The following is a 57,671-nucleotide window of genomic DNA, read 5'->3' as shown; positions in this document are numbered from 1 at the left end:
TCACGACACTTGCTGTTTTGTGGCCAACAGCAGGTAATGCTTCTAAATCTTCAAAACTTTGTGGAACCTGACCATCATGTTTTGCAATTAATATTTCTGACAATCCGTGAATCCCTTTAGATTTCATTGGTGAAAGGCCACATGGTCGGATAATTTCTTTAATTTCCTCTACAGAAAGTTTTACCATATCATGCGGATTGTCAGCCTTTGAAAAAAGTATTGGAGTAATTTGATTAACTCGAACATCCGTACATTGAGCCGATAGCAATACTGCAATAAGCAATGTATAGGGATCTTTATGATTTAATGGAATTGGGATTTCTGGGTATAATTCTTTTAACGTATTTATAACAAACGTTGCACGTTCTTGTTTGGTCATTTTAGCATAAATTTGATTTTATAAATATATAAACTTTTCAAATCATAAACATATAACTTAAAAATATGGTAACATTACAAAAAGGAGATAAAGCTCCGCAGTTTTCTGGAAAAGATCAAGATGGAATTACTCATACTTTATTAGATTATAAAGGAAAAAAATTAGTTGTTTTCTTTTATCCAAAAGCTAACACGCCAGGATGTACCGCCGAAGCTTGTGATTTGAGAGATAATTTCGAACGTTTTAAATCGAATAACTACGAATTACTTGGTGTTAGTGCAGACAACGCAAAATCACAGAGTAATTTTAAGAACAAATACGAGTTTCCTTTTCCGCTATTGGCAGACGAAGACAAATCAGTCATACAAGCATTTGGAGTTTGGGGTCCAAAAAAGTTTATGGGAAAAGAATATGATGGTATACACCGAACCACTTTTATTATTGATGAACAAGGCATTATAGATGAAGTCATTTCTGAGGTGAAAACCAAATCACACGCTTCACAAATATTGAAATAATGAACATTAATAAAAGCCAAGAGTTCAACTTCTTGGCTTTTCATTATTTATACCTTTTGCAAACTAAATTTTCTAAAGTTATATTGATTTTGTTTTGATTGATATACTGCACGCACCAAAATAGCCCAAGGCGTTTTTATCAGGTTTATTTAAATTCACAATATTACCTTTTATATTTCCTGGTGGCACATCGCCAGAAACTGGGGACGATGCTGTTAAATTAAAAATGGAGTAGTAATAGTTATACATTTGTTCAGAGATGTTCAGTTGATGTAATCTTGCTATGTCGCCAGTAACCACAGGAAAATTATCAAAAGGCAAATAATTTATTAAAGGTTGTCCGTTGAAAAAGTCATCTTTTTGTATGGCTCTATAAATGTTTCCTGGTGAAGGATTTATCATTAATTGCTCGTTAATAAACAATTGCCATAAATAGAAGTTTCTTTCATTCAAAGGATCAGTTGTGTTTACTGTGATAAAATTACCTTCTGGGCTGCCTAAAGCTGATGGAAAGTAATTTACCGTAAGACTATCAATAGCAGCACCTCCTGCTTTCAGAGTTTCATAAGCATTGTACTCATCTCCTTCATAGCTTATGATTAACTTATAAGTTTTGTTGGTTGCTGCAATAAAACTACTCCTGTAAACCCCATTTCCGATATGATTAAAAGTATAGTTATTTGTTCCATCATTTACCATTACGATTGCATTTGTTACTGGCAGTGGATTAGTATTGCCGGTATAATTAGCGGAAAGACTGAGCTTTAATTCTTGCTGATTGATAACAGTGTCAATACCCCATAGAATATTCCCTTCTACTACTAGTTTGGGACTTGTATTTTTCAAATCTAAATTTATTTCTTTTTCGCAAGAAGTAAAAAGAGTAGCTGTTGCTACCAAAAGACAGATTGTTGTTATTAATTTCATATTTATATTCTTTAAAATTTAAACTCGTAACTAATACTTGGTACTAAACCAAAATAAGTAAGCTTGTATGCCTTGTTATTTCCTGTTCCTAATCCAGTTTCACTATTGTTGTTGGTCAAGGTTTCTTTGAAGGTAATATTCGCGGCATTTTGGCGGTTATACACATTGTAAATACCAAATATCCATTGACTTTTCCACCGTTTTGTTTGTTTACCTTTTAACGTTGCTGAAATATCTAATCTGTGATAATTGGGCAATCGATGGGCATTACGTTCGCTATATTCAGGTATAGAAAGTCCGTTAAATGTGTATTTTGATTCAGGATAAGTAGCTGGTCTGCCTGATTGGAATATGAAATTGGCTGAAACAGACCATTTCTCAGATATCTTATAATTTCCAGTAACTGCAACGTTATGTGGCTTATCGTAATTTGTGACATAATAAGCACCATTATTTATTCCATTCCCACCATCGATACCTGGTGTTCTGCGTTCGGCTTTTGACAATGTGTAACTTATCCATCCTGTAAATCTTCCTTCACTTTTCTTTACCATAAATTCCAAACCATACGAACGTGCATTACCATTTAGTAGAATTGTTTCTGGTGAATTGTTTAAAATTGGTGAAGCACCATCAATAAAATCAAATTGGTTTTGCATCCATTTGTAGTATGCTTCTACACTAAATTCAAATATATTATCCTTAAAATTTCTGAAATAGCCCGTAGCAATTTGGTCAGCCACTTGGGGTTTAATAAATGTAGAAGTTGGCGTATAGATATCCAATGGAGTTGGAGAAGTTGCAGTAGAAAGCAAATGAATATACTGGTACATTCGGTTATAACCCAATTTAATACTCGACACCTCATTTACTTGATAATTCAAACTGAGGCGTGGTTCAAAGCCAAATGAATTGTTTAAGAGTTCATTTTTTCTATAATTCTTGTAGGATAAAATGGTTCCTTTCTCATAATTATTGATGACTGGATTATAAACAACTGGTTTCCCATTCTCGTAAATTGGAATGGAGTCGTTCGCCATTTGAGCGAATTGAGATATTCTTAATCCGTACATTAGTGTAAGTCTGCTAGAAATTCGGTAATCGTCCTGTAGGTATGCATAATTCTCTATAGCCCTTTTCTCTTTATAATTGGTCGGATTAATTGTAGAATTTGCTCCAAAAGGTTTAATATTTCCAGGATTGAATTGATATAAAATGGAACCTATACCAAACTTGATTTTGTGTTTTTCTCCTGTATAATAGTCAAAATCAGCTTTGAAGTTTACATTTGAAAGTGAAGAGTTCCATTGAAAACTATTACCTGGATAAAAAGTAATTTCATAATCGTAGTTAGAATAAATGGCACTCACATTCATAAACAGCTTAGGATTAAACAAATGGTTCCATCGAAACGTACTTGTTATATTTCCCCAAGAATTACCAAAACCGTTAGGTACAACAATTTTATCCCTACCAAAGTACCCTGAAAGAAATATTCTGTCTTTAGACGATAAACGGTAGTTGCTTCTGAAATTCAAGTCATAGAAATAAAGTTTATTACTTCTTATCTCTTTGTCTGATGAAAGAGGCAAAAATATATCTGCATAAGACCTTCTGGCAGAGAGTAGAAAAGACCCATTTGCACCATCTTCGTGTACTTTGCCAATTGGTGCTTCTAGAGTTACCCTACTTGATAATAACCCTATCCCACCTGTTGCGGTAAATTTTTTATTGTTTCCCTCTCTCATCCTAATGTCTAATACGGAGGAAAGTCTACCACCATATTTTGAAGGTATTCCGCCCTTGTATATGGTTGCATCTTTGAGTGCATCAGCATTAAAAACAGAGAAAAAGCCAAATAGATGAGACGGATTGTAAACAATAGCTTCATCTAGTAAGATCAAATTTTGGTCTGCAGATCCTCCTCTTACATTAAAACCTCCTGAACCTTCAGTGGGAGCAGAAACACCTGGTAGCAATTGTATAGACTTGAGTACATCTGCTTCACCAAGCACCATTGGAATTTGCTTGATATCTTTTGCAGATATTTTCTCCACAGACATATCAGTACTAACTATTTTTCGGTCTTTCTTTGTAGAAGAAACTACCACTTCTTTCAAGGATGTGATTTTCTCTTTTAATGAAATATCTGAGGTTATGTTTGAAGTTACCTCAATTGTAAGACTTTTTTGTTCGTAACCTGTGTAGTTTACTAATAAAGTTACTTCACCTTTATTTACAGTCATCGAATAATAACCATAGGCATTTGAAGACGCCCCAATAGATGTATTTTCAATTTGTACCGTTGCCCCAATAAGGAACTCATTTGTTACGCTATCTCTAACATAACCAGACAAAGTGTATTTCTGAGCATTTGCAGCGAATGACACAAAAATAGTTGCTATAATTAGCCAGCATTTTAATTTGATTACCATAAACATTGATTTGATTTATGGCTACAAAATTGATGCTGATTAAAATGAAAAACATTGACAAATGATAAAAAATTACTTCTGTGCTTTAATTCGGCTCAAACTTTCTTGAGTAATACCCAAATAGCTTGCTACAATCTTGTTCGATAATCTTTGAATAATGGCAGGATTAGTTTGCAACAAAAAGTCGTACCGCTGCTTGGCAGACATCTTTAAAAAACTCTCCAACCGCCAATGATTAGTAATATAGGCAACTTCAAGTTGCTTATTGTATAAATCTTTACCTAGTGTTGTTTCTTCAATTATTTTTTTAAAATCGTTGTATGATATTTGAAGAAGTTCTGCATGTTCAGTTGCTTCTATAAACTCATTGGTTGGGGTCTGCGAAATGAACGAGTGTATAGTAGTAATAAATTGGTTTTCAAGAGCAATATATCTTGTTGCTTCTTGCCCATCGTCATCAATAAAGTATGCCCTAACAGAACCCTTGCAAACGAAATAAGTATATCTACAAATAGCTCCTTTTGAAATTAGGGTTTCGTTTTTTTTTACGCTTATGGCTTTAAATGCAGATACAAGTTTTTCTATTTCGGTTGTTGTTGTCTGAAAGTTGTTAGCAAAATATGTCTTTAATTGTTCTGTCATTTTAGATGCTCTGATTTTGTTCTACACCAGCAGTAAATCTATTTATATGCCCATATATCTCCCCCGATTCGAGTGTATAGCAGAATGTTTATTTCCTTTTTTGTTTGTCAAAAATATTAAAAAAAACTTACTCCTGCTGCTTTCCTTCGTTACTAATTTGATGTATGGCGAGTTGGGTGGGGATGATTGTTCCTGAAGTCATCAAAAATGCTCTTGTTTTGGGAAAAAGTTCTTATAATATTGAATTTCTATGTGGACAAGCGCAAGATGCTCACGGTGGGGAACTTATCGGAAACGACAAAACAGGATGTTGGAAAATAGTATCCTAAAATACGTTGACCATTTTTTGTTATTAAATAATTCTGAATAAAATGTATATCATTTTCAATGTCGTTTATTTTTTCGCTTTCACAATCAGAAGTAATAGGAATAAAAAAAGCCAAGAAGTCAACTTCTTGGCTTTTCATTTTTAAACTTTTTGCAAAATTTTATTTGGATCATATCCAAAAAGTTTATAATTTTTTATTATTTCTGCTATTCCCTCTGGTAATTGTTTTTCCCAACCTTCGACACCATCACTAATCATTTTTAAAACTTCTCTAGAGAATATTTTCAAGTGACTTTTATCGAAATCAGTAATATCAACTACTTTTCCATTGTATGCAAAGAATTTGTAGAGTTCTTTCATTCTAGGGTGTACTTTCAAATTTTGTGAAGTTATGATGTTACCATTTTCATCTTCCATAGGATATAGAAATACCTTCAAATCGCGGTAAAAAAGCTTGCCAAAAGCTTCCAAAATCCCACCACTTAAATGACGATAGTATTTTTCATCAAAAATATCTATGAGGTTATTAACTCCCATTGCTAACCCCATTCGGGCTTTAGTATAACTTGCGAAGTATTCTACAACTTTGTAATATTCTTGGAAATTTGAAATCATAACTGTTTGACCCAAAGAGCATAATAATTGTGCCCTGTCCATAAAGTCTCTTTCGTCAATTTCACCCTCTGATCGTAAGTTAGATAATGTAATTTCAAATACGACTAAAGCATTGTCTTTATCAACTTTACTTTCCTCTAAAAACATTTTTAATGATCGCTCATACATGTCCATATTTACCTGTGTAACAGGTCGAAAGCTTCCTCTAAGTGCCAATATATTCTTTTTATAAAGTATGGCAGCTGGGAGTATGTTCTGTCCATCTGGGCCGAACATTACTGCGTCAGTCATTCCGTTTTTAACTAACTGCAAACTCATCAATCGATTATCTACATTAGCAAAACAAGGTCCTGAAAAATTAATTGTATCAATCTCTAACTGATCTTTATCTAAATGGTCATAAAGGTACCGCAATAATTTTTTAGGATCGTTGTATTTATAAAATGCACCATAAATCAAATTTACACCAAGAACACCAAGAGTTTCTTGTTGCAATCTAGAATCATTTTCTTTAAAACGTATGTGAAGTGTTATTTCGTTGTATTCTTGCTCAGGCTCTACTTGGTATTTAATTCCAACCCAACCATGACCTTTGAACTGCTTTGCAAAATCTATTGTAGAAACAGTATTGGCAAAACTAAAAAAAAGTTTGTTTGGATGTTTGTCTCTGTTTAAACGGTGTTCAATGAGTTCTACTTCGTGGGAAAGCATTTTTTTTAATCTACTTTCTGTTACATATCTTCCATCATCTTCAATTCCATAAATAGCATCACTAAAATCTTTATCATAAGCTGACATTGCCTTTGCTATAGTCCCTGATGAACCTCCAGCTCTAAAAAAATGTCGAACAGTTTCTTGTCCAGCACCAATTTCTGCAAACGTTCCATAAATGTTTTCATTCATGTTTATTCGTAATGCTTTATCTTTGATAGCAGGAATCTGTTCGATTGCTTTATCGCCCTTGAGTTTAATATTTGTTATTATAGTATTCATAGTAGTTTATATCTTTGCAAAGTTAGTAAAATAGGTATTTTAATTAAAAGATAATTAACGCTATTTTTGTTATTTGTTACTTTTTAAGTAAAAATATAAAACGATCATCTCAAAAACCATGCAATAATGCAAATTTATTTTCTTGGCACTGGAACTTCGCAAGGTATTCCCGTAATTGGAAGTAATCATTCTGTTTGTAAAAGTTCCGATTATAGAGATAAGCGGCTACGTGTTTCCGTATGGGTTAGTTGGGGTGATAATTCAATAGTTATCGATTGTGGCCCTGATTTCAGACAACAAATGCTTACCTCGGGTTGCTCAAAACTAGATGCATTACTTTTTACACATGAACATGCAGATCATACAGCTGGCTTAGATGATATTCGTCCTTTTTTCTTTAAACAAAAAAAAAACATTCCAGTGTATGCACACCTGCGTGTCATGGACAATTTAAAGAAACGATTTGATTATATTTTCGAATCCGATAATAAATATCCAGGAGCTCCAAGTGTTGAACCTATCGTAATTCATAATAATCAGAACTTTATCATTGGTAACACTGAAATTATTCCAATTGAAGTTGATCATGCAAATCTTCAGGTTTTTGGGTATAGAATTAAGGATTTTGTATATTTAACGGATGTAAAAACTATAGACAATGTCGAAATTAAAAAGTTAAAAGGGACAAAGATATTGGTTGTGAATGCTTTGCGAGAAGAACCACATCATTCACATTTTAGTTTGCAAGATGCTTTAGATTTTATACATTTGATTCAACCAGAGGTAGCCTATTTAACACATATAAGTCATCTTTTAGGTTTTCATGAAGATGTCCAACAAAAATTGCCTAGGAATGTTTTTTTAGCGTACGATAATTTACAAATCACAATTTAGAAATATGAAAAAATCATTGTTTTTATACCTTTTTATTATTGCTGTTTTGATGAATATTTTTACTTATAAATATTTTACTTCAAAAGAGAAAAGTGAACAAAAATTGCCAACTGAAGAGGCAAACAATATGAATCCTAAATCATTTGCAGATAGTATTATCAGTTTAAATGAGAGACTATATGAAGTAAATGAATTTTCTTTAGAACAAAATGACAGAGCACAAAACTACTTGTTTGAGAGTAGTAAAATCAATAACATTCCAGTTTTTGCAGAAAAAGTAACACAAGCATTGTTAGCTTTTAATGATGCTACGGAAGGAAATATATATACGGATCAGGCAAAAATGGGAAATCAAAAGTTTATCATCAATAAAGTCAAACTCTTGAATCACCGCTGGATTATTGCTAATTACAGCAATGGAGAACTATGGGGTGAAGTGCTTTTGAAGTATTTCGTCGAAGACAATGGCGCTATTTCTTTTGAAATTATGAATTCTTACTTATATCCTACGTCATTAAATTAAGCTTTAAATAAAAATGAAAATAAAAAAAATAAGCATAGTAACACTAGCTGTACTGAGCATTAGTTCATGTAGATTTATAGATAAAACTGAACAAACCGAAGAAACGAAACACAGTTTGACTGTTAAAGATTCCTCCGTTTTTAATGATAAAGATGAAAATGGTTGCTTAGCTTCAGCAGGTTATGTTTGGTCAAAAGTGAATAAAGAATGTGTCAAAGGTTTTTCGGGCATTCAACTAAACCCAATGGATAGGCTGGAAAATGAAGATGAAACTTTAAGTGCTTATGTACTGTTCAATAAAGATGCTAGTAAAGCTGAAATCTTCCTTCCTAAAGATACAACTTCAATAGTGTTATCAAGAAGTTCTGATGGAAAACCGTGGATTTTAAATGATTGGCAATTACTAGCCTCTAAAGGTTATATCCTTAAAAAAGGAGATAAAAATATGTTTTCCGGTGATGGTGAAATGGGCAAAAAAGAAATAGAAACCGATACCCAACAACAATAGTAAAAAAAAGGTCTTGAAATTAGGGTCGCTCAGTTCGGCTGTGCCTCGTGTCAAGACCTTTTTTTATGATTGTAACCAATTTTTTAAATCAAAGAAATTTTGTGGCGCAACTCCATGACCAACAGGATATTCTTTAAATACTACAGAAACACCTAATTTTTCTAATATTGGTATCGATTTTCTCGCCCAATCTACCGGAATAACTTGATCTACAGTTCCGTGTGAAGCAAATATTTTTAGGTTACTAACATTATTTTTAGCAAAATCATCTACGGCAATTTCGGTATTCAGATAGCCGCTCATTGCTACGATACGTTGAACTTTTTCAGGATAGGATAATCCAACAGCATAACTCAATATACATCCCTGACTAAAACCTATTAAGGTTATATTATTAGAATCAATTGGAAAATTGGCTAGTAACTCATCAATAAAATTTGAAATTATATCTCTAGATGCTCTGGCTTGACCAATATCGGAAAACTTATTTTCATCAGCATCAAAATTGATTGCATACCAAGCATAACTTCCATACATCAGGTCAAAAGGTGCACGAGCAGAAATCACATAATATTCATCAGGAAGTTCATTTGCAAAAGAAAACAAATCTTCTTCATTACTGCCATAGCCATGAAGCAATAGGAGTAATGGTCTTTTAGCATCGCTCAGTTTGGCGTTGCCTCGAGTGTCATTCTTTATTTGGGGTTCTCTGATTAAGTAATGTAAAGATAAACTCATTATAAACTTTTAAATGTTTTTTGAAAAAAAGGACCTAATAAAGGAATCATAGTTGTTTTTCCAAGAGCCGCACAAAAAAGCCCATATAGTGCCAAAACAGAAATAAAAATCCACATTGATGCGGCTACATAAATACTTTCAAAAAAACTTATGGAAACTCCCAGTATTATAAAAGTTATAGTTAATCCTAGACCTTGTCTGATATGAAATGAAGCAAACTTATTTTTATCATCTGAGTTCATTGAAAGCGCAATTAAAACACCAATAATTAAGATGTAGCTGGTAATTGCAATTGATCTACCTTCGTCGATTGTTTTTTTATCCATTGATAACAAATTTTCCTTGATTATAAATTCCAATAACTTTTCCTTTCATCTTTTGACCCAGAAAAGCAGAATTTTTAGATTTTGATAGAATATGTTCTTTTTCAAAAGTCCAATTATCATTCGTAGTAAATAAAGTTAGTGAAGCTTTATTATTTACTTCAATTACTTGATTTTCAAAATTTAAAATAGTTCTACCGAAAGTTAATTTCGTGATAATTTTTTCTAAAGGTAACACCACTAGTAAAGCGCCGAATGCACTTTCCAAACCTATGGTTCCATTTTTTGCCAAATCAAATTCCATCTTTTTATTTTCGATATCTATCGGATTGTGATCACTCGTTATGCAATCAATGGTATTATCCAAAACACCAGCGATTAAGGCTTGTCTGTCATCATCAGTTCGTAATGGAGGTGATACCTTATATCGGGTGTCAAAACCCTCTAACTTTTCATCAGTCATGACCAAGTGATGAACAGAAACACTACAGGTTACTTGTAATCCTCTTTTCTTAGCTTCTTTAATTAAAGCAACTGATTTTGCTGTAGACAGCGTTGGAATATGTAATTTTCCGCCAGTATACTCTAATAAAAATAAATTTCGAGTAACTAGTAGTTCTTCGGCTAAGTTTGGGTTTCCTTTTAAGCCCAATCGTGTTGAAACAATTCCTTCATTGGCAACGCCGTTTCCTTTGATGGTTTCATCTTGACAAAAAGCGATTACTAATCCATCAAAATCCTGAACATATTGTAATCCAATTTTCAGCAGATTAGCATTTGCCAAACTGGTATTATAATCGCCAAAGGCTATAGCGCCCGCATTTTTCATATCAAACAGTTCCGCCATATCTTTTCCTTCACTTCCTTTAGTAAAAGCGCCAATTGGAAACAATTCTGTAGCTGAGTTTACTGCTTTTTGTTTGACAAAATGTACTTGCGATTGATTGTCAATAATAGGATAGGAATTGGGCTGTAGCGCAATGCCTGTAAATCCTGATTTAGCTGCTACATTTAAACCGTTAGCAATAGTTTCTCTATCTTCAAAACCAGGTTCTCCTAGCGAAACGCTCGTGTCAAACCAACCTTGTGAAATATGCAAATCATCATGATGAAATTCTTCGTGAGTATCTATATTCAGAATCGAAACACCAATTTCTTCGATGATTCCATTGGTAATTTTAATATCAACAGTTTGATTATGATACGGACTTTTTGGGTCTACAATTGTTGCTTTTCGGATGATTAGGTTCATTTTACAAATTTTTGAATGAGTAATTCTAATGCTAAAAAGAGTAATGCTAAAATCACAAACCATTTCCAGATTTGCGTGTCGGTTCTATCGGTTTGTATACTATTGAAAACAGTTTCAATTGCATCAATCTCCTTAAAATTTTTCGCTATATCAGGATTAGATAAAGCCAAATTACTTTCGGTTCTATTATAGTTAAAACTGATATTCTGAAACAGATTAGTTTTGTTAAATATACCAAAATTTCCAGCTTCTAATGGATTATCATTAAAAGTCATTTTAACTTTAGTATTCATTAATTGTTGTACTGGAATAAAACTTTCAGCACTATTTTTTACAATTAGAATCTCGTCTTTTGATAAAAATGCATCAACTACAAAGGGTTGGTTTTCTCCAATAATAATTGCATTAACGCCTGTTTTTTGAATGTTTTGTGCCATATTGTAAAACGTTGGAACAATTATCGGTGAGTTCTGAAAATTGCTATTCAATTTGTTGATTGGCCCTGCAAAAAGATATACCGAAGACAAAACATTTGACACCGAAGTCAAGAATGGACTTTGATCTTCGTATGTTAAAACAGACGGTGAAGAACTGCTTAATCCGAATGAAGATTTGGTTGATGGATATTGGAAGTTATCAATTTTCTTTTCGAAAACGTTACTAAACAACGGATGATTAAAGTTAATTTTAGTTACCTTTTTTTCCGAAGTTGTAGCGGTTTTGAATTGTAATGTACCAAAGTTAGTTACAAATGAATTCAATTGAGTAATATTAGATTCAAGCGCCGGAATTAGAACCAAATTTCCTCCTTTGGCAACAAATGATTTTAGCGTGGTCTGCAAAGCTTGTGGAATATCTTTTAATTCATTGAGTATAATTGCATCTTGCTTTTCGATCAAATTATAATCTAAATTGGCTAATGGAATATTCGTAAAATTAAATTCATCGTTGGTGTAAATTCGGGCTAAGAAAAGACTTTTTTCGCTATCACCTATACTGATAACATTGGTTTTACTGGGTTTTGAAATGCTAAAATAATAGTTGTTGTCATACGCCAAACCCTTATCGGTTATCGAAACAAAGCCATGGAAATCTTCTTTTGGAATGGTGAAATTTATGGTTTTTGTCCCGAAGCTTCGGGATGTTTCAAAGTTGATTAGCGTCTTAGCAATTAATTTGTTTTTATTATACAAAGCAATAGGAATGTCTTTAAAATCTTCACCGTTTGCAGATAATTTTATTCCTATCTCATAAAAATTATCTAAATTTTGTCGAATGAAAACACTATCAATTGCGATATTATTTTTTTGTTCAGCTTTTGGGATTATGAAATAGATAGTATCTTCTTTTCTGAAACTTTTGGTTTGTTTTTCTTCTAAACCAACGGCATCGGTAATTACAATGATATCTTTATTGAATGCCGATTTACGGGCATTTACTTTAGCAATTAAATTATCCAATCGAAAAGGAGAAGCGCTATAATTAAGATTTTGCAATTCTTTTTGAATCGATTTGATATCCGTATTCCAATAATTATCAGCATTGGTAATCAACGAGAATTTTTGTGCTTCGGGAGTATGTTCTAATAAATCCTGAATGGCACGTTTTAATAATTCTCCTTTTTTGCCTTTGGCTTGCATACTGTAGGAATTGTCCAGAATAATATACATTTCATTTAAATTTTTCGTACTGTCTTTAGCTGAAAAGAAAGGTTGAGCAAAAGCAAATATTAAAAAAAGGAGTAAAAATAATCGTGTTAAAAGCAATAACCATTTTTTGATGATTGAACTTTTACGGGTTTGTATCGAAAGCTCTTTAAGAAATTGTACGTTGGTGAAATATTCTTTCTTAAAACGACGCAGTTGAAATAAATGAACCAGAATTGGGATTACCAATAAGAAGAGAAAATAAAGTACTTCTGGGTGTTTGAACTGCATTCTTTATAAAGATTTACCTCATGGTAGTTTTTTTTTCATAAGAATTCGTTGATTCTTACGAATTGTCAAAAATAGTAAAAAAAAGTGTTCAGTGTTCAGTATTTAGTGTTCAGATTTTTAAATTATGGCGACCTTTTTACTGCCAACTTATAACTGAACACTGAACACTACTTTTTCTTCCTTTTCGCCGCTCGAGTTTTTAAGATATTCCTATTAACAGAAGTTCCTGTTTTTTTCTTGGTTTTGGATGGACCACCAAGGTTTACTTTTGAATTTTTCTTAGACTTTTCATGAAAAGAAGCTCCACCTTCTAATTTATTGGTTTTTAAAATGACTTTCAGTTTCTTTTTGTCTTTTTCAAATTCCAATAAGCGAGTAGCCACTTCAACGGTTGTTGGAAGCGCTAAAATCTTGATTTCTTTATTCATCAGCATTTCTGCTTCTATCTGAATTTCCTGTTCATTTGGACCAATCAAACTAACTGCAATTCCTGATTTATCGGCACGACCAGTTCGACCAATTCGGTGAATATATTGTTCAGGGACTTCCGAAAACTCAACATTGATAACGTGTGTCACATCAGAAATATCCAAACCTCTAGCCATTACATCCGTGGTTACAATTCCTCTGATTTCTCCAGCTTGAAACGAAGCCATAGTTTGCAAACGATAGTTTTGTGATTTGTTCGAATGGATGATTCCAAATTGATTAGGATAGCTCTCTTCTAATTTTACAGCTAGTAAATCGGCCGTTTTTTTATTGTTTACAAAAAGCAAAACCCGTTCTAAACTTTCGTCTTTTAATAATTCTACAATCAGGTTTATCTTTGTTAAAAAGTTAGGCACAAAGTATCCCAACTGTTCTATTTTCTCTAAAGGTGTTCCTGATTTTTCAAGTGTAACTTCTTCTGGAAAGTCAAAATAATCTTCTAACATATCATCAACCTCATCGGTCATGGTTGCCGAGAACAAGATGTTTTGTCGTTTATTTTTTATCATCGATAGGATTGAAGTAACCTGAGTTCTAAATCCTAAATTGAGCATTTCGTCAAACTCGTCAATAACCAATTTTTGTAAGCTGTCAAATCGAATGACATTATCTAATGCCAAATCCATTACACGACCTGGAGTTCCAACCAAAACATCAATCCCTTGATAAACTGCTTTTTTCTGTGTGTTGATATTCACACCACCATAAACACCAAGTGTTCTAACCGACATGAATTGGGATAGTTTTTCAACTTCTCCCGCTATTTGAACAACCAATTCTCGGGTTGGTACCAGTATAACAATTCTCGGAGTATCGGTTGCCACAAACTTCCATTGCTTTAAAATTGGTAATAAATAGGCAAAAGTCTTTCCTGTTCCGGTTTGTGCAATACCCATCATATCTCGCCCTGACATAATTACTGAAAATGATTTCTCTTGAATTGGAGTAGGTGTGGTTAGTCCTAATTCGTCTATGGCTTTTTGTAGTGATTTTGGAAGATTGAATTGCTCGAAAGTGCTCATTGCAGTTGTCATTTATGTCACCTATAAACAATTTTTGTTCAAGGATGGCGCAAAGATAGGGAATTCTGATTTAGGAGTTGGAAGCAATCAAATCAGTTTGATTACCGATTTAACTTAAAATCCTTCAAAAACACCCAATCCAAAAAGTGCAAAGTCATATTTAACAGGATCATTGGCATCAAGTAAACGCAAAGCGGAGTCGAGTTCGGCTAATGCTCTGGCATCATTTTGTTTTCGCGTAAGCAATCCTAATTTACGAGCTACATTACCCGAATGCACATCCAATGGGCACGAAAGTGCAGCAGGCGAAATACTTTTCCAAATACCAAAATCAACTCCAGCTTTATCATTTCGGCACATCCAACGTAAAAACATGTTGATTCGCTTGGCAGCGGAGCCTTGTATTGGATCGGAAACGTGTTTAGTAGTTCGGTGTTGATGCGGCATTTCAAAGAATAATTTCTTAAATTCGGCTATACTAAATTGCATGGATGTTACTTGTTGGTTTTTGGCAAAAGCCATTTCCAATCCGTTATGATTGGTATAAATATGTTCTAGCGATTTAATAAATGTTATAAAATCGTCGCTGTTGAAGGTACGATGCACAAATCCTTCCAAACTTTCTAATTGCGTTTCTGAATGACTCATGACAAAATCATAGGGAGAATTTCCCATCTTTTGCATCATTCTTTGGCTATTGTTGATAATCATTTTGCGATTTCCCCATGCGATTGTAGCGGTCAAAAATCCGGAAATTTCTATATCCTCTTTCAGTGTGAACTGATGTGGAATTTGAATAGGGTCACTATCAATAAATTTCGGATTATTATAAAGTAAAACCTTTTCATCCAAAAACTCTTTCAATTCATTCTTATTCATCACTACTCACTTTTTGAGCATAAAAACCATTACTCAAATCAATGCTTCTTTGTTGCGGAATAAAGAAAAATCCTTTATGAAAATAGTTTAGTTGCGTTTTGTTTACACATGGTAAATGACCATTTCCGGTTACCCAAAAGAATGAAGTGTCTATTGGTGAATGATAATGCATATTGCCAATACTGGTTTTTTTAAATTCGTTAGACCATTTCGAATTTGGTTCGGGAATGACAAAGTTTTTAAAATGAAAGGTAGTATTCTGTGTCAAAAATTTGTTTTTAGTTACATTATTAAAGGACATAGGATGTATAAGTATAATGGCAATAGCTATTATATTTAAGCCAAGTAAGCGTATTATTTGTTTTTGATTTGAAATAAAAAATGATAGGAACACCAACAAAAAAAATAGGCTAAAATAAATATAAAAACGGTATTGAGGAGAGCTAAATATCAACAAAAATACTACAATAATAAAGGCTAAATAAATCGTCCAAATTGACTTAACTAATCTTTTTTTGATAAGAACTATTGGTGTTATACCCATTATTAACAATGATGCTATAGCAATGTAACCGGATAATCCATTATCAAAAAAATACTTTTTAGTTATGGAAAGAACCGATGAATTATCAAAAGTTCCATACGGCATGTAAAAAGAGTGCAACATGCTTTTACTAAAGAAAAAATCCATGATGATACTTGGCACAGTATAATCGTATACATCAATTCTGAAACTTAATAACGGAAAAAGCGGATAGCCCGTAAGTATTGTGTTTTTTGAAAGAATCAAGATAAATACAAAACTGCCAATAAACGTAACTTTAAGAAATTGTTTTTTTAAAATTCTATGTTGTTTTATTAATATCATTAAAGGAAATAATAATAAAACAACAGCCGTAATCTTTATAAAAACAGCAAAAAAAGCCAAAACACTTACAATGATAAATTGATCTTTATTCGGTTCATTTTGCAAATACGCTGAAAATAAAATAAAACCAAAAACATAAATTGGCAAATCAGGCGAAGGTGCACTTATAAACTGAAAAAGGAATACGTAAGTCAATGGCAATAGACCAAAGACTAAATCCATTCTATTTCCTTTAGAAAAATAATAATTGAGTTTTTGAAATGCAAAAAAGTTTCCAATCAACAAGCAAAATCCGTTCAAGTCATTAAATCGGTCGTATAAAAAGGAAAAACTATAAATACTTTGTGTAATATGCCAACCGCTGGTTTGACCCAAAAACAAATGTAAATTGGCCAATCCTTTGACAAAACCATATTCATTCAACCATTTTATTGTTTGGATATAATAGCTTTCATTATCGATTATAAATGGCAAGGTAGAGCTTTGAGCTAAAATCAGTAGACTACTAATTACTAAAAAGATTTTAATTGGAATGGAAAGTAAGTTGATCTGACAATAAATCTCTTTTAAAAAAGAGGTTAAAGTTGCTTTGTTTTTATACCAAATTAGTAGCGATAAAATACACAAAACCAAATGGAAAGCAATATTAATAGGGCCAAAAAAAGCCCAAACAGTTGCTAGTAGTGTTACTGAAAACAATCCAAAAATAGTAGTTATAATGATTTCAAATTGTTGAAGGCGAACTATTTTGCACAAGACAATTCCAAATGAAATCGCTGTAAAAAAAATATAAAGCCAACTGATAAGAATAAGAATCATAGTATCACACAATTAGTCCATCTTTCATTACTAATTTTCTGTCGGCCATATTGGCAAAGTCTTCGTTGTGAGTAACAATTACAAAGGTCTGTCCAAATTCATCTCGTAATTTAAAAAACAATTGATGTAGGTTTTCTGCAGAAGCCGTATCTAAATTTCCTGAAGGTTCATCGGCAAAAATAACGGCAGGTTTGTTAATCAAAGCACGGGCTACCGCAACACGCTGTTGTTCACCTCCCGATAGCTCATTAGGTTTGTGGTTTATTCTTTCGGATAGACCTAAATAATCAAGTAATTTTTTGGCTTCTAATTCCGTTTCTGCTTTTTCTTTTCCAGCGATAAAAGCCGGAATACAAACATTTTCTAAAGCGGTAAATTCGGGTAAAAGCTGATGAAATTGAAAGATGAAACCTAAATATGCATTTCTAAACTTTGATAGTGCTTTGTCTTTCATTATCAATATGTTTTCACCATTTATTTCAAGCGATGTATCATTTACAATTTTTGGATTATCTAGTGTTCCCAGAATTTGAAGTAAAGTCGTTTTTCCGGCACCAGAAGCACCAACAATAGATACAATTTCCCCTTGCATAATAGTTAAATCTACACCTTTTAATACATGTAAGTGATCATAGTATTTATGGATGTTTTTAGCGACAATCATAGAAATTAATTTTTCACAAAGTAACAAAGTATTTTCTTTTATTGTGTCTTATACTTTTTAATTATGATTGAATAATAAATAAAGTTATGTTAAGAACATTTTTTTTGTTTAAATATTTATTACTTTTGTTAAACAAAATAATAAATACTTCTTATGAACACATCCATTGAAAAAGAATTATTTGAACTGATAGGCGACAATCATCAAATGACTTCTGCAGAAACACCCTTGCGACCAGACGCATTTATCAAAACAGATTTGCAAAAAATGTCAACTATCGAAAAACATTTTCATGCTATCATGGAAGAAATGGGTTTAGACATGACCGATGATAGCTTAAAAGGAACACCGCACCGAGTGGCAAAAATGTTTATACAAGAAATTTTCTCTGGTTTAAATCCAGCAAATAAGCCTAAAATTTCTGTTTTTGAAAACTCCTATAATTATGATAAAATGTTGGTTGAAGCAAATATTAGTTTCAATTCGACTTGTGAACATCACTTTTTGCCAATTATTGGTAAAGCACATATTGGATATGTATCAAGCGGAAAAGTAATTGGTTTATCAAAATTAAATAGAATTGTAGATTATTATTCGAGAAGACCTCAAGTACAAGAACGCTTAATCATGCAAATATTTAACGATTTAAAATCTGTTTTAGAGACAGATGATGTTATTGTTGTTATGGAAGCCAAACATTTATGTGTTTCGAGTAGAGGAATTAAAGATGAGAGCAGTTATACATCAACGATTCAGTATGGTGGAATATTTAACGAAAAAGAAAATCGAAACGATTTCTTTAATTTAATACAACAGGAAAAATAAAAGTTTTTTATTGGTTAGAGAATTTTTATGTTTGAAAGTCCCGAATTTATTCGGGATTTTCTTTTTTAGGTAGTACAAAACCCAAACCACAACTTCTGAGCATTTTCTTTTCGAAGGCCCAAAAAAAAGTGAATTGACCAAAAATGAAACCAAAACTAACTAATAGAACTTGGTATACTGGAAAAATAAGAATGATATATAAAGGATAATACTGCCAAGGATTTTCTTTGCTGATTCCAAATAGTGTCAAAATAGGTTTTGAAAGATATGCGGCACTTGAACCTGTCATAGCAAAAACCAAAAGTATGACAAAAGCTTGCCAATTCGATTTTATATTCCAACGCTCTTTAAAACTTGCCATACACTAAATTTTTACAAATATAATAGATTATGGTCTTGGTACAAATCCGCCCAATTGTTGTTTATTGGTAATCTGAAAAAAGATCATATAATTGTAAATCAAATAGTTTACTTCGTAGCCATAATGAATATTGTGGTTGTAATCAATTCTTAGTTCATATAAATTAGGATTATAAAGCTGAGGTTGCGATGCTCTATTATTCCACTCGGTTACATACATTTGATTGCGACCTTCTAGATAACTTTCTGAATAAAAACCTCTAGGCTTTGCATTTCCAGCTAGCCACGAATTAAAACCTGGATCAATGATAATGACTTCATATCCTAAAGAATCATTTGCAATTCTCACAACATCAGAGGATTTTGAGGTACCCGATTTTTTTGCTTTAGAAACGATGTTTTTATCAAAATGACAGGAAGCAAATGAAATAATTAAAATAAATGATAGTACTATCTTTTTCATAATCTTTATGTTGGTATAAAATTACTAAAAACAAACTACCGTAGTTTTAATTTTAACATAAAAAAAACCACGCCATAACGTGGTTTTTAAAATATCTAGAGAGCAATATTATACTTTTTCCGTTTTCAACAAGCTAATAATTTGTTCCGCTAATTCTGTCCCAATTCGATCTTGTGCTTCCAATGTTGCAGCCCCAATATGTGGTGTTAACGAGATTTTTGGATGCATCAAAATCTGTATTTCTGGTGTTGGTTCGTTTTCAAAAACGTCCAATCCAGCAAACAATACTTTGTCTGAATCTAAAGCAGCAATCAAAGCTACTTCATCAATTACACCACCACGGGCGCAATTCACTATACCCACGTTATCTTTCATCTGCGCAAATTCGTCAGCACCAATCACATATCCTTCCTGTGCTGGAACATGGAGTGTAATAAAATCAGCGTGTTTGAATACATCTTCCATTGGTTCGGTTTCAAATTCCACATGGATAAACTGTCCGTTGTAAAAATCAACTTTTACTTCGGCTTTATCCACAAATTTATCGGCCGCAATTACTTTCATTCCAAGTCCAAGCGCCATTTTTGCCACCGCTTGACCAATGCGTCCAAAACCAATAATTCCTAATGTTTTTCCACGCAATTCTATTCCGTTGGCATACGCTTTTTTCAATCCATCAAAGTTAGTATCACCTTCTAAAGGCATATTTCTATTCGAATCTTGCAAGAAACGAACGCCTGTAAACAAATGCGCAAATACCAATTCGGCCACACTTTCAGAAGAAGAAGCGGGTGTATTAATTACGTGTATTCCTTTTGCACGTGCATAATCCACATCAATATTATCCATACCAACACCACCGCGACCGATGATTTTTAGACTCGGACAATTATCAATTATGTCTTTTCGAACCTTGGTAGCACTTCTCACAAGGATAACAGCTACGTTATTTTCGTTTATATAATTGGCTACTTGTTCTTGTGCGACCTTGGTGGTTATTACTTCAAAACCACCTTTTTCTAAGGCTTTGATTCCGCTATCTGACATTCCGTCGTTGGCTAATACTTTCATTTTATTTATGCTGAATTTAGTTCAGCATCTTTCGATGCTTATTATTTTATTTTTAAATATGTTAAGTGTAATTTTTTAAAGCATCTTTCTATACTTTTTTATTATTAATTTTATGAGCAAATCCCGCTATTCGTTGCAATCTTTTTTGTTTAGCACTTTTGTCATTCCGTCTCGTCTTTTTTGACGAGAGAGGAATCTCAACAAAAAAGGATTTCCACTACTATCGGGGCTAGTTATTCTGCTAACTGCGACTGAACACTAACTACTTCTTCCAACTCTTTCATCACATCCACCAAAACCTGTACACTTTCTAATGGCAACGCATTATACATAGAAGCTCTGTAACCACCAACAGAACGATGTCCTGGTAAACCAGAAATTCCGGCTTCTTTCCACATTTTGTCAAAAGTCTCTTGATTTTCTTCGTCAACCAATAAAAAGGTAGCATTCATAGTACTTCTGTCTTTTTTATCAGCTGTTCCAATGAATAATGGATTTCTGTCTATTTCGTTGTAAAGTAAGTTGGCCTTAGCTTCGTTTATCTTTTCTATAGCAGCAATTCCGCCTTGTTTTTTCAACCATTGCAAGGTTAAAAGACAAGTATAAACCGCAAAAACAGCTGGTGTATTGTACATACTTTCCGCTTTAATGTGTTTTTCATAATCCAAAATACTTGGAATAGTTCTGCCCGATTTGCCTAGAATTTCATCTTTAACTACCACCAAAGTTGTTCCCGCCGCACCCATATTTTTCTGAGCACCGGCATAAATCAAATCAAATTTTGAGAAATCTAATGTTCTCGAAAAAATATCCGAACTCATATCACAAACTACAGGAACATCTGTAATTGGGAATGATTTCATTTGCGTTCCAAAAATCGTATTGTTACTGGTGCAGTGAAAATAATTCGCATCTGCAGGAATTGTATAATCGGTTGGAATATGATTGTAGTTTTGTTCTTTTGATGAAGCAACAACTACAGTTTCTCCAAATAGTTTTGCTTCTTTGATAGCGTTATTTGCCCAAGTTCCAGTGTCTAAATACGCCGCTTTTCCATCAACTTTCATCAAGTTGTATGGCACCATCAAAAACTCCAAACTTGCTCCACCTTGAAGAAACAACGCCTGATACCCTTTGCCTTCCAAACCTAAAAGTTCTAACGCCAAAGCTCTCGCTTCATCCATGACGGCAACAAAATCCTTACTTCTATGCGAAATTTCAAGAATGGATAATCCTGAATTATTAAAATCTAAAACAGCTTGTGCTGATTTTTCAAAAACTTCTTGAGGTAAAATGCAGGGACCAGCGCTGTAGTTGTGTTTTTTCATTTTATTCTGAATTTATTTCAGAATCTTTTATTATCTGAAATGCTGTTATTTTAAAAAATTAAAGTGCAAATTTCGGAAATAGGGAATAGATAAACGATTTAAAATAATCGTTAATGGGTACATCTTATCAACGAAAACGATTTAGTTTATAAAAATTGATTACTTAAAGTTTATTCAAAAACAATAAAGTATCCACATTGTCAGCGTAATCCCAAAGTTCGGGTTGTTGTGTTTTTCCGAATGGAATACTGTTTTCAATAACACCATTTGAAACAACACACTGAATTTGGTCTGCATCCTTTTCCAATTGTTTTTTGATGTCTTCAATATTTTCATATCGTTCATAAAACACAGAGGAAATAGGAGAGGCGTAACTTATATCTTCCTTTAAAGTTAGAAATTCATTATCCAATAATTTGAAATTACTCATTAGGAAAACGGCTTTGTTATAGTCGTAATTGTTAGAGTATTTCTCGTAAAATATAACATCTTTGTATTCATAAATGGCTTTAAAGAACGCATCGAAATTATAATCCTTTGGCACAAATAACTTAGAAACATTGCGGCAACCTAAACCAAAATAACGGAAAATGTCTTCACCAAGATTGACCAAATCTTCTTGGGTTTCTTTACCGTTTAAAACCGCAACCGAATTTCTGTTTTTGCGAATAATATTTGGTTTGTCTTTAAAATAATATTCAAAATAACGCGCTGTGTTGTTACTTCCAGTAGCAATAACGGCATCAAAATTTTCTAATTTACCGTCGGTAAACGTGATGCGATTTTCAATTTCGGGATTAAAAGCTATTAAATATTTGGCTAAAAATTTAATGAGATGTTGGTCATTAGAGGAAGTTTTTACCAAAACGTTGTGACCTGAAATCAAAACAGAAAGAAAATCGTGAAAGCCAACTAGTGGAATATTCCCAGCCAAAATTAACCCAACTGTTTTAGGTTTAACTTCAGATAAGTCGTAGGATGATAACCATTTGTCTAAATTATCTTCTCCTAACGCTTCCGACCATGACTGAATGGCAAAGTGAACTTGCTCTGGTGTGAACCATCCATTATGAGATTGAGAAAGTTGAATTAAATCTTTAAATTTGTCAAAAAACAAATCATTATGAAGTACTGTTTCATCTTTGGTGTTTTTATCTAATGAAAATTGGCTTAAAAACTTTCCTAATGCAACAAAACATTTTTTTTTCTCGATTTGTAACATTTGTTTACTTGTTTATGAAAGGTTTTGATTGTAATTTTGCACAAAAATAAGATAATAGAAAATAGAATAAAGGGAAAAGTATTAATTTTCATTTTTATGGTCTAAATTCTATTTTCTTTTATCTAAAATAAAAAATATGGCAATCATTATAACAGACGAATGTATCAACTGCGGAGCTTGTGAACCTGAGTGTCCGAATACAGCAATATATGAAGGTGCGGATGACTGGAGGTACAAGGATGGAACCAAACTTAGAGGAAAAGTAATTTTGCCTGATGGTACCGAAGTTGATTCAGATGCAGCCCAAACTCCAATTTCAGACGACATTTATTATATAGTACCAGGAAAATGTACCGAGTGCAAAGGGTTTCACGATGAACCGCAATGTGCAGCTGTTTGTCCGGTAGACTGTTGCGTGCCCGATGATAATCATGTAGAAAGCGAGGAAACGCTACTTAATAGGCAATCATTTTTGCATAATATTTAGTTTTAAGAGGAGAATCGAGACCATATTTCGAACTGTATGAAGTGCATCGTACTAAAAGCCACGTGACTTCAATTAATTTAGCTTTAGCGAAACACTAAAAAAATTTCAAATCCTGAGTTTAGAGTTCAGGATTTTTTATTCATTGTTGTCCAAACTTTAAATTAGTTACATTTTATAATCTTTTTTGTTAAATTTGTTTACTTCCGAATTAAATATGAAAAAAATTATTGTTTTTATTTTATTCTTCTTTAATACAGTTGTGTTTTCTCAAAACAAAGAAAAAACAATTGAGTTAGAAGAAAAAACAATTGTTTTAATCGATGTTGATACGGAACTGCCTATTCAAGACGCCACCGTTTTTATATCAAAAACGAAACAATCTTTGTTAAGTAATGAAGACGGAATAGTGAGTTTTATTTTGAATGGAATATCCAATATTCAAATAACACATTCTTCTTATAATTTGGTTAAATTCAAATCAAACTTTCTAAAGCAGAAAAAAAATGTAATTTATTTAAAAACTAGTGTCACCGGACTTGATGAGATTATTATAACCAAACAACATCCTCAAAAAATACTAAAAGACATCGTTGATAATTCCATAAATAAATTGACAATTCCTGCAAGATTAAAGGTTTATTCGAGAGAGTTTTTTAAACTCAATGGAACCAATTCGTATTACAATGATGGTCTTTTGAATTTTCAGTTATTTGGAACAAAAAAAAAATTTAAAACAGATATATTAATAGAACAAAATAGGTCATACGGTTTGTTAAATGAAGAAATTAGAAATGATGTTTTGGGGTATAATCTTAATAATATTATGCAGAATTATTATAATTTCAAATACTTGAATCCAATATTAGAACCAAAAGCAAAGAAAAAGTATGATTTTTTAATCAAGTCGTATACAAAAAATGATGATTATTATTTGATGACAATAACGCCAGTTGATAATGTAGAAGAAATGTTAGATGATTATACAATACTCTATGACAGAAAAAAGAAACTAATAATAGAAGCGAGTTCCTTTGTTTCTGCTATGACTATTGCAAAAATAAAAGATAAAACTTCTGTAGGATCTAAGAATATATACAAATCGTTATTTAAAACAATTTATAGACAGGACAATTCCAATTATTATTTAGTATGTTCTAAAGAAGAAATTGGATTTGAACGTATCGATAAAAAAAATGTAAAATCAGATATCGAAATAAAAAATTATTTTATTATAAACAATTTTAGCACACATAATTTCACTTATAAAGACAGCGAAGTCTTTAAAGAAAAAACACTTTATAATATTAAAAACTCCATTCTCACCAATTACTGGGATTTTTCTGGATTAACTCCAACGGAAGAGGAAGAAGCCATTATTTCAAGCCTCGAGTTTAGACCGTAACGTACTTAATTTAGTAGCTTTTGTAACTTGATTATATTACGCTATATTTGCACACTTTTAAAACAAAATCTTCAGATGAAACGCTGTAGCGTTACATATCACAAATAAAAAATCAATATCAAAAAGATATGAAAGCAGGAATTGTAGGATTGCCCAATGTTGGAAAATCAACCTTATTTAATTGTTTGTCAAATGCCAAAGCGCAAAGCGCCAATTTTCCATTTTGTACTATCGAGCCAAATATAGGTGTAGTAAATGTTCCAGACCCGAGAATTAACCGTTTGGAAGAATTGGTGAAACCAGAACGTGTTCAAATGGCTACAGTTGATATCGTTGATATCGCTGGTTTAGTTAAAGGGGCAAGTAAAGGGGAAGGTTTAGGAAATCAGTTCTTAGCAAACATCAGAGAATGTAATGCGATTATTCATGTATTGCGTTGTTTTGATAACGATAATATTATTCACGTAGATGGGAACGTAAATCCGATTCGTGATAAAGAAACCATTGATATCGAATTACAGCTAAAAGATTTAGAAACCGTTGAAAAACGTTTAGAAAAAGTAAACCGCGCAGCTAAAACTGGAAACAAAGAAGCGCAAACGGAAAAAGCACTTTTAGATCGAATCCGTGAAAATTTATTGCAAGCAAAATCAGCAAGAACAGTTATTGCTCAAAATAATGATGAAGAAGTGTTATTAGAAGATTTTCAACTAATAACGAACAAACCGGTTTTATACGTTTGTAATGTAGATGAAGATTCGGCTGCAACCGGAAACAAATACGTTGAACAAGTTCGAGAATTGGTAAAAGACGAAAACGCTGAAGTTATTGTTTTGGCAGTTGGTACCGAAGCAGATATAACCGAATTAGAAACCTATGAAGAACGTCAAATGTTTCTCGAGGATTTAGGGTTGAAAGAACCTGGCTCTGCAGTTTTAATTCGTGCAGCTTATAAATTATTAAAGCAACAAACCTATTTTACAGCAGGAGTTAAAGAAGTTCGCGCTTGGACTATCAATATTGGCGATACTGCACCCAAAGCTGCGGGCGTGATTCACACTGATTTTGAAAAAGGATTTATTCGTGCCGAAGTAATTGCTTTTGAGGATTACTCCAATTTAGGTTCTGAAAGTAAAGCAAAAGAAGCAGGAAAACTTAGAGTGGAAGGAAAAGAATATATAGTAAAAGATGGTGATGTGATGCATTTCCGTTTCAATGTGTAAAAATAATAACGAACCTAATTTCTAAAACAAGTAAATAAACATGCAGGTTTTTTTGTTTGTTACGTTTTCTTTTCTTTACTTTATGTCCCAACTCTAAATAATTTACGCTATGAAATTTAAACAATTAATTATTGATAAATTAAATAATCAAAAAATTATTGCAAACCCTAATGGTTTAGAGGCGAATGATGTTAATTTAGTTTTAGCTTTCGCTCAAAGAACTCTTCTCGACGAAACTTTACCTTACCAAAAATTAAAAGAAAGATATCCTATCGCTGATATTGTATTGTGTTCTTCTTCTGGACAAATTTCTAATGAATGTAATATTGAAAATGATATTGTTGTAACAGCCATTTCATTTGAAAAAACAAAAGTAAAAACTACACAAATCGATATTATATTAAACAGTGACCTTAACGATTTAGGCGAAAAAATTAAGAATGATTTATTATCTGAAGATTTAAAATCTATACTAATTTTATCCGAAGGAAGTTTAGTTAATGGAACTGAATTGATTAATGAATTAATAGCGCAAACCAATAAATCAATTCCAATTTTTGGTGGTTTAGCCGGTGATGAATATAATTTTGAAAAAACAATTGTTGGATTAAATGCTGATGCAACCCCAGGGAAGATAGTAGCAGTAGGATTTTACGGGAATAATATTCATTTTGATTACGCTTCAGAAGGTGGTTGGGGTGATTTTGGTCCTGAGAGAGAAGTTACTTTGTCTGATAAAAATGTTTTATACAAAATAGGTGACCGTTTTGCATTAGATTTATACAAAGAATACTTGGGTAAATACGCCGAAGAATTGCCTAGTTCCTCATTATATTTTCCGCTTTCGATGAAAGAAAATGCCGAGTCAGCAACAGTAGTTAGGACAATTTTATCGATAAATGAAGAAAATAAATCAATGACTTTTGCAGGTAATATTCCACAAGGTTCAATGGTAAGATTGATGAAGGGAAATATCGATAAATTGATTGATGCTGCATCAAATGCGGCTTATAAAATTAAGAAGAGATCTACTAACAGAAATCAATTAGCACTTTTGATTAGTTGTGTAGGCAGAAGAATTGTTTTAGGCGAAAGAATAGAAGAGGAACTTGAAGTAATTCGTGATGAATTTGGAGAAAACACTCTTTTATGTGGTTTTTATTCCTATGGAGAAATTTCTCCAACTTTGAAGAATGTAGCTTGTGAACTTCACAATCAAACCATGACAATAACCACAATCTATGAGGATTAATAGTTAAATGGATAAACCAAATATACATCGTCATCTTGGTCGTCAAATAGATAAATTTTTATCTGAAGAGACCATTAATAAAAGTCCTGAATTATCTGCTTTTATTGATGTCATTAATCAAACGTATTTAAATTATGAAAAAGATGCCGAGTTGTTTGAGCAATCCACTCGTTTAAATGACAAAGAATATTCTGAAATCAATTTAAAGTTAAAAGAAGAAATAGATAAAAGAGATATTTTTCAAAAAAAGTTGGTTGAAGCTATTAATCAACTTAATGTAGATGGCAAAAAGTTAAAAGGAGATGATAATTTATTCGACTTAATTAAAATTCTTAATCGAGAAATAGAAATTAAAAAAGAGTTTCAAAAACAGTTAAACGAATCTAAGATAATTGCTGAAAATGCTAATGAAGCTAAATCGGAGTTTTTATCTATAATGAGCCATGAAATTAGAACACCACTCAATGCAATTATAGGTTTAGTTTATATCATGGAAAAAGAAAACTCATTGCAAAGTTTCCAAGAAAATATTGAAGTTTTAAAAAATTCAGCACAAAACTTATTTTTATTAATCAATGATATTTTGGACTTCAATAAAATTGAAGCTGGTAAAATAGATATCGAGAGAATTCCTTTTAATTTGATTGTATTAACCAATCAAATTGCAAAATCAATGCAAGCAAGAGCTTCTGAAAACCTCAATAAAATAGAAGTAATTGTTCCAGATAATTTTGTGCCAAATTTAATAAGCGATCCGTTGCGAATGAACCAGATCATTACAAACTTAGTTTCAAATGCTATCAAATTTACAAAAAACGGAACCATAAAAATTAAACTAAATCAATTAGGAGTTTTTGACAATTTATCGACCTTCAAAGTTGAAATAATTGACACGGGAATAGGGATTGAAAAGGAAAAATTCAATACCATTTTTGAAAAATTTTCTCAAGCCGAAACAAGAACTTCTAGACAATTTGGAGGAACTGGATTAGGACTTTCTATTACCAAAAAATTACTAAATCTATTAGGTACTGATATTTTGGTTGAAAGTGAAATTGGAGTAGGTACAAATTTTAATTTCACATTACAACTTCCTATCGATCTAAAATTTACACCAGTTAATACAAATGATTTACATGAAAATTATAAAGTAGAAAATCTAAAAGGATTAAAAGTTTTATTAGTAGAAGATAATTTAATCAACATCAAAATTGCCCACAAAATTATGACTCAGTGGGATGTTGAAGTAGATTTAGCAGAAAATGGACTTGTGGGTGTTGAAAAATTTAATGCTCATAAATACGATGTCATTTTAATGGATTTATCAATGCCCGTAATGGATGGTTACGAAGCCACAACGATAATCAGAGAAAAGGATAAATTAATTCCTATTGTTGCACTTACGGCATCGGCTTCTTTTGGTTATTTAGATCGAGCACTTCAAATAGGTATTAATGAATACATCATAAAACCATTCAACCCAAATGAACTTAATATGAAATTAAAAAAATATTATCGACTTTGACTCTGTCTCATTTTTGTCAAAAACATTCTTAATAACTTCTCAAAATATCATTATAAAAATCATTCGATTACCATTATATTAGCACACTAGAGCTTTATGCAAAAAAGTATAAGCATAACTAAACGGCGTTAAAATCGATTGTTTTATAATGCAAGAACAAAACCAATATACCGAAGACAATATTCGTTCACTCGACTGGAAAGAACACATCCGAATGCGTCCCGGAATGTACATCGGGAAACTCGGTGACGGTTCTTCTCCCGATGATGGGATTTATATTCTTCTGAAAGAAACCATCGACAACTGTATCGATGAGTTTGTTATGGGTGCAGGAAAAGTAATTGAAGTCACTATTAAAGACAAAATGGTTACCGTTCGCGATTATGGTCGTGGAATTCCACTGGGTAAAGTGGTGGATGTCGTTTCCAAAATGAATACCGGCGGAAAATATGACTCTAAAGCATTTAAGAAATCCGTTGGTTTAAATGGTGTTGGTACCAAAGCCGTAAATGCATTGTCGAACTATTTTCGTGTGGAATCCGTTCGCGATAACCAACAAAAAGCAGCTGAATTTTGTGCCGGAAATTTAACAATCGATGAAGAGGTTGTCGAATCGACCAAACGAAGAGGAACCAAAGTTTCGTTCGTTGCCGATGAAACTATTTTCAAAAATTACAAATACCGTAATGAGTACATCATCAAGATGCTCAAAAATTACTGTTATTTAAATCGAGGTTTAACCATTTATTACAACGGAGAAAAATACATTTCTGAGTATGGCCTAAAAGATTTATTGGAAGAAACGATTTCAGAAGATGACATGCAATATCCGGTAATTCACCTTGAAGGCGATGATATCGAAATTGCTTTAACTCACAGTAAATCGCAATATTCAGAAGAATACCATTCCTTTGTAAACGGACAAAACACCACGCAAGGCGGAACACATTTAGGCGCTTTCCGTGAAGCGATTGTCAAAACCATCAAAGAGTTTTACAACAAACCTTTTGAAGCTTCTGATATTCGTAAATCTATTGTATCAGCTGTAGCGGTAAAAGTTGAAGAACCGGTTTTCGAATCGCAAACCAAAACCAAATTGGGTTCAACAGAAATTGGTCCGAATGGTCCATCGGTTAGAACTTTTGTCAATGATTTTATCAAAACCAAACTCGATAACTATTTACATAAAAACCCAGAAGTTGCCGATTTGTTATTACGCAAAATTCTACAAGCCGAACGCGAGCGTAAAGAACTTTCCGGAATCCGTAAACTAGCCAAAGACCGAGCCAAGAAATCAAGTTTACATAATAAAAAACTCCGTGATTGCCGAGTGCATTTAACTGATGCCAAAAACCCGCGAAGTTTAGAAAGTACGCTTTTTATCACCGAGGGAGATTCGGCTTCGGGTTCGATCACCAAAAGTCGCGATGTCAACACACAAGCAGTATTCAGTTTGCGTGGAAAACCCCTGAATTCGTATGGAATGTCGAAGAAAATTGTGTATGAAAACGAAGAATTCAATTTGCTACAAGCCGCTTTGGATATTGAGGAAGACATGGGCGATTTGCGTTATAACAATATTGTAATTGCCACTGATGCCGATGTCGATGGCATGCACATTCGATTATTATTGATTACGTTTTTCTTGCAATTTTTCCCTGAATTAATTAAAGACGGCCACTTATACATTTTACAAACACCATTATTCCGAGTGCGAAATAAAAAAGAAACGATTTATTGTTACAGCGAAGAAGAAAGAGTAAATGCTATTGAAAAATTAAAACCAAAACCAGAAATTACGCGATTCAAAGGATTGGGAGAGATTTCACCCGATGAGTTTAAGAATTTCATTGGCGAAAGCATACGTTTGGATCCTGTGATGTTAGATAAAGCTACATCAATTGAAACATTGTTAGAATTTTATATGGGCAAAAACACACCTGATAGACAAACGTTTATTATCAATAACTTGAAAGTGGAATTGGATGTGGTGGAGAAGTGATTGTAGCACAAAGTAACACGATGTTAAGCACAAAGTCACACAAAGAAATAAAAAAATCATTGAGAAACATAGTGTAAAACTTAGTGTAACATTGTGCTACAAAAAAATAAATAAAAAAACATTGAGAAACATAGTGTAAAACTTAGTGTAACATTGTGCTACAAAATAAAATGATACTGAAATAAATTCAGCATAAATGAAAGACGACGAAGAAGATAACATCAACGAAGGCGAAACTAACGACGAGTTAAACGATTCTACAAATGATGATTCCATAGAAGAAGGTTTTGAAGACATCAAATCTTCTGGTAATCATTTCTATGAAAATGACGAAAACCCCGAAGACACCATTACCAAAGTTACCGGAATGTACAAGGATTGGTTTTTGGATTATGCTTCCTATGTAATTTTGGAGCGTGCCGTTCCAGCCATTGAAGATGGTTTCAAACCAGTGCAACGTCGTATCATGCATTCCATGAAAGAGTTGGATGATGGACGTTACAACAAGGTGGCAAACATTGTTGGTCACACCATGCAGTATCACCCGCATGGTGATGCGAGTATTGGTGATGCAATGGTGCAAATAGGGCAGAAGGATTTGATTATCGACATGCAAGGAAACTGGGGAAATATCCTCACTGGCGATAGTGCTGCGGCTTCCCGTTATATTGAAGCGCGTATTTCTAAATTTGGTCACGATGTGTTGTATTCTCCAAAAATCACCGAATGGGGAATGTCTTATGATGGTCGTCGAGCGGAACCCATAAACCTTCCGGTTAAGTTTCCGTTGTTGTTAGCTCAAGGTGCGGAAGGTATTGCAGTAGGTTTGTCAACCAAAATATTACCACACAATTTCAATGAATTAATCGATTGTTCGATTAAAGTCTTAAAAGGAAAACCATTTACTTTGTTACCCGATTTCCCAACGGCAGGTATTGCCGATGTTTCTAATTACAACGATGGTGTGCGTGGCGGTCGTGTGCGTGTGCGTGCAAAAATAGCACAATTAGACAAACAGACTTTAGTAATTACCCAAATTCCGTTTTCAACCAATACTTCAACGCTGATTGATAGTATCTTAAAAGCGAATGAAAAAGGAAAAATAAAAATCAAAAAAATTGAAGACAATACTGCCGCTGAGGTTGAGATTTTAATCCATCTTCCGCCGGGCGTTTCACCTGATAAAACTATTGATGCGTTGTATGCCTTTACCGCTTGTGAAACTTCTGTAGCGCCATTAGGTTGCGTCATTGAAAACCATAAACCGTTGTTTATTGGTGTTTCGGATATGTTGAAAATTTCCACTCACAGAACAGTTGATTTACTGAAACGTGAGCTTGAAATTCAGTTGGACGAACTCGAAAACAAATGGCATTTTGCTACACTTGAAAAGATTTTCATTCGTGAAGAAATGTACATCGATTTTAAATTGTATTCCGATAGAGAATCGCTTTATGTATATATGTACGATCGATTTAATCCTTTTTCTAAATCATTTGTACGCGAAATCAATGATGATGATTTGCAAAAACTGACACAAATTCCAATGATACGTATCACGCGCTTCGATTCGGATAAAGCAGACGACTCAATTTCGAAGTTAGAAGCCGAAATGGAAGAAGTAAAACATCATCTGAATACTATAATAGACTTTGCTATTGACTTTTTCCAAAAGCTAAAAGATAAATATGGCAAAGGCCGCGAGCGTCAAACCGAGTTGCGAAATTTTGACAATATAGAAGCAACAAAAGTAGCTTTACGAAATACCAAACTCTACGTAAATAGGGAAGAAGGCTTCTTTGGAACAGGTTTAAAGAAAGACGAATACGTTGCCGATTGTTCTGATATTGATGATGTGATTGTTTTCCTTAGAGACGGAAAAATAATGATATCCAAAGTCGATGATAAAAAATTTGTTGGCAAAGACATTATTCACATAGCCGTTTTTGATAAAAATGACAAGCGTACCATTTACAATATGATATATCGTGATGGTAAAAACGGTTCAACTTTTATCAAGCGTTTCAATGTTTCTGGAGTTACGCGTGATAAGTTTTATGATTTAACTCAAGAAAAAGCGGGCTCACAAGTCTTATATTTTTCGGCAAATCCGAATGGTGAAGCGGAAGTTATTACAATTTTATTACGACAAGCCGGAAGCATCAAGAAATTGAAATGGGACTTGAATTTTACCGATATAGCCATCAAAGGAAGAGCTTCACGTGGAAATACAGTTACCAAATATCCAATCAAGAAAATCGAATTAAAAGAAAAAGGAATTTCCACTTTACGACCAAGAAAAGTTTGGTTTGATGATACAGTTCAGCGTTTAAATGTAGATGGAAGAGGTGAGTTGCTTGGTGAATTTAGACCCAATGACCGATTGTTGCTCATCAATCAATCTGGGAAACTGAAAACCATTATACCGGAACTGACCACACATTTTGATGAAGATGTCGTCGTAATGGAAAAGTGGAATCCGAACAAACCAATTTCAGCTATTTATTACGACGGAGAAAAAGAGCGCTATTTCATTAAGCGTTTCTTAGTTGAAAACGAAAACAAAGAAGAAATCTTTATCACCGAACATGAAAAGTCACAATTGGAAATCGTTTCGACCGACTGGCGACCTATGGCTGAGATTGTTTTTGCTAAAGTAAAAGGAATTCAAAAAGATAATCAGACAATTAATTTAGAAGAATTTATAACGGTAAAAGGTATTAAAGCATTAGGAAACCAACTGACATCCGATAAGTTAAAACAGGTAAATCTTTTAGAATCCTTGCCGTATGAAGAGCCTGAACCGGCATCAGCAGAAGAAATAGAAGTCAATGAAGAAATTGATGTTTCAGATGATATACAAACTGAAACTGGTGATGATGGACAGATAACGTTGTCGTTGGAATAAAAAACAAAATAAGTGTAGTTGTAAAGTTTACTAGTTGATTTTATTTATTTATTTTTTTTTCTACTAACTCTGAAAATTCTTTTGAACCACTTGGTTTATCATTAGTTAAATCTGGTGGTACTATCGGTTCTTGAATTATATTTGTTCTTTTTTCTTTACTAACTGCATCTATTCTATTTTTTTCTTGTGGACCAGGAGCTGGAGCAAAACGTTCTATTGAATATTTAGCAATACTTCCATCAGACAATACCTCATCTGCGCGATTGGCACTAATAGTATATGAAAATGGTGTATTTGAAGTTCCGCCTTTTAATTCAATTACATCAAATCCGTTTTGAGTTTTATTAGTAACATATACACCTTCACAGTCACCTTCTAATTGAATAAATACACGTAAAGGATGTTTAGCATCTACAACGATATTCTTGACTAAAATTGGATCAATATCAATATGTATTTTTCCGTTTATTAATTGGCCTTGTCCAAAATCTTGAAATAGATTTTCGGGCGTTTCAGGACATGATAATGCAACATAATTATTTTTTAAATCTTTTACGATTGTATTAACTGTTCCTGTCCCAATAATTTTTCGAAGTCCGCCTGCACCTGAAACTTCTCGAACCCCAACATACGACCATGTCAAAGGTATGCCGGCATTTTGAACCTCAAAATAACCACCTGCACTAGCATTATCTCCATTTGTATTAGCGGTATTTAAGGGATTTGTAACTTCTGTAGTTGTTGCAAATCCAGCAACCCCAAATCGAGTTCCAGAAGCAGCGATCCCCGAACCTCTAGTCAAGTAAAATCCAGGAAGATTATTGCCTGCTCCTAAAACACCTGTTCCGTTAGCAGCATTTGTATTATAAAATTCACCTCCCATATTATTAATTGCGCCAGTCTGTCCGTATACTCCGGATCCTGCATTTGCATTACTAGGATTATTATTTATGCCTCTAATTCCATCACCAGTCCCTGAATTTTGTCCTTGCCATCCTGCTCCAGAGCTCGTTACAAATGAAATACCTCCTATTGCAGTATTTGATAATGCTTGAGCGTAAAATCCATGACCATTTCCAGTTGCTGCAAACGAATAACCTCGAACTCCTATAGAAGTTCCGGATGTTACTGTTCCTTGAGCTATTCCTAAAACCCCAACTGCTGTATTTGTTGTATAAGCCGCTGCAGAATTTATTCCATAAATGCCAATTCCAGCAACTGAACTAGTTTGTCCATATAATCCATAAGATGCGCCAGTAAGGGCAGTATTAAAACCTGCAACTCCCTTACCGGTTGGAGATGAAACAGTACCATTTACACCCCGAGAATCACCAGTAGTAGCCGTATTTTGACCTGCAACACCAATAGCAATTCCAGTCCCAGTGGGAATGGTATTGTTAACTCCAAATACACCATAACTAGAAGTAGTTGTTGCTGTAGAAGCACCACTCAACAAACCAAAGACTCCAACACCATTATTATCATTAGCACTATTACTTTCACCATAGATGCCAATACCACCTGAACCAACATAACCATTGATAGAAGAATTTCCTAATGCGTTTAAGCTACCTGGAAAACCAGATCCATAAACAGAAAAAACATCATTTGAAAAAGGGGTTGAATTATTAAAACTAGCTTGTCCAAAAGATAAAAATCGCATACGTTCATTTATTGCAGCATTGCCGTCTGTTTTAATTATAAAATCTTGTGTGTCGTTAGTTCCAATGAAATTCGTACCAGCGGATGTTCCAGCGTTACCATTAGTTGCCCAGCCAGTATTATTTCCAGTAGAAATTCGAATCCATAAAGTTCCATTCCAATAATAAAATCCTGGTGTAACCGCATTAGCTCCTGCAGCTGAAGTAAATGTATTGTATACAATTTCAGATTCTGTTGGAGTGATTATTGTTGCAACATCAGTAGCAGCCAACGCGACTCTTGGAATTAGGATGCCATCATTTGTAGAGGTAACGTCGAGGGAACCTTGAGGATTAGTAGTATTAACTCCAACTTGAGCATTACAATCGAATACTAAAAATATAAGAAAAAGTATTAAACAAAATTGTGAACCAATCATTAATCTTCTCATAATACTATTTTAGTAATCATTAAAACTATCAAATTTAGATTAAATTAATTAATCATTATTTCGAGTTTATAAATGATAACGTTATCTTAATAATAGTATTTACAAGAGAATAAACTTGAATTTTATTTATTAATTAATCAAATCATCATCAATTAATTTTTTATCCACAATTTCGCTGTTATGAAGTTTAACAGCATTTTTACTTTTCTTCATTCTCAAATTCAAAAATTCTACAAAAAGTGAGAAGAAAATTGCGAAATATAAATAACCTTTTGGTATACTAGTTACCTCGACATCATTACCAAAACGGAAATGGGCTAAATGAGAACCTTCGGCTAAAAGCATTACTCCAATTAAGATTAAGAAAGACAAACCGAGAATTTGTATTGTTGGATGTTCGTTGACAAATTTTGAAACTGGTCCGGCAAAAATCATCATGATTACAATGGAAATAACTACCGATAAAATCATAATGAGCAACGCACCTTCATAACCAAAGCCACCTTCGCTAGGTTCTTTCATACTCACCATTCCAACAGCGGTTAAAATACTATCAAAAGAGAAGACAATATTTAACAAGGCAATTTGAATAATCGCTTGTGACAAACTATTACTCGCTTTTCCTGAAGTTCCTTCTTCTTCGCCTTCTAGTTTATGATGAATTTCGGATACTGATTTGTATAAAAGAAATAAACCTCCACCAAAAATAATCAAACTTTGTCCAGTAACATGGGCTTCAAAGAATCCCCAATCAATAGAAAATAACGTGTCTTGCAAGCTTAACACCCAAGTAATCCCGAACAATAAAATTATTCTGAACAACATTGCCAATAACAATCCGATTCTTCTTGCTTTGGGTTGATCTTCCGCTTTTAATTTTCCTGAAACTATAGATAAAAAAACAATATTATCAATCCCAAGTATGATTTCCAAAAAGGTTAATGTAAGTAATGCGATAAGTGCATTTGGCGTAAATAATAGTTCCATTAGAATATGTTGAGTTTAATGTTTATGGTATTAATCAATTTTTGTTACCGTGCCACGTTGCTTTTGATTGCTTCCGACAAATGAATATTCAAAAGTATAGCTATTCTTTTCAGTAAACAAAATTTTTATACTTATAGCTTTTTCTTCTTTCATCGATTTTGGATGCAGTTTTTGCAGAATAAATTCACAATCATTTACCCAACGAACACTAGCAGTATCGGTTTTTCCGTTGTAGGTTTCTATTTGGAGTTTTTCTGTTCGAATAAATGTTGATGTGTTTTTTTTACCATTAATATTTTGAGTAAATTCAAACTTACCCGTTCTGAAATCGGTGCAATTGCGCTCGTGGTCATTGCAGGAGATCAGGGAAAGCAAACTTGAGAAGCAAACTACAGTTTTTAGAACACTAAATCGAACAATATTGCTTTTTGATATTGACATTGTTATTGTAATTTTTTTAATTCATCATCCGTAAAATTCTTAATACTTTTTTCTTTGCCAAATTTATCAGCGTTATAACTATTCGATTTGTTCTTTGGAATTGAAAGTGACTCCCATTCGGTTTGCTTCAGCATTTTGGCATAAAATACAATTTGACCAATGTGATACGGATAATGCGCCAACTGACGGTTTATAGCTTCAATCACAGTATGGCCTTCGTTCCGAATGTAGATAATAGTTTCTAATTGTTCTGGTTTTAATAAGTCTAAAGTCTCAAAAAAACAATCCCAACCTTTGTTCCAAAGTTGTATCAGTTCTTCTTCGGTATTGATGCTTTCCTCGAATTCCGCATCACGATTCCGCCATTCTTTTTCTCCATCGGTAGTTAAAAAATCGGTCCAACGAGAAAGCATGTTCCCTGATAGGTGTTGCATGATAACGGCAATAGAATTGCTATCGTCATTAGCACTAACAAAAAGCTGCTTTGGTTCGATTTGTTCAATGGCTTTATCTGCAATAGTTTTATAGTAAAGAAATTGCTTTTTTACACTCTGGAGGTAATTGCTATTTATCATGATTAAATAGTGAATCTGTTAACGCTTTAATTCCTTGAAACATATAATAAACTGCCAATAAACAAAGTACAATTCCAATTCCCAAAACCAAATAATGCCACACATTTTGCTTATTGATAAACGCATTATAAATAACGCTAGGTCCAATAAACATCAATGGCAATGCATAAAGCATATACTTAATTCCTTTTTCTAAAAGTTTTTTATTGTCTGTCATTTTAAAATTGTATTTGAAACCCAAAACCATTTTGGTTGACAACCGCATTAAGGTCGAAATCATTTGAACTCGAATTCTTAAGTCCTTCATTATAAGACGAAACCGCTTCTTTCATTTTTTTTGCTCTACCTGAAAGTATCGGAATCGATACGGCTACCATTCCCAAACCTGCATAAGTAAGTGCTGTTGGGTATTTTGCATCCGAAAACAAACCAATTGCCAAATCAACAACCGTCATCGTTGAACCCAATCCTAGTAAAGCTCCACCTAAAGTTTCTTTGGTCTTTGCCTGATTATATTGTTTCATTGAATGTAGATTCGTTGCAAATATCTTTTTCATTTGATAACTAGGAATTTGAATGTTATCGATATAAAATCTGCCATTCTCTAATTTGATTGGTTGTGGCGTGTCTTATTCAAATGGATTACTTTGCGAAAAGGCTGAAAGTCCGATGAGTATTGTGAATGTAACAAGTAATGTTTTCATAGATCTAATTTTTTTACAAAGATTTTTTTTCCCAATGATCAACTGCTTTTCTTACACTTCCAAATTCTCTGAGTAATTCTGATGCAGTTGGATAATCAACCGAAATTTCACTCATAATCATTTTAACACCTCGATCAACTAATTTATCATTGCTTAGTTGCATATCGACCATTTTGTTTCCTTTCACTTTTCCGAGTTGAATCATCGTTGCAGTCGAAATCATGTTCAATACCAATTTCTGCGCGGTTCCAGCTTTCATTCGGGAACTTCCTGTTACGAATTCTGGTCCAACAACAACAACAACTGGAAATTTGGCTATCAAAGCAATTGGACTTCCTGCGTTGCAAGTGATACATCCTGTGATGATATTGTTTTCAATGCATTTTTCTAATCCGCCAATTACATAAGGAGTTGTTCCAGAAGCGGCAATACCAATCACGACGTCATTTTCTCCTATGTTATGTTCTTGTAAATCTATCCACGCTTGTGTAGTATTGTCTTCTGCTTTTTCAACAGCACGACGAATAGCTTTGTCGCCACCAGCAATGATTCCGTTAACCAAATCAAACGGAACTCCAAATGTTGGTGGACACTCAGAAGCATCAACAATTCCCAAGCGACCCGATGTACCAGCACCAATATAAAAAAGTCGACCGCCAAGTTTCATTTTTTCAACCAATTTAGCAACTAAAGCTTCAATTTGAGATAATGCTTTTTCAATGGCAAGTGGAACCGTTTTATCTTCTTTATTGATATTGGATAATAAATCGAATATCGACATTTGTTCTAAATGTTCGTAGCTAGAGGATTGTTCAGTGGTTTTAGTAAAGTTCATTTTTTATCTTAAAACGTGATGTGCCAGCACAGTTTGTACATCGTATACATTTACGGATTTATTAAATTGTTTTATGATACTAGGATTTGTTTCGCTAGAAACCCAAATTTTTAATTCAGCTTCTAAATCAAAAGTTCCAGCAGTTTCAATACTAAATCTTGAAATACTTTTATAGATAATTGATTTGTATTCCATTTTACTTCCTGTTATACCTTGTTTTTCAATTAGAATTAATCTTTTGTTAGTGAAAATAAAAGTATCTCTAATTAGTTTAAATCCCAATTCAATAGTTTCGCCTTCAATAAGTAATTTACCATAATCTTTTATTAAAGTTTCCTGATTAACAGTACCAGCATTTCCGAGTAAAGCTGAAAATATTCCCATGTTAATTTATATTATATTTCTTTTTCCAAATCTACAAAAAACTCGCCAATACAATTCCCAAAATTATCATGGATACTTTGGCTATATTAAATTTATGTCCTTCACTACTTTCAAAGATAATCGTAGAGGATATGTGAAACAAGATTCCAATAACAACTGCGGTTATTTGAGTATAATAATCATTGAGTATTGGTACGTTGTCAGATACTAATGTACCCAATGGCGTCATCACTGCAAAAGTGAGCATAAAGAAAAATAACGCCATTTTATTGAGTTCAGCGTTAAGGAAAAACGTTGTTAAAATAATTGCAATAGGCAAATGATGAATAGCTATACCATAGGCCAAATCATGATGATGTTCCACCGGAAAACCTTCTAAAAACGCATGGATACATAAACTGATAAACAACAACCATGGCATTTTGGTCATTTTATCATGACCGTGAACATGACCATGTTCGGCGCCTTTGGAAAAAAATTCTAGTATAATTTGGAATAATATTCCACACATGATATAAATTCCAACACTTTTGTTGTGGCTTTCATAAACATCGGGTAGTAAATGCATTACCGTTAGTGATAATAAAAACGAACCGCTAAACGCCAATAGAAGCTTTAAATTTTGCTTTGCTTTTGGCTTAAGTAACAAGGCAATTAAATACCCTATAAGTACTGACAGTAAAGGCAATAAGTAATTCATTATTTGAACATCATTATTAAGCGTTCGCTCGTATTTTTATGAAACTTTTTCAGTTTATAATCTCCGTAAGTATCTAATAAATAAATCCCAGTTTCATTCATCATATTTTGAAAATCTTCTAAAGTATAGGCTCTCACTTTTTCTGTAAAATGAAAGGTTTCACCATTGTCTTCAAAATCAATTTCTTTAATGATAAATCCTTCAATAACAAATCGTTTAATATGAAACGTTATTCCGTCAACTTCTTTAGTTTCTTCTGGAATTAAATTCTCAATAACGTTTTGAGAATTCATAAAATCAATCACAGCAAAGCCATATTCTGAAAGGCTTTCTTTGATTGCAGTTAACGTTTTAATATCGTCTTCTCTATGTTCAAAATACCCAAAACTAGTAAACAAATTAAATATGGCGTCAAACTTTTCTTCAAAAGGTTCGCGTTTGTCATGCACTACAAAACGCAAGGTTTCATTCGCGTTTTTATTGGCTTCGGCAATACTGTTTTCAGACAAATCGGCACCTACAACGTCAAATCCGAGTTGATTTAAATAAATGGCATGTCGTCCTTTACCACAAGCTAAATCAAGCACTTTTGATTTCTCAGGCAAGTTTAAATAATGCGTTAAATTGTCCATAAAAACTTGTGCCTCACGGTAATTTCTGTCTTTGTAAAGTATGTGATAATAAGGTGTATCAAACCATGAGGAATACCAAGTTTTTGATTTAGCTCCGCTCAATTCGACCTTTTGACCTTGGGTGGAATTTGGTTGCGACGCAGTGGAATGAGATTTAGGATTTATGTAGTCTGACATTTATTCTTTTCAAATGGATTCTGAACGTGCAAATTTAATGTATTTTTGCGGAAGTAATTCCATATTTTAAATTTGAAACTTAGGATTTAAAATTTATTTGGAATTTGGAATTTGAAAATTGGCCCTTCGACTGCACTCAGGGTGACGAAATATAATTTATGGAGAATTTTAAAATGATTGGCAAAACCTTTTTTGGTTTTGAAGAAATATTAGCGAAGGAATTACAACAATTGGGCGCGCAAGATGTTGAAATTGGCACGCGTGCTGTGAGTTTTAAAGGCGATAAAGGTTTTATGTATAAAGCCAATTTATCATTGCGAACGGCTTTAAAAATACTAAAACCAATGTATTATTTTAAGGCTACAAATGATCAAAATTTATACAAAGGTATTCAGGGAATTGATTGGTCGAAATATATCGGCGAAAGTCAAACATTTGTAATCGATACTACAATTCATTCGGATAATTTTAAACACTCTCAGTTTGTTTCTCAGAAGGTAAAAGATGCCATTGTAGACCAATTTAGAGAAAAAACAGGACAACGACCAAGCGTCGATAAAGACTTTCCTGACCTACGGTTTAATATCCATATTGATCGAGATCAGTGTTCGGTTGCACTTGATACTTCTGGGGCTTCGTTGCATCACAGAGGATACAGAACCGCTACAAATATTGCTCCCATTAATGAAGTATTAGCTGCTGGAATGTTATTATTATCGGGCTGGGATGGAAGTAGTGATTTTTTAGATCCTATGTGTGGTTCCGGAACGCTGTTGGCAGAAGCGGCAATGATTGCTTGTAATATTCCCGCAAACATTAATAGAAAAGAATTTGCTTTCGAAAAATGGAGTGATTGGGATAACGATTTATTTGATCAAATCATTGATGCATTAATGAAACGCACCAAAGAATTTCACCATACCATAATTGGCTATGACAAAGCACCAAGTGCCGTTCAGAAAGCTAAAGACAATATTCAGAATGCCAACTTGGATGAATATGTGAGTATTATTCAAGGTGATTTTTTTGACAGTAAAAAGGAAAACACAGGTCCGTTGCACATGGTTTTTAATCCACCTTATGGCGAACGTTTAAATATTGAATTGGAACGTTTTTATAGAGAAATTGGAGATACGTTGAAAAATAACTATCCGAATACCAATGCCTGGTTTATTACTGCCAATTTAGAAGCATTGAAATTTGTTGGGTTACGACCTTCGCGAAAAATCAAGCTTTTTAATGGTAGTTTGGAAGCACGTTTGGTTAAATATGAAATGTATGAAGGCAGCAAAAAAGGAAAATATATGAATTTAGTGGAATAACTTATTTTCCTTTTTTATTTTCTTTCTCAAATAAGTTGATAATGTTTTTCACTTGGTTCGCATCAATACGTTTGGCTTTAATTACTTTATTTTTATCCAAGATATAAATTACAGGAGTAGAGTAGACATCATATTTTTCTATAGCATTATTATAATGTGCTCCATCATACACATTTATCCATGGTAATTGGTGTTCGGCTATGTATTTTAAATATTTTTCGCCTTCGTGTTGCATGTAAACGCTATATACTTTCACATCTTTCTTTTCTTTCAATAAATCATTGTATTGTTGCAATAATACTGGAATTTCTTTTTGACAATGACCACAATCAACATCCCAAAATATAAGAATTGTATAATCGGCTTTGACCTCACTAAGCTTTACATACATTTTACTCACCTGTGGCTCATTTTTATAATATACTTTAGTCATTTCCTCACTATTCTTTGCGTCTTCAAATCCCATAGCTTTCATTTTCTCAAAATCTTCAGCCTTAATCATGTACAAGTCTTGGGTAACAACACCAACTAAAAGTGGCTTTAATTTATCGGCACGTTTGATTATTTTTTTTACTATATCTGGATCATCATAAATTCCATCCGCTTTGCCAGTTTTAAAATAGTTGTCTGAAATATGAACAAATACTTTATCAAATCCCATAAGTTTTGTAGTCTCATACGTGTAGGTGAAATGCGCTAATAAATATTTATACAATAAGCTTGTTCGATTTGTTTTTTCTAAAAATTTATCTATTTCAACACTAACGCTATCTGGATGCTTTACCACAACCGATTCAAAATATTTTTTCACTTTATTATGAAAAAATGGATTGCGCATAGTGCCATCGTCTTTGAAATTAACATTATCCCAATAATGCTTTTTATAATAGTTAAAGGATTGAATGCTGTCAGGTCTGCCGTTTGAAGCTTTTGGAATTTCCTTTAGTATTTTTTCGACTTTCAAGTTCATGACATCTCCTATGAATGTCCCTTTGTGCGTTTCAACAAATTTTTCTTCAAAGTCGTTAATGCTTTTTTCTACATCTTTTTGCTTGTCATAAAATGACAGAGAATCTTTTTTTGTTTTTAATTCAGTACTTGATTTATAGCTTTGAAAATCAGTATTTTTTTGATTAATGAATTGAATGTATTTAAAAAATTCGTTTTCCAACGGAGAATTTAAAGCCACTAAATCTTTTCCTATATTGGCACTTGCTTCACTTTTTAGTTCCAATTTTTGGGTATTGTCATCGATAAAAAAATCAAAATAGATGGCTTTTTTTTGACTCACTAACGAATAAATCCCTTTGTCGAGTTTTGTTTTTCCTTTAAAAACTATTTTTCCATCCTTGATAGAAGTACAAGTATCTTTAATTAGTGTTTTGTCAAACTGATAATAAGTAAGATAAGCCAATGAATCAGGACAATTTTTTAGGTTGATGGTAATTTCATATCCTGATTGAGCAAATGAAAATAATGAAGAGAAACAAAACGCAATAGCAAAGAAAAATTTCTTCATAAAAACATTGAATTATATTAAATACTAATTTGAGTGTCAAAAATAATCTATTTGATAAATAAACAATGCGCTCTATTTTTAAAGTTTTCTTAAAATTGAAATTTATTTATTATAAATAAAGATCAAATAATTACGGATATAATCGACAAAAAACATACGTAATGTGATTTAAAGATTATTTTTTCCTTTAATCGATTATTATTTTTTGATTAAGTTAATGTTATTACGTTTGAATGGTATTTCAAACAAAAACATTTTTTAATTTATGAATAATATTTTCAATCCAATATACCGACAAGATTATTTACGAGGATATACTAATGGTTTAAATCCATATTTAGAAATACCCGACAATCAAAATGAAGCCCATATTAATGGATTCAATCAAGGGAGAACAGAATACGAAAGGATGAATGGGAAAATTATTCATGGAATCCCAAAATTAATAGTAACTAATAAAGTTTTAGAAGATTTTCTTTTAGCAGGTATGTTAGGTATTAGTATCAACGATGATGATTACAATGCATTTCAAATTGACGTAATATCAAAATGGTATCAAAGTGGCATTGAAAAATACAATCCAAATCAAAGCAGTTATCTTTTAGGAATTTTAGAAGAAAATGGTATAGAAATTATGTAGCTTGCTCCAATAGCAATTGCATCAGTACGCTGTGCAACCATCTATCAAACTTAAAGCCACTTTCTTTAATAATTCCCACTGTTTCAAATCCAAATTGCTCATGGAAATTTACGCTGCTTTGATTTTCTGAATCAATAACAGCAATCATAGTGTGCAATTTTTGTTTTTTTGCCAAATCAATTAAGCTTTGCAAAAGTATTTTTCCAATTCCTTTACCGTGTTCATTTGGCAGTACATAAACGGAATGTTCTACTGTAAACTTATAAGCTTCTCTAAATCTAAATTCGCTATAATAACCGAAGCCGACAACATGATTCTCTATAGTTGCAACAATTATTGGAAACCCTTTGGTTCGTTTTTCTTTAAAAATAGTTAGTTGCTGATCAACCGTTCGCAAATCATAATCATAGATTGCTGTTGAATTTAAAATATAATAATTGAGAATAGCAACGATTGATTTTGCATCACTTGCTTTATAGGGCCTGATTTTGATTTCCATTGGATAGAAATAAATTTGAAATTAAATAGAGCACTGCCAGTGGCAGTGAGGTAAGCAAATTTTAGTTTGCAATATAATAAAATTAAAAGTAATGGATTTTGATTGTATCTTTGCTATTCTTTAAAAAGAAACAATGATTTATCCTAAAATACCTTTAGCACAAAGCATTATCGAAATATGCCACGCTAAAGGAGTTCACGATATTATTATTTCACCAGGTTCTAGAAATGCGCCATTAACTATCGGATTTACTAATAATCCCAAGTTTAAATGTTACAGCATTGCAGACGAACGTTGTGCTGCTTTTTTTGCTTTAGGGATAGCACAGCAAACCCAAAAGCCAGTGGCTGTAGTATGTACTTCGGGTTCGGCATTACTCAATTATTATCCTGCATTGGCAGAAGCTTTTTACAGTCAAATTCCATTTATCGTTATTTCGGCAGACAGACCTGCAGATAAAATTGATATTGGCGATGGACAAACCATTCGTCAGGAAAATGTTTTTATCAATCATTCACTATACAATGCAAATCTTACCGAAGAAGCTTCAGAAGAAAATGATGTTTTTATTAATGAAGCCATTAATGTTGCTATTGCTCGAAAAGGTCCAGTTCATATTAACGTTCCATTTGAAGAACCTCTTTATGAAACCACCAATAAACTTTCCGTAGACATTAATGTAACTGGATTATATTCATCGCAACGATTAGTTAATGCAGATGACATCATTGCTTTTACAACTTTGTGGAATTACACTGCAAAAATTTTGATATTAGTTGGTGAATGCAAACCAAATACTGTTGAACCGGAATGGTTAGAAAAATTAGCCTCTTTGCCATCAGTAATTGTCATGACCGAAGCAACGTCTAACTTGCATCATCCGAGTTTTATCAACAATATAGATACACTTATTACGCCGTTTACAAATGCAGATTTTCTGAATTTGCAACCCAGAATTCTAATCACTTTTGGTGGAATGATAGTGTCTAAAAGAGTAAAAGCGTTCCTCAGAAAATACAAACCCAGACATCATTGGCATATAGATAATTGGAGAGCTTATGACACCTTTGGTATTTTGACTAAACATTTTCAAGTAACTCCAAACCAATTTTTTAAGCAATTTTTACCTTTTGTAAAAAATATTGATAGTGACTATAAAATGACTTTTAAAAAGATTCACTTTGAACGAAAAACAAAGCATAATCATTATCTTTCTTCTGTTTTATTTTCAGATTTAAAAGCATTCGAAATTATATTGGCAACATTACCTAAAGATTGTCAATTGCAAATTAGTAATAGTTCGGCCGTTCGTTATGCACAATTATTTGCAATTGATGAGTCTATTGAAGTTTTTTGTAATCGTGGTACTAGCGGAATTGATGGTAGTACTTCAACTGCCATTGGAGCAGCAGTTGGAAGCCAAAAGCCAACAGTTTTAATTACAGGAGATGTTGGTTTTTTATATGATAGTAATGCGCTTTGGAACAATTACATCCCTAAAAATTTTAAAATTATTTTGATTAATAATGGAGGAGGAGGCATCTTCAGAATATTGCCCGGACATAAAGAAAATGAAACTTTTAATACCTATTTCGAAACATCACATTGCTTAACGGCTGAACATTTAGCCAAAATGTATCTATTTGATTATGCCATTGCAAGTGATTTTTCTTCATTGAAAAATGGATTAATAAAATTGTACCAGCAAAATGAAAGACCGATGATACTGGAAGTTTTTACGCCAACCCGCGAGAATAACAAACAATTGTTAAACTATTTTAAAGCATTAGTATAAAATATATCTTTACTTAAACTGAATTACCTGTGAGTCAAACCAATAAATTAAAAATATTCAACGACCCTATATATGGTTTTATTACCATTCCCAATTCATTGATTTATGATTTAATTCAGCATCCTTATTTTCAAAGATTGCGGCGTATTTCTCAAATGGGTTTGTCGTATCTGGTTTATCCTGGTGCTCATCATACCCGTTTTCATCATGCTCTTGGTGCGATGCATATGATGCAGAAAGCCGTCGAAGTACTGCGTTTTAAGGAAGTGATTATTTCAAAAGAAGAAGAAAACGCTTTATACATTGCGATACTTTTACACGACATAGGTCATGGTCCTTTTTCGCATGCTATGGAACACAGTATCGTAGAAGAAGTTAATCATGAACAAATATCCTTGTTGTTTATGACTAAACTCAATGAAGAATTTAATGGTCAACTACGTTTAGCTATACAAGTTTTTAAAGGAGAATATCACCGAAAATTTATGTTGCAATTAATATCCAGTCAATTAGATATGGATAGAATGGATTATTTAAAGCGTGATAGTTTTTATTCGGGTGTAGCCGAAGGAAATATCAATTCAGACCGATTGATTCAGATGTTTAATGTCATGAATGATGTTTTGGTAATGGAAGAAAAAGGCATTTATTCTATTGAAAAATTCTTAATGGCACGACGATTAATGTATTGGCAAGCCTATTTACACAAGACCAGTTTAGTAGCCGAATTGACATTGACCAAAGCACTTCAAAGGGCCAAAGAGTTGCTTCGAAAAGGAATTAAAATAGAATGCAGCCGTCCATTAAAGTATTTTATGGAACATAATGTTACTCTTGAAAAGTTTTATAATTCCGATTTAGATACTTTTGCTCAATTAGATGATTATGATATTATTAGTGCTTTAAAAGAATGGCAGTATCATGATGATTTTATATTGAGTAGTTTGAGTAAAATGATTATTAATAGAGATTTATCTAAAGTTAAACTCAATAGCGAAAAGTTTCCAGCTGAAGTTTTAGAGGAAATGACAGCTCGTTTTGTTAAAAAACACCAAATCAGCCAACAAGAAGCTAAATATTTTATATTTAGGGGAAAGATAAAAAACCAAGCGTATAGCAAAGATGCAGAACCAATTCGGATTTTAAAGAAAGATAAAACCATAGAGGATGTAGTGGAAGCTTCGGATCAACTAAATTTAAAAGCATTATCGAAACCCGTTACTAAATATTATATTTGTTATCCAAAACAACTTGAAGAAATTTAACTTTAAAATTGATTTTTTTATACTTTTGTCGAGATGAAACAAGCAACACTTATTTTTAATATATCAAGCCAAATTGATGCTGCGTTCCATCTTATACCAATGAAAAATATTTTCTAATAAGATGAAATTTACAGCAGCTCAAATAGCAGGAATACTTGAAGGAAAAGTGGTTGGAAACCCTAATGCCGAAGTATTCAAATTGGCTAAGATTGAAGAAGGCACGGAAGGTTCGCTAACATTTTTAGCGAATCCTAAATACGCTAACTTCATCTATTCAACCGCTGCAACTATTACCATCGTTAATGAGGATTTTATTCCAGAGAGTGAATTAACTACAACTCTAATAAAAGTTCAAGATGCTTATTCTTCTTTTTCAAAATTATTAGAATATTACAATCAAGTAAAATTAATGAAATCAGGAATTGAACAACCATCAGTGATTTCAGAAAATGTAACTTACGGTAAACACCTTTACTTGGGTAGTTTCAGTTATGTCGGAAAAAACGTTACTATAGGTAACAATGTAAAAATATATCCTAACTGTTTTATCGGAGACAATGTTTTTATTGGGGATAATTGTATATTCTTTGCAGGGGTAAAAATATATTCTGAAACAGAAATAGGTAGCGATTGTAATTTTCATTCCGGTTGTGTTGTAGGTTCTGACGGTTTTGGTTTCGCACCAACCGAAGAAGGAACGTTTAACAAAATTCCACAAATTGGAAATGTAGTCATTGAAGATAATGTTGAAATAGGAGCTAACACTACTATTGATAGAGCCACTTTAGGTACAACTTTTATCCGAAAAGGGGTAAAACTAGACAATCATATTCAAGTTGCTCATAATGTAGAAATTGGTGAAAATACTGTAATTGCAGCGCAAACTGGCATTGCAGGGTCAACAAAAATTGGGAGTAATTGTTTAATTGGTGGACAAGTAGGTATTGCCGGACATTTAATTATTGGTAATAATGTTCGTGTACAAGCACAATCTGGAATAGGCAAAAATATTTCAGACGGTGAAACAATTCAAGGTTCACCCGCATTTAATTATGGCGATTATAGCAAATCGTATGTTCATTTTAAAAACTTGCCTAAAATTGTAAACGAAATAGAAGAATTAAAAAATAATACTAATAGAAATAAATAGCATAACAATGGTTAAACAAAAAACCATCCAAAACGAGATTTCATTAACTGGTGTTGGACTTCATACAGGAAAAGAAGTTAAAATGACTTTTAGACCGGCGCCAATTAATAATGGATATAGTTTTGTTCGAGTAGATTTAGAAGGTTCTCCTGTTATAGAAGCTGATGCGAATTATGTCGTTAATACACAACGTGGTACCAATCTTGAGAAATTAGGGGTTAAAATCCAAACTTCAGAGCATGTTTTAGCTGCATTTGTAGGTTGTGATGTTGATAATGTCATTATAGAACTAAACGAATCGGAACCACCAATTATGGATGGTTCTTCAAAGTTTTTTGTTGAAGCCATCGAGAAAGCAGGCATTGCCGAACAAGATGCAGAACGTAATTACTATATTGTTAAAGAAGTAATTTCTTTTATGGATGAAGCTACGGGTAGTGAAATTTTACTTATGCCATCTGAAGAATATCAAGTAACTACTATGGTAGATTTTGGGACTAAAGTGTTAGGCACTCAAAATGCTACAATGAAAAGTATATCAGAGTTTAAATCTGAAATTGCTGACGCTAGAACATTTAGTTTTCTGCATGAATTAGAAACATTGTTGGATAACGGATTAATTAAAGGAGGCGACTTAAACAATGCTATTGTTTATGTTGACAAAGAAATTTCACCAAAAACTATCGAAAATTTAAAGGTTGCTTTCGGTAAAGATTCTATTTCTGTTAAACCAAATGGTATTCTTGATAACCTGACGTTGCATTATCCTAATGAAGCTGCACGACACAAATTACTAGATGTTATTGGTGATTTAGCGTTGGTTGGGACCCGAATTAAAGGAAAAGTTATTGCTAACAAACCTGGACATTTTGTAAACACACAGTTTGCTAAAAAATTGTCAAAGATTATTAAAATTGAACAAAGAAATCAAGTTCCAGTTTATGATTTAAATTTGGAGCCATTAATGGATATTCATAAAATCATGAGTATCTTACCGCATCGACCACCGTTTTTATTTATTGACAGAATCATAGAAATGTCAGACAGTCATGTGGTTGGAATGAAAAATGTTACCATGAATGAAGGTTTTTTTGTGGGTCATTTTCCAGAAGCTCCAGTCATGCCGGGCGTTATTATTGTAGAAGCCATGGCGCAAACAGGAGGTATTTTAGTTTTAAGTACAGTTCCAGATCCCGAAAATTACTTAACCTTTTTTATGAAAATTGATAAAGTAAAGTTTAAATACAAAGTCCTTCCCGGAGATACTTTGATATTTAAATGTGAATTAATTACACCAATAAGAAGAGGAATATGTCACATGCAAGCTAAAGCGTATGCTAACGGAAAGTTAGTTGCGGAAGCTGAATTAATGGCGCAAATAGCAAGAAAACAATAATTAAGATGTTTGTAGTTTATAGTTTGTGGTTTATTGTTAAAGAACTGCATACAACGAACGATAAACCAAACCCGAGGTGCAGCCGAATCGTATGGAGCGCAGCGGAATAAAACATAAAATATATGAATCAACCTTTAGCATACGTACATCCAGGAGCAAAAATTGCCAAAAATGTAGTGATTGAACCCTTTACTACAATTCATAATAATGTTGTAATTGGTGACGGAACCTGGATAGGGTCCAATGTAACCATAATGGAAGGCGCACGCATTGGAAAAAATTGCAACATCTTTCCAGGAGCAGTAATTTCTGCTGTGCCACAAGATTTAAAATTTGGTGGAGAAGAATCACTTGCGGTAATTGGCGATAACGTTACTATTAGAGAATGTGTCACGATTAACCGCGGCACTATTGCTTCAGGCCAAACGAAGATTGGAAACAATTGTTTGATTATGGCAACGGCACACATCGCACACGATTGTCATATTGGTGATAGCGCTATTATTGTAAATGGTGTGGCTTTGGCCGGACATGTAATTGTTGGAAATTATGCTATTATTGGTGGTTTAGCAGCGGTTCATCAATTTATTCATATTGGTGATCATGCTATGGTTTCTGGAGGATCATTAGTACGTAAAGATGTGCCGCCCTATACCAAAGCTGCCAAAGAACCAGTATCTTACGTAGGAATTAATTCTGTTGGATTAAGACGAAGAGGATTTACTTCAGAAAAAATTAGAGAAATACAAGATATATATAGAATTCTGTATCAAAAAAATTATAATACCTCTCAAGCGATGGGAATTATAGAAGGCGAGATGGCTGTTTCACCCGAACGTGATGAAATTCTTGATTTTATTCGAAATTCATCAAGAGGGATCATGAAAGGATATTCGGGGTCGTATTAAAAGTTTAAAGTTGTTTAAAGTTTAAGAGTTTAAAATTGTTTGGGCTGATTTTTTAAAATACATTAAACAACGTTAAACAACATTAAACAACTTTAAACAATTTTAAACAATTTTAAACAATTTTAAACAATAATAAACAACAATAAAATGGCATCTACATCAGATATTAGAAACGGATTATGCATCAAATTCAATCACGATATTTATAAAATAATCGAATTCCTGCACGTAAAACCCGGAAAAGGACCAGCTTTCGTAAGAACCAAATTGAAAAGTTTAACTAATGGAAAGGTGTTAGACAATACATTTTCTGCAGGTCATAAAATTGATACCGTTCGAGTTGAAACGCAGAATTTTCAATATTTATATGCCGAAGGCAATCAATTTCATTTTATGAATGTCGAGTCATATGAACAAATAACTTTGGATAAAAATATCCTAGACGCTCCCGATTTATTAAAAGAAGGAACTAATGTAATGGTTCAAATTAATACCGAAACCGACTTACCACTTTCTGTTGATATGCCAGCTTCTATTGTGCTAGAGGTTACTTACGCAGAGCCTGGCGTAAAAGGAAATACAGCCACCAATGCCACTAAGTCAGCAAAAGTTGAAACCGGAGCTTCTGTAAATGTCCCTTTGTTTATCAATGAAGGAGATAAAATCAAAATTGATGCAGCAACTGGTTCTTATATGGAACGCGTTAAGGAATAGTTTACAGTCACACACTTTACAGTCACAGTATTGTGGCTTTGAATACTGCGACTGCGACTGAACACTATAGAAAATGAAATTCCCAAGAATACATACACTTAAAGAAATCGCCTCCATCATCGGATGCCAATATGTTGGCGCTGATGATTTTCCTGTTGAGGGCATGAACGAAATTCATGTGGTTACTCCCGGAGATATTGTTTTTGTAGATCATCCAAAATACTATGACAAAGCATTGCAATCTGCTGCAACTATTGTTTTGATTAATAAAGAAGTGAATTGTCCCGAAGGAAAAGCGCTGTTGATTTCTGATGATCCATTTCGAGATTTTAATAAACTAACCAAACATTTTCGTCCATTTGTGGCTTCTAATGTTGCCATTTCTAATTCCGCATCAATTGGTGAGGGTTCATTAATTCAACCCAATTGTTTTATTGGTCACAACGTTACTATTGGTAAAAATTGTTTGCTTCACGCGAATGTAATTGTTTATGATAATACAGTAATTGGCGACAATGTAATAATCCATTCGGGAACCATACTTGGTGCTGATGCTTTTTATTATAAAAAACGTGCCGAAGGTTTTGATCAATTACTTTCAGGTGGAAGAGTAATAATAGAAGACAACGTAGGAATAGGTGCAGCTTGTACCATTGACAAAGGTGTTACAGGCGATACAACTATAGGTGCCGGAACTAAAATTGATAATCAAGTTCATGTTGGACATGATACAGTAATAGGAAAAAAATGCTTGATTGCTGCACAAACCGGAATTGCGGGTTGCGTAATCATTGAAGATGAAGTAACACTTTGGGGACAAGTTGGAACCACCAGCGGAATAACTATAGGAGCTAAAGCTGTGGTGCTAGGACAAACTGGAGTAAGTAAATCAATTGAAGGCGGAAAAACGTATTCGGGTACGCCTATTGATGAAGCAAGAGAAAAAATGAAACAGTTTGCTTATCTTAAAAAAATACCAGAAATTTTAAACAAACTAAAATAAATATGAGCGCTAAAGAAATCGTTCAAAATTTTTACAAATCAGATGTGCTTTTAGATTCAGAAAAAGTTAGTGCCTTTTTACATCCAGATGTTGTCCTAGAATGGCATAGTAGTAAAGGATATCATAAATTAAAGTACAATCAAATTATTGATTTAAGTAAAGAATTGAGCAAAGCATATATTCGCTCCAAAGCCAGAATAAGTCATATTTTAGTTAAAGGAAATATGGTTTCTGTTCGTTATGCGCATTATATAAAAACAATTGAAAATCCAAGAGAAGAAATGTTGTTGGCCCACTTTATGGTGATTTGGGAATTGAAAGACAATAAATTATATCGCGGTTTTCAAATGAGTCAGTTATAAAAGGTTGCTGGTTTCGAGTTCCGGGTTTTAGGTTGTCAATAAAATTTACAAAAAACTGAACAGTAAATAGGGAACACTGAACACTTTTTTCTACTTTTGCATCACTAAAAATAAATACAAAATAAATTAATCAATAGAATCTGACACGAGCTTCGCGACTGAAAAAGTAAACAAGTTCAGATTAAAAAAAAACATAAACATGAGCGTTTTAGTTAATAAAAATTCAAAAATAATTGTTCAAGGATTTACAGGTAGCGAAGGAACTTTTCATGCTACACAAATGATTGAATATGGTACCAATGTTGTTGGTGGCGTTACACCGGGTAAAGGCGGAACCACTCATTTAGACCGTCCAGTTTTCAATACAGTGAAAGATGCTGTAAAACAAGCGGGTGCCGATACTACTATTATTTTTGTTCCACCAGCTTTTGCAGCCGATGCCATTATGGAAGCTGCCGAAGCTGGAATAAAAGTTATTATTTGTATTACAGAAGGTATTCCTGTAGCGGATATGATTAAAGCGTATGAATATATCAAAGAAAGAGATTGCCGTTTAATAGGGCCAAACTGTCCGGGAGTCATAACTCCAGATGAAGCTAAAGTGGGTATTATGCCCGGCTTTGTGTTCAAAAAAGGAACTGTTGGAATTGTTTCTAAATCAGGGACATTGACCTATGAAGCAGCTGATCAAGTGGTAAAACAAGGAATGGGTATTACCACTGCTATTGGAATTGGTGGCGACCCAATTATTGGAACAACTACTAAAGAAGCGGTTGAATTGTTAATGAATGATCCAGAAACGAAATGTATCGTAATGATTGGTGAAATTGGTGGACAATTAGAAGCCGATGCGGCCAAATGGATTAAAGCCGATGGTAACCGCAAACCAGTTGTAGGTTTCATTGCTGGCGAAACCGCTCCAAAAGGAAGAACTATGGGTCATGCTGGTGCTATTGTTGGTGGTGCTGATGATACTGCCGAAGCTAAAAAAAGAATTATGCGTGAGAACGGAATTCACGTAGTAGATTCTCCTGCAGAAATTGGTAAAAAAGTAAAAGAAGTGATGGGATAATTTAATCCGTTACTATATTATATAAAAAGAAAGCTTCGAGAAATCGGAGCTTTTTTTGTCGGATATAAAAGAACGTGTACTGCCCAAGTTGGTAAGGGTTTTAATATAGATAGATTACGTTGGCAAAGCTAAAAAAAAATTATTTTTTACAATACTTTTGTATATCTTTGAAAATCAAATTAGTTATGATGATGAAACTTAACACACTTTTAGTTATTGCCCTGATTGGTTTTACAGGAAACGCCCAAATTGTTAACATTCCGGATGCGAATTTTAAGGCGAAATTGTTGGAGGCAAGCCCAACTAGTAATATCGCTTTAAATTCGATAGGGGTTAGGATAAAAATAGATACAAATAGTAATGGTGAAATAGAGCTGAGCGAAGCCTTGGCTGTGAGCGGTCTAGATATAGCAAACTCAAATATTACAACTTTAACAGGAATAGAATATTTCACAAACCTTTTTATTTTGATTGCTCCAAATAATCAATTAACAACATTTACTCAAAACGGTTTACCAAATCTAATCACCTTGCGGCTACAAAACAACAATCTAAATTCAATCAATTTTTCTGGCTACAGTTCTATTCGAGAATTGTTGTTAATGAATAATCAATTATCGTCATTATCCGTGAGTAATTTTTATAATTTAGAACAACTAGACTGTACATCAAATCAATTAATAGGCGTTGATTTAACAGGGTGCAACAGATTATGGCAGATCATTTTGTCAAATAACCAACTCACAACTATTGCAATACCTCCTTTTACAGACAATGCAAATACTTTAGCGATGTATCAGGGAATTTATTTAGATAATAACTTATTTGAAAATTTAACGTCACCAAATTATACTGTGGTAAAATTTAGTTGTTCTAATAACCCAAATTTACGCTATTTAAATTTGAAAGAGAGTTCTTATGAAGATCCTGCCGCCACTGGTGATTATTTTAATATGATTTTCCCATTTGCCAATTGCTCACAGTTAGAATATGTCTGTGTACGAGATACTGATGTTGAAGTGACGCAAAATATGATAAATAATTATGGCTATAACGACTGCCATGTCAATTCGTATTGTAGTTTCACTCCCGGAGGCGTCTCATATATTATTCAAGGAAACAACCGTTATGATAGTGATAACAGTGGTTGTGATTCAAATGATATTGGTTATCCAAATTTTAAATGTTCCATTACTAATGGTACCAATACAGGAACTTTTATTGCAAACAATACAGGTTCATATAGTATTCCGGTTGGAGTAGGAACTCATTCTATAGTTCCAATTATAGAAAACCCAGCTTATTTCAATGTCTCTCCAACGGCAGCGAGCGTTACGTTTCCAACCACAGCCAGCCCATTTACTCAAAATTTTTGCATTACTGCCAACGGAGTAAAAAATGATTTAGAGGTTACAATTATTCCAATAGAAGTAGTACGTCCTGGTTTTGATGCAACCTATAAAATCATCTATAAAAACAAAGGAAATCAAGTGGCAAATGGTTCGTTGAGTTTTAATTTTGATGATGCAGTTATGGATTTGGTAACAGCATCTCCTATTGTTAATGCTACAGGAACAAATAGTTTGAGTTGGAATTATGCTAATTTACTTCCGTTTGAAACTAGAGTAATCAACTTGACTTTTAACATCAACTCTCCAATGGAAACTCCGGCGGTAAATGGAGGTGACTTTTTATTATATAACGCAACAATAATTGGTGCTACTGATGAAACACCCAATGATAACACCTTTACTTTAAATCAAACAGTTGTGAATTCATTTGACCCTAATGACAAAACCTGTCTTGAAGGCACAACCGTCACACCCAATATGGTGGGTCAATATGTTCATTATGTTATCCGTTTTGAAAACACAGGGACAGCTAATGCTGAAAATATTGTCATAAAAGATATGATTGATACGACTAAGTTTGATATTGCTTCCATAGTTCCACAAAGCAGTAGCCATAATTTTATTACTAGAATTACCAACTCAAACAAAGTAGAATTCATCTTTGAAAACATCAATCTACCGTTTGATGATGCCAATAACGATGGCTATGTAGCGTTTAAAATTAAAACCAAACCTACTTTAGTTTTGGGAGACACGTTCTCCAATAGTGCTAATATTTATTTTGATTATAATTTCCCGATTCTGACAAATACTGCTACAACAACAGTGACAGCATTAGGAACTCAAGATTTTGCTTTTGAAAATTATTTCACTGTATATCCTAATCCTGCGAAAGATGTTTTGCATCTTGAAACCAAAGCTGAAATAGGAGTGAAGGAATTGAATATATACAACATTTTAGGACAAATGGTACTAGTAGTTACTAATCCAGAAAATAATGCAAGCATTGATGTCACGAACTTAAAAACAGGAACGTATTTTATAAAAGTTACTACGGATTTAGGAACGGCGAATGCTAAGTTTATTAGGGAATAGCTAATAATCGCGTTTAGTGTCTCCTGCTGAAATTGGTAAAAAAGTGAAAGAGGTGATGGGGTAACCCTCACTTTTTATAAATACTAATGCCCCACGTTTTCATGGGGCATTTTTTTTGGTTGAACAGTTGAAAAAAAATAGAAATTTAACCCTCTGTCATGTCCTAAAATACGTTGACCATTTTTAGGTTATTAATTAAATCAAAAATACGGATTTGTAATCGGAACATTG

General features: G+C 33.1%; 55 protein-coding genes (1 of these 55 running past the window's edge). 25 read left to right on the top strand and 30 right to left on the bottom strand.

Annotated features, from left to right (window positions below; translation table 11 throughout):
- Positions 1-379, bottom strand: the 5' portion of a protein-coding gene (gene nth / locus ACIQ2L_RS09210; RefSeq protein ID WP_396158030.1) for an endonuclease III domain-containing protein. It extends 299 nt beyond the left edge of the window; only the first 379 of its 678 coding nucleotides appear in the window; the start codon lies at positions 377-379; the stop codon falls past the left edge of the window.
- A gap of 65 nt (positions 380-444) precedes the next feature.
- On the opposite strand from nth, the gene bcp reads away from it, so the two are divergent.
- Positions 445-897, top strand: a complete 453-nt coding sequence (gene bcp, locus ACIQ2L_RS09205) for a thioredoxin-dependent thiol peroxidase (RefSeq protein WP_396158028.1) — start codon at positions 445-447, stop codon at positions 895-897.
- Between the two features lie 78 nt (positions 898-975).
- On the opposite strand, the gene ACIQ2L_RS09200 is transcribed toward bcp, so the two are convergent.
- The 3 genes from ACIQ2L_RS09200 to ACIQ2L_RS09190 form a co-directional block, all read right to left on the bottom strand.
- Entirely contained in the window at positions 976-1,824 is an 849-nt protein-coding gene (locus ACIQ2L_RS09200; RefSeq protein WP_396158026.1) for a DUF4249 domain-containing protein, read from the bottom strand.
- An 11-nt stretch (positions 1,825-1,835) separates the two neighbouring features.
- Positions 1,836-4,259, bottom strand: a complete 2,424-nt coding sequence (locus tag ACIQ2L_RS09195) for a carboxypeptidase-like regulatory domain-containing protein (RefSeq protein ID WP_396158024.1) — start codon at positions 4,257-4,259, stop codon at positions 1,836-1,838.
- A gap of 72 nt (positions 4,260-4,331) precedes the next feature.
- Entirely contained in the window at positions 4,332-4,901 is a 570-nt protein-coding gene (locus ACIQ2L_RS09190; protein WP_396158022.1) for a Crp/Fnr family transcriptional regulator, read from the bottom strand.
- Positions 4,902-5,065: 164 nt separating this feature from the next.
- On the opposite strand from ACIQ2L_RS09190, the gene ACIQ2L_RS09185 reads away from it, so the two are divergent.
- On the top strand, positions 5,066-5,230 hold the full coding sequence (locus tag ACIQ2L_RS09185) for a hypothetical protein (RefSeq protein WP_396158019.1): 165 nt from the start codon (positions 5,066-5,068) through the stop codon (positions 5,228-5,230).
- A gap of 140 nt (positions 5,231-5,370) precedes the next feature.
- On the opposite strand, the gene ACIQ2L_RS09180 is transcribed toward ACIQ2L_RS09185, so the two are convergent.
- Positions 5,371-6,828: a TonB-dependent receptor gene (locus tag ACIQ2L_RS09180; protein ID WP_396158168.1), complete on the bottom strand. Its 1,458-nt coding sequence runs from the start codon at positions 6,826-6,828 to the stop codon at positions 5,371-5,373.
- A 135-nt stretch (positions 6,829-6,963) separates the two neighbouring features.
- On the opposite strand from ACIQ2L_RS09180, the gene ACIQ2L_RS09175 reads away from it, so the two are divergent.
- Genes ACIQ2L_RS09175 through ACIQ2L_RS09165 form a run of 3 tightly spaced genes read left to right on the top strand, consistent with a single transcriptional unit; the run spans position 6,964 to position 8,762 of the window.
- The gene (locus ACIQ2L_RS09175) at positions 6,964-7,731 is read left to right on the top strand and encodes an MBL fold metallo-hydrolase (protein WP_396158017.1); all 768 of its coding nucleotides are present in this window, start codon (positions 6,964-6,966) and stop codon (positions 7,729-7,731) included.
- Between the two features lie 4 nt (positions 7,732-7,735).
- Positions 7,736-8,254, top strand: a complete 519-nt coding sequence (locus ACIQ2L_RS09170) for a hypothetical protein (protein ID WP_396158015.1) — start codon at positions 7,736-7,738, stop codon at positions 8,252-8,254.
- Positions 8,255-8,267: 13 nt separating this feature from the next.
- Complete coding sequence (locus ACIQ2L_RS09165; protein ID WP_396158013.1) at positions 8,268-8,762, top strand: hypothetical protein; 495 nt, start codon at positions 8,268-8,270, stop codon at positions 8,760-8,762.
- A gap of 63 nt (positions 8,763-8,825) precedes the next feature.
- Here ACIQ2L_RS09165 and ACIQ2L_RS09160 read toward each other — a convergent pair whose 3' ends face one another.
- From ACIQ2L_RS09160 to ACIQ2L_RS09125, 8 genes are all read right to left on the bottom strand, one after another.
- Positions 8,826-9,500 (bottom strand): alpha/beta hydrolase, encoded by a 675-nt coding sequence (locus tag ACIQ2L_RS09160; protein ID WP_396158010.1) that lies wholly within the window; start codon positions 9,498-9,500, stop codon positions 8,826-8,828.
- The gene (locus ACIQ2L_RS09155) at positions 9,500-9,826 is read right to left on the bottom strand and encodes a hypothetical protein (protein WP_396158008.1); all 327 of its coding nucleotides are present in this window, start codon (positions 9,824-9,826) and stop codon (positions 9,500-9,502) included. Before ACIQ2L_RS09155 ends, ACIQ2L_RS09160 begins: the two co-directional genes overlap by 1 nt.
- Positions 9,819-11,075, bottom strand: a complete 1,257-nt coding sequence (locus ACIQ2L_RS09150; protein ID WP_396158006.1) for a dihydroorotase family protein — start codon at positions 11,073-11,075, stop codon at positions 9,819-9,821. The genes ACIQ2L_RS09155 and ACIQ2L_RS09150 overlap by 8 nt, the downstream gene beginning before the upstream one ends.
- Positions 11,072-13,012 (bottom strand): BatA and WFA domain-containing protein, encoded by a 1,941-nt coding sequence (locus tag ACIQ2L_RS09145; RefSeq protein ID WP_396158004.1) that lies wholly within the window; start codon positions 13,010-13,012, stop codon positions 11,072-11,074. The genes ACIQ2L_RS09150 and ACIQ2L_RS09145 overlap by 4 nt, the downstream gene beginning before the upstream one ends.
- A 167-nt stretch (positions 13,013-13,179) precedes the next feature.
- A complete protein-coding gene (locus tag ACIQ2L_RS09140; RefSeq protein WP_396158001.1) occupies positions 13,180-14,523 on the bottom strand; it encodes a DEAD/DEAH box helicase in 1,344 nt (447 codons plus the stop codon).
- 114 nt (positions 14,524-14,637) lie between these two features.
- The gene (locus ACIQ2L_RS09135) at positions 14,638-15,402 is read right to left on the bottom strand and encodes a TIGR02757 family protein (protein ID WP_396157999.1); all 765 of its coding nucleotides are present in this window, start codon (positions 15,400-15,402) and stop codon (positions 14,638-14,640) included.
- Complete coding sequence (locus tag ACIQ2L_RS09130) at positions 15,395-17,089, bottom strand: LIC_10190 family membrane protein (protein ID WP_396157997.1); 1,695 nt, start codon at positions 17,087-17,089, stop codon at positions 15,395-15,397. The genes ACIQ2L_RS09135 and ACIQ2L_RS09130 overlap by 8 nt, the downstream gene beginning before the upstream one ends.
- A 4-nt stretch (positions 17,090-17,093) precedes the next feature.
- Entirely contained in the window at positions 17,094-17,753 is a 660-nt protein-coding gene (locus ACIQ2L_RS09125) for an ABC transporter ATP-binding protein (RefSeq protein WP_396157994.1), read from the bottom strand.
- Between the two features lie 153 nt (positions 17,754-17,906).
- On the opposite strand from ACIQ2L_RS09125, the gene folE reads away from it, so the two are divergent.
- Positions 17,907-18,578, top strand: coding sequence for a GTP cyclohydrolase I FolE (folE, locus tag ACIQ2L_RS09120; RefSeq protein ID WP_396157991.1), 672 nt, complete (start codon positions 17,907-17,909; stop codon positions 18,576-18,578).
- Between the two features lie 46 nt (positions 18,579-18,624).
- Here the strand turns inward: folE and ACIQ2L_RS09115 are convergent, their stop codons facing one another.
- The 5 genes from ACIQ2L_RS09115 to ACIQ2L_RS09095 all read right to left on the bottom strand — a co-directional run bounded on the left by ACIQ2L_RS09115 (position 18,625) and on the right by ACIQ2L_RS09095 (position 23,022).
- Entirely contained in the window at positions 18,625-18,939 is a 315-nt protein-coding gene (locus ACIQ2L_RS09115; RefSeq protein ID WP_396157989.1) for a DUF6787 family protein, read from the bottom strand.
- 27 nt (positions 18,940-18,966) lie between these two features.
- Positions 18,967-19,401, bottom strand: coding sequence for a DUF6146 family protein (locus ACIQ2L_RS09110; protein ID WP_396157986.1), 435 nt, complete (start codon positions 19,399-19,401; stop codon positions 18,967-18,969).
- 108 nt (positions 19,402-19,509) lie between these two features.
- Positions 19,510-20,472, bottom strand: coding sequence for a D-2-hydroxyacid dehydrogenase (locus tag ACIQ2L_RS09105; RefSeq protein WP_396157984.1), 963 nt, complete (start codon positions 20,470-20,472; stop codon positions 19,510-19,512).
- Between the two features lie 233 nt (positions 20,473-20,705).
- Positions 20,706-21,800, bottom strand: a complete 1,095-nt coding sequence (serC, locus tag ACIQ2L_RS09100; protein WP_396157982.1) for a 3-phosphoserine/phosphohydroxythreonine transaminase — start codon at positions 21,798-21,800, stop codon at positions 20,706-20,708.
- A 163-nt stretch (positions 21,801-21,963) separates the two neighbouring features.
- Positions 21,964-23,022 (bottom strand): acyl-CoA reductase, encoded by a 1,059-nt coding sequence (locus ACIQ2L_RS09095; protein WP_396157980.1) that lies wholly within the window; start codon positions 23,020-23,022, stop codon positions 21,964-21,966.
- Between the two features lie 136 nt (positions 23,023-23,158).
- On the opposite strand from ACIQ2L_RS09095, the gene ACIQ2L_RS09090 reads away from it, so the two are divergent.
- From ACIQ2L_RS09090 to ACIQ2L_RS09060, 7 genes are all read left to right on the top strand, one after another.
- Positions 23,159-23,509, top strand: a complete 351-nt coding sequence (locus ACIQ2L_RS09090; RefSeq protein WP_396157978.1) for a 4Fe-4S dicluster domain-containing protein — start codon at positions 23,159-23,161, stop codon at positions 23,507-23,509.
- A gap of 214 nt (positions 23,510-23,723) precedes the next feature.
- On the top strand, positions 23,724-24,911 hold the full coding sequence (locus ACIQ2L_RS09085) for a hypothetical protein (RefSeq protein ID WP_396157976.1): 1,188 nt from the start codon (positions 23,724-23,726) through the stop codon (positions 24,909-24,911).
- Positions 24,912-25,039: 128 nt separating this feature from the next.
- Entirely contained in the window at positions 25,040-26,134 is a 1,095-nt protein-coding gene (ychF, locus tag ACIQ2L_RS09080; RefSeq protein WP_396157974.1) for a redox-regulated ATPase YchF, read from the top strand.
- A 109-nt stretch (positions 26,135-26,243) separates the two neighbouring features.
- Positions 26,244-27,386 (top strand): FIST signal transduction protein, encoded by a 1,143-nt coding sequence (locus tag ACIQ2L_RS09075; protein ID WP_396157972.1) that lies wholly within the window; start codon positions 26,244-26,246, stop codon positions 27,384-27,386.
- Between the two features lie 7 nt (positions 27,387-27,393).
- On the top strand, positions 27,394-28,911 hold the full coding sequence (locus tag ACIQ2L_RS09070) for an ATP-binding protein (RefSeq protein WP_396157970.1): 1,518 nt from the start codon (positions 27,394-27,396) through the stop codon (positions 28,909-28,911).
- Between the two features lie 148 nt (positions 28,912-29,059).
- On the top strand, positions 29,060-30,913 hold the full coding sequence (locus ACIQ2L_RS09065; RefSeq protein ID WP_396157968.1) for a DNA topoisomerase IV subunit B: 1,854 nt from the start codon (positions 29,060-29,062) through the stop codon (positions 30,911-30,913).
- Between the two features lie 196 nt (positions 30,914-31,109).
- Positions 31,110-33,821, top strand: coding sequence for a DNA gyrase/topoisomerase IV subunit A (locus tag ACIQ2L_RS09060; protein ID WP_396157966.1), 2,712 nt, complete (start codon positions 31,110-31,112; stop codon positions 33,819-33,821).
- A 40-nt stretch (positions 33,822-33,861) separates the two neighbouring features.
- Here the strand turns inward: ACIQ2L_RS09060 and ACIQ2L_RS09055 are convergent, their stop codons facing one another.
- The 10 genes from ACIQ2L_RS09055 to ACIQ2L_RS09010 form a co-directional block, all read right to left on the bottom strand.
- Positions 33,862-35,913, bottom strand: coding sequence for a hypothetical protein (locus ACIQ2L_RS09055; RefSeq protein ID WP_396157962.1), 2,052 nt, complete (start codon positions 35,911-35,913; stop codon positions 33,862-33,864).
- Positions 35,914-36,042: 129 nt separating this feature from the next.
- A complete protein-coding gene (locus ACIQ2L_RS09050; protein ID WP_396157960.1) occupies positions 36,043-36,900 on the bottom strand; it encodes a TerC family protein in 858 nt (285 codons plus the stop codon).
- A 30-nt stretch (positions 36,901-36,930) separates the two neighbouring features.
- Positions 36,931-37,341 carry a DNA topoisomerase IV gene (locus ACIQ2L_RS09045; protein WP_396157958.1) on the bottom strand — a complete coding sequence of 137 codons (411 nt, stop codon included), beginning with the start codon at positions 37,339-37,341 and terminating at the stop codon, positions 36,931-36,933.
- A 2-nt stretch (positions 37,342-37,343) separates the two neighbouring features.
- A complete protein-coding gene (locus ACIQ2L_RS09040; protein ID WP_396157956.1) occupies positions 37,344-37,916 on the bottom strand; it encodes a DUF1572 family protein in 573 nt (190 codons plus the stop codon).
- Complete coding sequence (locus ACIQ2L_RS09035; RefSeq protein ID WP_396157954.1) at positions 37,906-38,133, bottom strand: DUF6095 family protein; 228 nt, start codon at positions 38,131-38,133, stop codon at positions 37,906-37,908. The genes ACIQ2L_RS09040 and ACIQ2L_RS09035 overlap by 11 nt, the downstream gene beginning before the upstream one ends.
- 1 nt (position 38,134) lies before the next feature.
- Positions 38,135-38,473 carry a hypothetical protein gene (locus ACIQ2L_RS09030; RefSeq protein WP_396157952.1) on the bottom strand — a complete coding sequence of 113 codons (339 nt, stop codon included), beginning with the start codon at positions 38,471-38,473 and terminating at the stop codon, positions 38,135-38,137.
- Between the two features lie 160 nt (positions 38,474-38,633).
- Positions 38,634-39,455 carry an N-acetylmuramic acid 6-phosphate etherase gene (gene murQ / locus ACIQ2L_RS09025; RefSeq protein WP_396157950.1) on the bottom strand — a complete coding sequence of 274 codons (822 nt, stop codon included), beginning with the start codon at positions 39,453-39,455 and terminating at the stop codon, positions 38,634-38,636.
- Between the two features lie 3 nt (positions 39,456-39,458).
- A complete protein-coding gene (locus tag ACIQ2L_RS09020; RefSeq protein ID WP_396157948.1) occupies positions 39,459-39,839 on the bottom strand; it encodes a PH domain-containing protein in 381 nt (126 codons plus the stop codon).
- A 31-nt stretch (positions 39,840-39,870) separates the two neighbouring features.
- Complete coding sequence (locus ACIQ2L_RS09015) at positions 39,871-40,539, bottom strand: ZIP family metal transporter (protein WP_396157945.1); 669 nt, start codon at positions 40,537-40,539, stop codon at positions 39,871-39,873.
- A complete protein-coding gene (locus tag ACIQ2L_RS09010; RefSeq protein WP_396157942.1) occupies positions 40,539-41,348 on the bottom strand; it encodes a class I SAM-dependent methyltransferase in 810 nt (269 codons plus the stop codon). Before ACIQ2L_RS09010 ends, ACIQ2L_RS09015 begins: the two co-directional genes overlap by 1 nt.
- A 158-nt stretch (positions 41,349-41,506) precedes the next feature.
- On the opposite strand from ACIQ2L_RS09010, the gene ACIQ2L_RS09005 reads away from it, so the two are divergent.
- Positions 41,507-42,670, top strand: coding sequence for a class I SAM-dependent RNA methyltransferase (locus ACIQ2L_RS09005; protein ID WP_396157940.1), 1,164 nt, complete (start codon positions 41,507-41,509; stop codon positions 42,668-42,670).
- Position 42,671: 1 nt separating this feature from the next.
- On the opposite strand, the gene ACIQ2L_RS09000 is transcribed toward ACIQ2L_RS09005, so the two are convergent.
- Positions 42,672-44,189, bottom strand: coding sequence for a thioredoxin-like domain-containing protein (locus ACIQ2L_RS09000; protein WP_396157938.1), 1,518 nt, complete (start codon positions 44,187-44,189; stop codon positions 42,672-42,674).
- A 265-nt stretch (positions 44,190-44,454) separates the two neighbouring features.
- On the opposite strand from ACIQ2L_RS09000, the gene ACIQ2L_RS08995 reads away from it, so the two are divergent.
- Positions 44,455-44,829 carry a hypothetical protein gene (locus ACIQ2L_RS08995; protein WP_396157936.1) on the top strand — a complete coding sequence of 125 codons (375 nt, stop codon included), beginning with the start codon at positions 44,455-44,457 and terminating at the stop codon, positions 44,827-44,829.
- Here ACIQ2L_RS08995 and ACIQ2L_RS08990 read toward each other — a convergent pair.
- On the bottom strand, positions 44,822-45,328 hold the full coding sequence (locus ACIQ2L_RS08990) for a GNAT family N-acetyltransferase (RefSeq protein ID WP_396157933.1): 507 nt from the start codon (positions 45,326-45,328) through the stop codon (positions 44,822-44,824). The genes ACIQ2L_RS08995 and ACIQ2L_RS08990 overlap by 8 nt on opposite strands.
- A 133-nt stretch (positions 45,329-45,461) precedes the next feature.
- On the opposite strand from ACIQ2L_RS08990, the gene menD reads away from it, so the two are divergent.
- From menD to ACIQ2L_RS08940, 10 genes are all read left to right on the top strand, one after another.
- Positions 45,462-47,123, top strand: a complete 1,662-nt coding sequence (menD, locus tag ACIQ2L_RS08985) for a 2-succinyl-5-enolpyruvyl-6-hydroxy-3-cyclohexene-1-carboxylic-acid synthase (protein WP_396157931.1) — start codon at positions 45,462-45,464, stop codon at positions 47,121-47,123.
- A gap of 29 nt (positions 47,124-47,152) precedes the next feature.
- Positions 47,153-48,388: an HD domain-containing protein gene (locus tag ACIQ2L_RS08980; protein WP_396157929.1), complete on the top strand. Its 1,236-nt coding sequence runs from the start codon at positions 47,153-47,155 to the stop codon at positions 48,386-48,388.
- Between the two features lie 121 nt (positions 48,389-48,509).
- Positions 48,510-49,538, top strand: a complete 1,029-nt coding sequence (lpxD, locus tag ACIQ2L_RS08975; protein ID WP_396157926.1) for a UDP-3-O-(3-hydroxymyristoyl)glucosamine N-acyltransferase — start codon at positions 48,510-48,512, stop codon at positions 49,536-49,538.
- A 7-nt stretch (positions 49,539-49,545) separates the two neighbouring features.
- A complete protein-coding gene (locus ACIQ2L_RS08970) occupies positions 49,546-50,934 on the top strand; it encodes a bifunctional UDP-3-O-[3-hydroxymyristoyl] N-acetylglucosamine deacetylase/3-hydroxyacyl-ACP dehydratase (RefSeq protein WP_396157924.1) in 1,389 nt (462 codons plus the stop codon).
- 122 nt (positions 50,935-51,056) lie between these two features.
- Entirely contained in the window at positions 51,057-51,842 is a 786-nt protein-coding gene (lpxA, locus tag ACIQ2L_RS08965) for an acyl-ACP--UDP-N-acetylglucosamine O-acyltransferase (RefSeq protein ID WP_396157922.1), read from the top strand.
- Positions 51,843-51,989: 147 nt separating this feature from the next.
- On the top strand, positions 51,990-52,556 hold the full coding sequence (gene efp, locus ACIQ2L_RS08960; protein ID WP_396157920.1) for an elongation factor P: 567 nt from the start codon (positions 51,990-51,992) through the stop codon (positions 52,554-52,556).
- 73 nt (positions 52,557-52,629) lie between these two features.
- A complete protein-coding gene (locus ACIQ2L_RS08955; RefSeq protein ID WP_396157918.1) occupies positions 52,630-53,559 on the top strand; it encodes a UDP-3-O-(3-hydroxymyristoyl)glucosamine N-acyltransferase in 930 nt (309 codons plus the stop codon).
- A 2-nt stretch (positions 53,560-53,561) separates the two neighbouring features.
- Entirely contained in the window at positions 53,562-53,921 is a 360-nt protein-coding gene (locus ACIQ2L_RS08950; RefSeq protein WP_396157916.1) for a nuclear transport factor 2 family protein, read from the top strand.
- Positions 53,922-54,120: 199 nt separating this feature from the next.
- On the top strand, positions 54,121-54,993 hold the full coding sequence (sucD, locus tag ACIQ2L_RS08945) for a succinate--CoA ligase subunit alpha (RefSeq protein WP_396157914.1): 873 nt from the start codon (positions 54,121-54,123) through the stop codon (positions 54,991-54,993).
- Between the two features lie 167 nt (positions 54,994-55,160).
- Positions 55,161-57,440 carry a T9SS type A sorting domain-containing protein gene (locus ACIQ2L_RS08940; RefSeq protein WP_396157912.1) on the top strand — a complete coding sequence of 760 codons (2,280 nt, stop codon included), beginning with the start codon at positions 55,161-55,163 and terminating at the stop codon, positions 57,438-57,440.
- Positions 57,441-57,671 lie beyond the last annotated feature (231 nt).

Origin of the sequence: Flavobacterium sp. (assembly GCF_044369455.1) — a bacterium.
GTDB lineage: Bacteria > Bacteroidota > Bacteroidia > Flavobacteriales > Flavobacteriaceae > Flavobacterium.
This window is presented reverse-complemented; position numbering and strand designations above follow the sequence as displayed.

What these genes read in the sequence shown, in the direction of transcription:
- sucD (WP_396157914.1), top strand. Translation starts at nt 54,121, where the DNA reads ATGAGCGTTTTAGTTAATAAAAATTCAAAAATAATTGTTCAAGGATTT.
- ACIQ2L_RS09010 (WP_396157942.1), bottom strand. Translation starts at nt 41,348, where the DNA reads ATGTCAGACTACATAAATCCTAAATCTCATTCCACTGCGTCGCAACCA.
- ACIQ2L_RS09145 (WP_396158004.1), bottom strand. Translation starts at nt 13,012, where the DNA reads ATGCAGTTCAAACACCCAGAAGTACTTTATTTTCTCTTCTTATTGGTA.
- bcp (WP_396158028.1), top strand. Translation starts at nt 445, where the DNA reads ATGGTAACATTACAAAAAGGAGATAAAGCTCCGCAGTTTTCTGGAAAA.
- ACIQ2L_RS09000 (WP_396157938.1), bottom strand. Translation starts at nt 44,189, where the DNA reads ATGAAGAAATTTTTCTTTGCTATTGCGTTTTGTTTCTCTTCATTATTT.
- ACIQ2L_RS09085 (WP_396157976.1), top strand. Translation starts at nt 23,724, where the DNA reads ATGAAAAAAATTATTGTTTTTATTTTATTCTTCTTTAATACAGTTGTG.
- ACIQ2L_RS09065 (WP_396157968.1), top strand. Translation starts at nt 29,060, where the DNA reads ATGCAAGAACAAAACCAATATACCGAAGACAATATTCGTTCACTCGAC.
- ACIQ2L_RS09070 (WP_396157970.1), top strand. Translation starts at nt 27,394, where the DNA reads ATGGATAAACCAAATATACATCGTCATCTTGGTCGTCAAATAGATAAA.
- ACIQ2L_RS09040 (WP_396157956.1), bottom strand. Translation starts at nt 37,916, where the DNA reads ATGATAAATAGCAATTACCTCCAGAGTGTAAAAAAGCAATTTCTTTAC.
- ACIQ2L_RS09075 (WP_396157972.1), top strand. Translation starts at nt 26,244, where the DNA reads ATGAAATTTAAACAATTAATTATTGATAAATTAAATAATCAAAAAATT.
- ACIQ2L_RS08955 (WP_396157918.1), top strand. Translation starts at nt 52,630, where the DNA reads ATGAAATTCCCAAGAATACATACACTTAAAGAAATCGCCTCCATCATC.
- ACIQ2L_RS09050 (WP_396157960.1), bottom strand. Translation starts at nt 36,900, where the DNA reads ATGGAACTATTATTTACGCCAAATGCACTTATCGCATTACTTACATTA.
- ACIQ2L_RS09200 (WP_396158026.1), bottom strand. Translation starts at nt 1,824, where the DNA reads ATGAAATTAATAACAACAATCTGTCTTTTGGTAGCAACAGCTACTCTT.
- ACIQ2L_RS09035 (WP_396157954.1), bottom strand. Translation starts at nt 38,133, where the DNA reads ATGACAGACAATAAAAAACTTTTAGAAAAAGGAATTAAGTATATGCTT.
- ACIQ2L_RS08970 (WP_396157924.1), top strand. Translation starts at nt 49,546, where the DNA reads ATGGTTAAACAAAAAACCATCCAAAACGAGATTTCATTAACTGGTGTT.
- ACIQ2L_RS09015 (WP_396157945.1), bottom strand. Translation starts at nt 40,539, where the DNA reads ATGAATTACTTATTGCCTTTACTGTCAGTACTTATAGGGTATTTAATT.
- ACIQ2L_RS09020 (WP_396157948.1), bottom strand. Translation starts at nt 39,839, where the DNA reads ATGGGAATATTTTCAGCTTTACTCGGAAATGCTGGTACTGTTAATCAG.
- ACIQ2L_RS09005 (WP_396157940.1), top strand. Translation starts at nt 41,507, where the DNA reads ATGGAGAATTTTAAAATGATTGGCAAAACCTTTTTTGGTTTTGAAGAA.
- ACIQ2L_RS09140 (WP_396158001.1), bottom strand. Translation starts at nt 14,523, where the DNA reads ATGAGCACTTTCGAGCAATTCAATCTTCCAAAATCACTACAAAAAGCC.
- ACIQ2L_RS09110 (WP_396157986.1), bottom strand. Translation starts at nt 19,401, where the DNA reads ATGAAAAAGATAGTACTATCATTTATTTTAATTATTTCATTTGCTTCC.
- efp (WP_396157920.1), top strand. Translation starts at nt 51,990, where the DNA reads ATGGCATCTACATCAGATATTAGAAACGGATTATGCATCAAATTCAAT.
- murQ (WP_396157950.1), bottom strand. Translation starts at nt 39,455, where the DNA reads ATGAACTTTACTAAAACCACTGAACAATCCTCTAGCTACGAACATTTA.
- ACIQ2L_RS09090 (WP_396157978.1), top strand. Translation starts at nt 23,159, where the DNA reads ATGGCAATCATTATAACAGACGAATGTATCAACTGCGGAGCTTGTGAA.
- ACIQ2L_RS09195 (WP_396158024.1), bottom strand. Translation starts at nt 4,259, where the DNA reads ATGGTAATCAAATTAAAATGCTGGCTAATTATAGCAACTATTTTTGTG.
- ychF (WP_396157974.1), top strand. Translation starts at nt 25,040, where the DNA reads ATGAAAGCAGGAATTGTAGGATTGCCCAATGTTGGAAAATCAACCTTA.
- ACIQ2L_RS09105 (WP_396157984.1), bottom strand. Translation starts at nt 20,472, where the DNA reads ATGAAAGTATTAGCCAACGACGGAATGTCAGATAGCGGAATCAAAGCC.
- ACIQ2L_RS08990 (WP_396157933.1), bottom strand. Translation starts at nt 45,328, where the DNA reads ATGGAAATCAAAATCAGGCCCTATAAAGCAAGTGATGCAAAATCAATC.
- ACIQ2L_RS09115 (WP_396157989.1), bottom strand. Translation starts at nt 18,939, where the DNA reads ATGGCAAGTTTTAAAGAGCGTTGGAATATAAAATCGAATTGGCAAGCT.
- ACIQ2L_RS09125 (WP_396157994.1), bottom strand. Translation starts at nt 17,753, where the DNA reads ATGATTGTCGCTAAAAACATCCATAAATACTATGATCACTTACATGTA.
- ACIQ2L_RS08950 (WP_396157916.1), top strand. Translation starts at nt 53,562, where the DNA reads ATGAGCGCTAAAGAAATCGTTCAAAATTTTTACAAATCAGATGTGCTT.
- ACIQ2L_RS09160 (WP_396158010.1), bottom strand. Translation starts at nt 9,500, where the DNA reads ATGAGTTTATCTTTACATTACTTAATCAGAGAACCCCAAATAAAGAAT.
- ACIQ2L_RS09045 (WP_396157958.1), bottom strand. Translation starts at nt 37,341, where the DNA reads ATGTCAATATCAAAAAGCAATATTGTTCGATTTAGTGTTCTAAAAACT.
- ACIQ2L_RS09030 (WP_396157952.1), bottom strand. Translation starts at nt 38,473, where the DNA reads ATGAAAAAGATATTTGCAACGAATCTACATTCAATGAAACAATATAAT.
- ACIQ2L_RS08995 (WP_396157936.1), top strand. Translation starts at nt 44,455, where the DNA reads ATGAATAATATTTTCAATCCAATATACCGACAAGATTATTTACGAGGA.
- ACIQ2L_RS09185 (WP_396158019.1), top strand. Translation starts at nt 5,066, where the DNA reads ATGGCGAGTTGGGTGGGGATGATTGTTCCTGAAGTCATCAAAAATGCT.
- ACIQ2L_RS09055 (WP_396157962.1), bottom strand. Translation starts at nt 35,913, where the DNA reads ATGAGAAGATTAATGATTGGTTCACAATTTTGTTTAATACTTTTTCTT.
- ACIQ2L_RS09165 (WP_396158013.1), top strand. Translation starts at nt 8,268, where the DNA reads ATGAAAATAAAAAAAATAAGCATAGTAACACTAGCTGTACTGAGCATT.
- ACIQ2L_RS09190 (WP_396158022.1), bottom strand. Translation starts at nt 4,901, where the DNA reads ATGACAGAACAATTAAAGACATATTTTGCTAACAACTTTCAGACAACA.
- ACIQ2L_RS09175 (WP_396158017.1), top strand. Translation starts at nt 6,964, where the DNA reads ATGCAAATTTATTTTCTTGGCACTGGAACTTCGCAAGGTATTCCCGTA.
- ACIQ2L_RS09150 (WP_396158006.1), bottom strand. Translation starts at nt 11,075, where the DNA reads ATGAACCTAATCATCCGAAAAGCAACAATTGTAGACCCAAAAAGTCCG.
- lpxA (WP_396157922.1), top strand. Translation starts at nt 51,057, where the DNA reads ATGAATCAACCTTTAGCATACGTACATCCAGGAGCAAAAATTGCCAAA.
- ACIQ2L_RS09135 (WP_396157999.1), bottom strand. Translation starts at nt 15,402, where the DNA reads ATGAATAAGAATGAATTGAAAGAGTTTTTGGATGAAAAGGTTTTACTT.
- ACIQ2L_RS09095 (WP_396157980.1), bottom strand. Translation starts at nt 23,022, where the DNA reads ATGTTACAAATCGAGAAAAAAAAATGTTTTGTTGCATTAGGAAAGTTT.
- lpxD (WP_396157926.1), top strand. Translation starts at nt 48,510, where the DNA reads ATGAAATTTACAGCAGCTCAAATAGCAGGAATACTTGAAGGAAAAGTG.
- ACIQ2L_RS09155 (WP_396158008.1), bottom strand. Translation starts at nt 9,826, where the DNA reads ATGGATAAAAAAACAATCGACGAAGGTAGATCAATTGCAATTACCAGC.
- serC (WP_396157982.1), bottom strand. Translation starts at nt 21,800, where the DNA reads ATGAAAAAACACAACTACAGCGCTGGTCCCTGCATTTTACCTCAAGAA.
- menD (WP_396157931.1), top strand. Translation starts at nt 45,462, where the DNA reads ATGATTTATCCTAAAATACCTTTAGCACAAAGCATTATCGAAATATGC.
- ACIQ2L_RS09170 (WP_396158015.1), top strand. Translation starts at nt 7,736, where the DNA reads ATGAAAAAATCATTGTTTTTATACCTTTTTATTATTGCTGTTTTGATG.
- ACIQ2L_RS09130 (WP_396157997.1), bottom strand. Translation starts at nt 17,089, where the DNA reads ATGATTCTTATTCTTATCAGTTGGCTTTATATTTTTTTTACAGCGATT.
- folE (WP_396157991.1), top strand. Translation starts at nt 17,907, where the DNA reads ATGAACACATCCATTGAAAAAGAATTATTTGAACTGATAGGCGACAAT.
- ACIQ2L_RS09060 (WP_396157966.1), top strand. Translation starts at nt 31,110, where the DNA reads ATGAAAGACGACGAAGAAGATAACATCAACGAAGGCGAAACTAACGAC.